The 55,067-nt window shown below is 61.4% G+C and carries 57 protein-coding genes (2 of these 57 cut by a window edge); 22 read left to right on the plus strand and 35 right to left on the minus strand.

Going from position 1 to position 55,067, the window contains the following annotated elements:
• The 7 genes from K3819_RS00270 to K3819_RS00300 all read right to left on the minus strand — a co-directional run.
• On the minus strand, positions 1 to 1,038 hold the 5' portion of the coding sequence (locus K3819_RS00270) for an EAL domain-containing protein (RefSeq protein WP_170928281.1). It extends 576 nt beyond the left edge of the window; only the first 1,038 of its 1,614 coding nucleotides appear in the window; it begins with the start codon at positions 1,036 to 1,038; its stop codon lies beyond the left edge, outside the window.
• Between the two features lie 75 nt (positions 1,039 to 1,113).
• Complete coding sequence (locus K3819_RS00275; protein WP_039764871.1) at positions 1,114 to 1,893, minus strand: N-acetylmuramoyl-L-alanine amidase; 780 nt, start codon at positions 1,891 to 1,893, stop codon at positions 1,114 to 1,116.
• A gap of 101 nt (positions 1,894 to 1,994) precedes the next feature.
• Positions 1,995 to 4,085, minus strand: coding sequence for a GGDEF domain-containing protein (locus K3819_RS00280; protein WP_221398412.1), 2,091 nt, complete (start codon positions 4,083 to 4,085; stop codon positions 1,995 to 1,997).
• Positions 4,082 to 4,960, minus strand: coding sequence for an endonuclease/exonuclease/phosphatase family protein (locus tag K3819_RS00285; RefSeq protein ID WP_221398413.1), 879 nt, complete (start codon positions 4,958 to 4,960; stop codon positions 4,082 to 4,084). Before K3819_RS00285 ends, K3819_RS00280 begins: the two co-directional genes overlap by 4 nt.
• 14 nt (positions 4,961 to 4,974) lie before the next feature.
• On the minus strand, positions 4,975 to 5,616 hold the full coding sequence (locus K3819_RS00290) for a thiol:disulfide interchange protein DsbA/DsbL (RefSeq protein ID WP_007954043.1): 642 nt from the start codon (positions 5,614 to 5,616) through the stop codon (positions 4,975 to 4,977).
• A gap of 200 nt (positions 5,617 to 5,816) precedes the next feature.
• Positions 5,817 to 6,428, minus strand: coding sequence for a cytochrome c (locus K3819_RS00295; protein ID WP_064592479.1), 612 nt, complete (start codon positions 6,426 to 6,428; stop codon positions 5,817 to 5,819).
• Between the two features lie 32 nt (positions 6,429 to 6,460).
• On the minus strand, positions 6,461 to 6,766 hold the full coding sequence (locus K3819_RS00300) for a cytochrome c5 family protein (RefSeq protein ID WP_221398414.1): 306 nt from the start codon (positions 6,764 to 6,766) through the stop codon (positions 6,461 to 6,463).
• A gap of 191 nt (positions 6,767 to 6,957) precedes the next feature.
• Here K3819_RS00300 and yihA point away from each other — a divergent pair, with 191 nt between their 5' ends.
• Entirely contained in the window at positions 6,958 to 7,602 is a 645-nt protein-coding gene (yihA, locus tag K3819_RS00305) for a ribosome biogenesis GTP-binding protein YihA/YsxC (RefSeq protein ID WP_039764859.1), read from the plus strand.
• A gap of 414 nt (positions 7,603 to 8,016) precedes the next feature.
• Here the strand turns inward: yihA and polA are convergent, their stop codons facing one another.
• Positions 8,017 to 10,821, minus strand: coding sequence for a DNA polymerase I (polA, locus tag K3819_RS00310; RefSeq protein ID WP_221398415.1), 2,805 nt, complete (start codon positions 10,819 to 10,821; stop codon positions 8,017 to 8,019).
• 74 nt (positions 10,822 to 10,895) lie between these two features.
• Between polA and K3819_RS00315 the strand changes: the two genes are divergently transcribed.
• Positions 10,896 to 11,192 (plus strand): DUF2782 domain-containing protein, encoded by a 297-nt coding sequence (locus K3819_RS00315; protein ID WP_221398416.1) that lies wholly within the window; start codon positions 10,896 to 10,898, stop codon positions 11,190 to 11,192.
• Positions 11,193 to 11,253: 61 nt separating this feature from the next.
• Positions 11,254 to 12,207, plus strand: coding sequence for a homoserine kinase (locus K3819_RS00320; RefSeq protein WP_085612516.1), 954 nt, complete (start codon positions 11,254 to 11,256; stop codon positions 12,205 to 12,207).
• A 37-nt stretch (positions 12,208 to 12,244) separates the two neighbouring features.
• Here K3819_RS00320 and K3819_RS00325 read toward each other — a convergent pair whose 3' ends face one another.
• A complete protein-coding gene (locus K3819_RS00325; RefSeq protein ID WP_064592485.1) occupies positions 12,245 to 13,174 on the minus strand; it encodes a zinc ABC transporter substrate-binding protein ZnuA in 930 nt (309 codons plus the stop codon).
• A gap of 57 nt (positions 13,175 to 13,231) precedes the next feature.
• Between K3819_RS00325 and zur the strand changes: the two genes are divergently transcribed.
• The 4 genes from zur to K3819_RS00345 are packed head-to-tail and all read left to right on the plus strand — an operon-like array spanning position 13,232 to position 16,031.
• Positions 13,232 to 13,714, plus strand: coding sequence for a zinc uptake transcriptional repressor Zur (gene zur / locus K3819_RS00330; RefSeq protein WP_011331783.1), 483 nt, complete (start codon positions 13,232 to 13,234; stop codon positions 13,712 to 13,714).
• Positions 13,714 to 14,499 carry a zinc ABC transporter ATP-binding protein ZnuC gene (znuC, locus tag K3819_RS00335; RefSeq protein ID WP_085612517.1) on the plus strand — a complete coding sequence of 262 codons (786 nt, stop codon included), beginning with the start codon at positions 13,714 to 13,716 and terminating at the stop codon, positions 14,497 to 14,499. Before zur ends, znuC begins: the two co-directional genes overlap by 1 nt.
• Positions 14,492 to 15,280: a zinc ABC transporter permease subunit ZnuB gene (gene znuB / locus K3819_RS00340; RefSeq protein WP_221398417.1), complete on the plus strand. Its 789-nt coding sequence runs from the start codon at positions 14,492 to 14,494 to the stop codon at positions 15,278 to 15,280. The genes znuC and znuB overlap by 8 nt, the downstream gene beginning before the upstream one ends.
• A gap of 37 nt (positions 15,281 to 15,317) precedes the next feature.
• Positions 15,318 to 16,031 carry a PA5502 family lipoprotein gene (locus tag K3819_RS00345; RefSeq protein ID WP_064592487.1) on the plus strand — a complete coding sequence of 238 codons (714 nt, stop codon included), beginning with the start codon at positions 15,318 to 15,320 and terminating at the stop codon, positions 16,029 to 16,031.
• Positions 16,032 to 16,124: 93 nt separating this feature from the next.
• Here K3819_RS00345 and katE read toward each other — a convergent pair whose 3' ends face one another.
• The gene (gene katE, locus K3819_RS00350) at positions 16,125 to 18,266 is read right to left on the minus strand and encodes a catalase HPII (RefSeq protein WP_221398418.1); all 2,142 of its coding nucleotides are present in this window, start codon (positions 18,264 to 18,266) and stop codon (positions 16,125 to 16,127) included.
• 260 nt (positions 18,267 to 18,526) lie between these two features.
• Between katE and K3819_RS00355 the strand changes: the two genes are divergently transcribed.
• From K3819_RS00355 to K3819_RS00365, 3 genes are all read left to right on the plus strand, one after another.
• A complete protein-coding gene (locus tag K3819_RS00355) occupies positions 18,527 to 19,534 on the plus strand; it encodes a methionine ABC transporter ATP-binding protein (protein ID WP_007953999.1) in 1,008 nt (335 codons plus the stop codon).
• Positions 19,534 to 20,208, plus strand: a complete 675-nt coding sequence (locus tag K3819_RS00360) for a methionine ABC transporter permease (protein WP_007953997.1) — start codon at positions 19,534 to 19,536, stop codon at positions 20,206 to 20,208. The genes K3819_RS00355 and K3819_RS00360 overlap by 1 nt, the downstream gene beginning before the upstream one ends.
• 74 nt (positions 20,209 to 20,282) lie before the next feature.
• A complete protein-coding gene (locus K3819_RS00365; protein WP_064592492.1) occupies positions 20,283 to 21,056 on the plus strand; it encodes a MetQ/NlpA family ABC transporter substrate-binding protein in 774 nt (257 codons plus the stop codon).
• Positions 21,057 to 21,230: 174 nt separating this feature from the next.
• Here K3819_RS00365 and K3819_RS00370 read toward each other — a convergent pair whose 3' ends face one another.
• From K3819_RS00370 to K3819_RS00390, 5 genes are read right to left on the minus strand one after another with little or no spacing between them, the layout of a single operon-like run.
• Entirely contained in the window at positions 21,231 to 21,866 is a 636-nt protein-coding gene (locus K3819_RS00370; protein WP_221398419.1) for an SCO family protein, read from the minus strand.
• On the minus strand, positions 21,863 to 22,762 hold the full coding sequence (gene cyoE / locus K3819_RS00375; RefSeq protein ID WP_085606403.1) for a heme o synthase: 900 nt from the start codon (positions 22,760 to 22,762) through the stop codon (positions 21,863 to 21,865). Before cyoE ends, K3819_RS00370 begins: the two co-directional genes overlap by 4 nt.
• Complete coding sequence (locus K3819_RS00380; RefSeq protein ID WP_221398420.1) at positions 22,750 to 23,829, minus strand: heme A synthase; 1,080 nt, start codon at positions 23,827 to 23,829, stop codon at positions 22,750 to 22,752. The genes cyoE and K3819_RS00380 overlap by 13 nt, the downstream gene beginning before the upstream one ends.
• Before the next feature lie 10 nt (positions 23,830 to 23,839).
• On the minus strand, positions 23,840 to 24,433 hold the full coding sequence (locus K3819_RS00385) for a hypothetical protein (protein ID WP_039764840.1): 594 nt from the start codon (positions 24,431 to 24,433) through the stop codon (positions 23,840 to 23,842).
• Entirely contained in the window at positions 24,399 to 25,139 is a 741-nt protein-coding gene (locus tag K3819_RS00390) for an SURF1 family protein (protein ID WP_221398421.1), read from the minus strand. Before K3819_RS00390 ends, K3819_RS00385 begins: the two co-directional genes overlap by 35 nt.
• 72 nt (positions 25,140 to 25,211) lie before the next feature.
• On the opposite strand from K3819_RS00390, the gene K3819_RS00395 reads away from it, so the two are divergent.
• Positions 25,212 to 25,415: a twin transmembrane helix small protein gene (locus K3819_RS00395; RefSeq protein ID WP_064592503.1), complete on the plus strand. Its 204-nt coding sequence runs from the start codon at positions 25,212 to 25,214 to the stop codon at positions 25,413 to 25,415.
• A 9-nt stretch (positions 25,416 to 25,424) separates the two neighbouring features.
• On the opposite strand, the gene K3819_RS00400 is transcribed toward K3819_RS00395, so the two are convergent.
• The 4 genes from K3819_RS00400 to coxB all read right to left on the minus strand — a co-directional run bounded on the left by K3819_RS00400 (position 25,425) and on the right by coxB (position 29,725).
• The gene (locus K3819_RS00400) at positions 25,425 to 26,312 is read right to left on the minus strand and encodes a cytochrome c oxidase subunit 3 (RefSeq protein WP_011331798.1); all 888 of its coding nucleotides are present in this window, start codon (positions 26,310 to 26,312) and stop codon (positions 25,425 to 25,427) included.
• Positions 26,313 to 26,337: 25 nt separating this feature from the next.
• Entirely contained in the window at positions 26,338 to 26,889 is a 552-nt protein-coding gene (locus K3819_RS00405) for a cytochrome c oxidase assembly protein (RefSeq protein ID WP_011331799.1), read from the minus strand.
• Between the two features lie 27 nt (positions 26,890 to 26,916).
• Complete coding sequence (gene ctaD / locus K3819_RS00410) at positions 26,917 to 28,515, minus strand: cytochrome c oxidase subunit I (protein WP_221398422.1); 1,599 nt, start codon at positions 28,513 to 28,515, stop codon at positions 26,917 to 26,919.
• Positions 28,516 to 28,597: 82 nt separating this feature from the next.
• Positions 28,598 to 29,725: a cytochrome c oxidase subunit II gene (gene coxB, locus K3819_RS00415; protein ID WP_064592505.1), complete on the minus strand. Its 1,128-nt coding sequence runs from the start codon at positions 29,723 to 29,725 to the stop codon at positions 28,598 to 28,600.
• A 369-nt stretch (positions 29,726 to 30,094) separates the two neighbouring features.
• On the opposite strand from coxB, the gene K3819_RS00420 reads away from it, so the two are divergent.
• Positions 30,095 to 30,727, plus strand: a complete 633-nt coding sequence (locus tag K3819_RS00420) for a hypothetical protein (RefSeq protein ID WP_039764833.1) — start codon at positions 30,095 to 30,097, stop codon at positions 30,725 to 30,727.
• A 51-nt stretch (positions 30,728 to 30,778) separates the two neighbouring features.
• On the opposite strand, the gene K3819_RS00425 is transcribed toward K3819_RS00420, so the two are convergent.
• From K3819_RS00425 to K3819_RS00450, 6 genes are all read right to left on the minus strand, one after another.
• Positions 30,779 to 32,305: a SulP family inorganic anion transporter gene (locus tag K3819_RS00425; protein WP_221398423.1), complete on the minus strand. Its 1,527-nt coding sequence runs from the start codon at positions 32,303 to 32,305 to the stop codon at positions 30,779 to 30,781.
• A gap of 90 nt (positions 32,306 to 32,395) precedes the next feature.
• A complete protein-coding gene (locus tag K3819_RS00430; RefSeq protein ID WP_064592510.1) occupies positions 32,396 to 33,127 on the minus strand; it encodes a carbonic anhydrase in 732 nt (243 codons plus the stop codon).
• A gap of 238 nt (positions 33,128 to 33,365) precedes the next feature.
• Positions 33,366 to 34,424 (minus strand): PA0069 family radical SAM protein, encoded by a 1,059-nt coding sequence (locus K3819_RS00435; protein ID WP_221398424.1) that lies wholly within the window; start codon positions 34,422 to 34,424, stop codon positions 33,366 to 33,368.
• A gap of 74 nt (positions 34,425 to 34,498) precedes the next feature.
• Positions 34,499 to 35,800: a cytochrome c gene (locus tag K3819_RS00440; RefSeq protein ID WP_221398425.1), complete on the minus strand. Its 1,302-nt coding sequence runs from the start codon at positions 35,798 to 35,800 to the stop codon at positions 34,499 to 34,501.
• Between the two features lie 12 nt (positions 35,801 to 35,812).
• On the minus strand, positions 35,813 to 37,597 hold the full coding sequence (locus K3819_RS00445; protein ID WP_103385835.1) for a GMC family oxidoreductase: 1,785 nt from the start codon (positions 37,595 to 37,597) through the stop codon (positions 35,813 to 35,815).
• Between the two features lie 2 nt (positions 37,598 to 37,599).
• The gene (locus tag K3819_RS00450) at positions 37,600 to 38,346 is read right to left on the minus strand and encodes a gluconate 2-dehydrogenase subunit 3 family protein (protein WP_221398426.1); all 747 of its coding nucleotides are present in this window, start codon (positions 38,344 to 38,346) and stop codon (positions 37,600 to 37,602) included.
• Between the two features lie 296 nt (positions 38,347 to 38,642).
• On the opposite strand from K3819_RS00450, the gene K3819_RS00455 reads away from it, so the two are divergent.
• A complete protein-coding gene (locus K3819_RS00455; RefSeq protein ID WP_221398427.1) occupies positions 38,643 to 39,287 on the plus strand; it encodes a dual specificity protein phosphatase family protein in 645 nt (214 codons plus the stop codon).
• Here K3819_RS00455 and K3819_RS00460 read toward each other — a convergent pair.
• The 3 genes from K3819_RS00460 to prlC form a co-directional block, all read right to left on the minus strand.
• Positions 39,274 to 41,316 (minus strand): M3 family metallopeptidase, encoded by a 2,043-nt coding sequence (locus K3819_RS00460; protein ID WP_221398428.1) that lies wholly within the window; start codon positions 41,314 to 41,316, stop codon positions 39,274 to 39,276. The two genes, K3819_RS00455 and K3819_RS00460, sit on opposite strands and share 14 nt — an antisense overlap.
• 113 nt (positions 41,317 to 41,429) lie before the next feature.
• Complete coding sequence (locus tag K3819_RS00465) at positions 41,430 to 41,720, minus strand: YheV family putative zinc ribbon protein (protein ID WP_221398429.1); 291 nt, start codon at positions 41,718 to 41,720, stop codon at positions 41,430 to 41,432.
• Positions 41,717 to 43,768, minus strand: coding sequence for an oligopeptidase A (gene prlC, locus K3819_RS00470; protein WP_260329024.1), 2,052 nt, complete (start codon positions 43,766 to 43,768; stop codon positions 41,717 to 41,719). The genes K3819_RS00465 and prlC overlap by 4 nt, the downstream gene beginning before the upstream one ends.
• 89 nt (positions 43,769 to 43,857) lie before the next feature.
• Here prlC and K3819_RS00475 point away from each other — a divergent pair, with 89 nt between their 5' ends.
• Together K3819_RS00475 and K3819_RS00480 are read left to right on the plus strand one after the other, a co-directional pair.
• Positions 43,858 to 44,403, plus strand: a complete 546-nt coding sequence (locus K3819_RS00475) for a gamma carbonic anhydrase family protein (RefSeq protein WP_064592524.1) — start codon at positions 43,858 to 43,860, stop codon at positions 44,401 to 44,403.
• A 28-nt stretch (positions 44,404 to 44,431) separates the two neighbouring features.
• Positions 44,432 to 45,082 carry an HAD family hydrolase gene (locus tag K3819_RS00480; protein ID WP_085613561.1) on the plus strand — a complete coding sequence of 217 codons (651 nt, stop codon included), beginning with the start codon at positions 44,432 to 44,434 and terminating at the stop codon, positions 45,080 to 45,082.
• A 102-nt stretch (positions 45,083 to 45,184) separates the two neighbouring features.
• Here the strand turns inward: K3819_RS00480 and K3819_RS00485 are convergent, their stop codons facing one another.
• Positions 45,185 to 46,267 (minus strand): aminopeptidase, encoded by a 1,083-nt coding sequence (locus tag K3819_RS00485; RefSeq protein ID WP_221398431.1) that lies wholly within the window; start codon positions 46,265 to 46,267, stop codon positions 45,185 to 45,187.
• Between the two features lie 58 nt (positions 46,268 to 46,325).
• Between K3819_RS00485 and K3819_RS00490 the strand changes: the two genes are divergently transcribed.
• Complete coding sequence (locus K3819_RS00490; RefSeq protein ID WP_221398432.1) at positions 46,326 to 46,748, plus strand: hypothetical protein; 423 nt, start codon at positions 46,326 to 46,328, stop codon at positions 46,746 to 46,748.
• Between the two features lie 40 nt (positions 46,749 to 46,788).
• The gene (locus K3819_RS00495; protein WP_221398433.1) at positions 46,789 to 47,208 is read left to right on the plus strand and encodes a hypothetical protein; all 420 of its coding nucleotides are present in this window, start codon (positions 46,789 to 46,791) and stop codon (positions 47,206 to 47,208) included.
• Positions 47,209 to 47,214: 6 nt separating this feature from the next.
• Here the strand turns inward: K3819_RS00495 and K3819_RS00500 are convergent, their stop codons facing one another.
• Both K3819_RS00500 and K3819_RS00505 read right to left on the minus strand, forming a co-directional pair.
• Positions 47,215 to 47,454, minus strand: a complete 240-nt coding sequence (locus K3819_RS00500) for a DUF1161 domain-containing protein (protein ID WP_221398434.1) — start codon at positions 47,452 to 47,454, stop codon at positions 47,215 to 47,217.
• Between the two features lie 103 nt (positions 47,455 to 47,557).
• Positions 47,558 to 47,989, minus strand: coding sequence for an OsmC family protein (locus K3819_RS00505; protein WP_221398435.1), 432 nt, complete (start codon positions 47,987 to 47,989; stop codon positions 47,558 to 47,560).
• A gap of 243 nt (positions 47,990 to 48,232) precedes the next feature.
• On the opposite strand from K3819_RS00505, the gene K3819_RS00510 reads away from it, so the two are divergent.
• Positions 48,233 to 49,234: an LLM class flavin-dependent oxidoreductase gene (locus K3819_RS00510; protein WP_064592540.1), complete on the plus strand. Its 1,002-nt coding sequence runs from the start codon at positions 48,233 to 48,235 to the stop codon at positions 49,232 to 49,234.
• A 61-nt stretch (positions 49,235 to 49,295) separates the two neighbouring features.
• Here K3819_RS00510 and K3819_RS00515 read toward each other — a convergent pair whose 3' ends face one another.
• On the minus strand, positions 49,296 to 49,520 hold the full coding sequence (locus K3819_RS00515; protein ID WP_085613556.1) for a DUF1161 domain-containing protein: 225 nt from the start codon (positions 49,518 to 49,520) through the stop codon (positions 49,296 to 49,298).
• A gap of 128 nt (positions 49,521 to 49,648) precedes the next feature.
• The gene (locus K3819_RS00520; protein WP_007953919.1) at positions 49,649 to 49,864 is read right to left on the minus strand and encodes a dodecin; all 216 of its coding nucleotides are present in this window, start codon (positions 49,862 to 49,864) and stop codon (positions 49,649 to 49,651) included.
• 156 nt (positions 49,865 to 50,020) lie between these two features.
• On the opposite strand from K3819_RS00520, the gene K3819_RS00525 reads away from it, so the two are divergent.
• Positions 50,021 to 50,347, plus strand: a complete 327-nt coding sequence (locus K3819_RS00525; RefSeq protein ID WP_011331820.1) for a YqjD family protein — start codon at positions 50,021 to 50,023, stop codon at positions 50,345 to 50,347.
• On the opposite strand, the gene K3819_RS00530 is transcribed toward K3819_RS00525, so the two are convergent.
• Positions 50,320 to 51,237 (minus strand): LysR family transcriptional regulator, encoded by a 918-nt coding sequence (locus K3819_RS00530; protein ID WP_085613555.1) that lies wholly within the window; start codon positions 51,235 to 51,237, stop codon positions 50,320 to 50,322. The genes K3819_RS00525 and K3819_RS00530 overlap by 28 nt on opposite strands.
• Positions 51,238 to 51,349: 112 nt before the next feature.
• Between K3819_RS00530 and trpB the strand changes: the two genes are divergently transcribed.
• The 3 genes from trpB to K3819_RS00545 all read left to right on the plus strand — a co-directional run bounded on the left by trpB (position 51,350) and on the right by K3819_RS00545 (position 53,975).
• On the plus strand, positions 51,350 to 52,597 hold the full coding sequence (trpB, locus tag K3819_RS00535; RefSeq protein WP_064379337.1) for a tryptophan synthase subunit beta: 1,248 nt from the start codon (positions 51,350 to 51,352) through the stop codon (positions 52,595 to 52,597).
• On the plus strand, positions 52,597 to 53,409 hold the full coding sequence (gene trpA, locus K3819_RS00540; RefSeq protein WP_201819613.1) for a tryptophan synthase subunit alpha: 813 nt from the start codon (positions 52,597 to 52,599) through the stop codon (positions 53,407 to 53,409). Before trpB ends, trpA begins: the two co-directional genes overlap by 1 nt.
• A gap of 122 nt (positions 53,410 to 53,531) precedes the next feature.
• Positions 53,532 to 53,975, plus strand: a complete 444-nt coding sequence (locus tag K3819_RS00545) for an anti-virulence regulator CigR family protein (RefSeq protein ID WP_221398436.1) — start codon at positions 53,532 to 53,534, stop codon at positions 53,973 to 53,975.
• A 65-nt stretch (positions 53,976 to 54,040) separates the two neighbouring features.
• Here the strand turns inward: K3819_RS00545 and K3819_RS00550 are convergent, their stop codons facing one another.
• Positions 54,041 to 55,067: the 3' portion of a DUF4105 domain-containing protein gene (locus K3819_RS00550; protein ID WP_221398437.1), read on the minus strand. It continues 935 nt past the right edge of the window; only the last 1,027 of its 1,962 coding nucleotides appear in the window; its start codon lies beyond the right edge, outside the window; it ends in the stop codon at positions 54,041 to 54,043.

The following is a 55,067-nucleotide window of genomic DNA, read 5'->3' on the forward strand; positions in this document are numbered from 1 at the left end:
TTGCAGGACGAAGTCGGTCATCTGGCGAATCTGTCCGGTGTTCTCGGCCATCGGGATGAACAGGTCGGGGCTGGTCAGCGTGCCGTCCGGCCGGCGCCAGCGCAGCAGGGCTTCGGCACCGACGCAGTTGCGGCTGTCGAGATCGAAGATCGGCTGATAAAGCACCTGCAACTCGCCACGGCGGATGGCGCCGTGCAGCTCGGCGTCGAGCGACTGGCGCTGGCGCACGACCCAGAACACCAGAACGCCCACCAGCGCACCGAGCACCAGACAGAAAGGCACCATCCACCACCAGAGCTCCGGAATGTGCATGCCCGTGCGCGGGCTGATCAGCACCAGTTGGTATTCCGGGTTGTCAGTGGGCATGCGGTAGATCAGGTGTGACTGGGTGACTTGCAGTGCGTTCGGGGTTTTCGGCGGCCAGGGCTCGGTGGGCGGCCAGACCTGTGGAACGCCGAGCACCGGAATCGCCCGGGTCCCGTGATCCAGCACTACCAACAGGCTGCTGCCGGGCAACAGGTCGACCATGTCGGTGAGATGTCCGCGCGAGGTGGCTACGCGAAAGTTGCCGCGCCCGAGCATCAGCGCTGCGCGGTTTTCATCGGGTTCGGTGGTGGTGTTCAGCCAGTAGCTGTAGGTCGGGCCCTTGATGTCCGGAGGACGGATCACCGACAGGCCTTCCTGGCGCGGACGGTTGGAGCAAATCCGCGTGGCGTCCATGTAGGCGGCTTCATAGACGAAGCGGTAGTTGAACGTCACTTGCTGCAACGTGGCGATCATTTCGTCGTCGCAGCTGCGCAAGGGCTGGGCTTCGAGGTCGTCGAGGCTTTCGCGCAACTGGCCGAAGAGTTGCTCCAGACGTGCCAGGAACCGCTCCCCCTGGGCGTTCATTTCCTGGCTTTCGCTTTGCTCGACCTGGCGCACGGCCACGAACAGCCCGCCGGTGATCAGCAGGCTCGCACTGAGGACAGCAGCGATCATCGCCAGAAACCAGGGGCGATAAAACCAGCTACGCAGCGTCTCTCGGGTAGCAACCATCATGGATATCCGAAGAATTACCAATGAGTTATAGCTGCTGATTGCGATTTCGCCCTGACCGTCGGGCGGGCGTCATTATTTTGTCTGATTCAGCACCAGCAGCAACGCTGCCGTTTGCGCATCCGGCGTGCCGTCAAAGCGCGCAGGGCGGTAGTGCATCTGGAAGGCCGCGAGCACATGGCGGGTCGCTACATCCAGCTCACCGGTTTGCGGCGTCGAGTAGCCCAGGCGTGCCAGTTGGCTCTGGAACCAGGTGATGCTCGGCAGCTCGGCGTCGAACTGCGCTTGCTGGCGTGCCACGGCTTGCTCGTCGGGCCAGAGCCCCAGCCCCTCGGCCGCCAGGCGCTTCCAGGGGAACAGCGGCCCCGGGTCGAGCTTGCGCAACGGGGCGATGTCACTGTGGCCGATGATGTGGCGCGGGCTGATGCCCTGGCGTTTACTGATGTCCTTGAGCAGGACGATCAACGATTGCACCTGTGCTTCGCTGTAGGGATACCAGAGGCGACCGGTCGGTGTGTCCTTGAAACCCGGATTGACGATTTCAATGCCGATCGAACTGGAGTTGAGCCAGGTACGGCCTTGCCATTCGCTTTCACCGGCATGCCAGGCACGCAGGTTCTCGTCCATCAACTTGTAGATGGTGGCGTTCTTGTCGTCGCCGATCAGGTAATGACTGCTGACTTCGCCGTGAGTCAGCAACTGCAATGAGCGTTCGAGCGAAGCGGAGGTGTAGTGCACGATCACGAACTGCACACGGCTGTCGTGATTGACCGAAGGATGGCTGGTGTCGAAACGCGGGCCGCTGGCACAACCGGCCAGTAAGAGGAGCGACGCGAGGAGGGTAAAAAATTTCATGGCAGAGGGCAGTACACGCAAGACGATAATGCAACAGTGTAACGTATCGCCTTGCGCTTCGACGCTTAAAGGGCTGATTTAAACAATATGGAACAATTGCCTCAGCCCAGCTCTACCCGGTTACGCCCTGCGTTTTTCGCCCGGTAAAGCGCCTGATCGGCTCTTTTGAGCACCAGATCGCTGTGTTCTCCCGGCCGGAAAGCCGCCAGCCCCATGGAAACGGTAATCGTGACGCGCTCGCCCTTGAAGTGAAACGGGCAGGCTTCGATGGCGGCGCGCAGGGTTTCCAGGAGTTTGGCCCCGACCGCCGGTGGGGTGGCCGGGAGCAGAAGGACAAACTCTTCCCCGCCGAAACGGGCGATGAAATCACTGCCCCGCAGACGCTTGCGCAGCACCGTGGCGATGATTTTCAAGACCTTGTCGCCGGCCAGATGCCCGTAGTTGTCGTTGATTCGTTTGAAGTGATCGAGGTCGAGCATGGCCAGGCTCAAGGTATTGCCGTGCTGCTGCCATTGGGCGATTTCATATTCGAGCCGTTCGGTCCAGGCGGCGCGGTTGGGCAGGCCGGTGAGCGGATCGATCAGGGCTTTCTGGCGTTGCTCTTCGAGGTGTTCGCGATATCCCTGCGCTTCCTGCTCCATGTGTGCGACGCGTTCAGCGAGGCTTTTCAGGCGTCCAGCCACTTCCTGTTCCCGGGCGTCACGTTGCTTCTGGTGCTGATCCATGGTGCCGAGCAGGCCTTCGAGGTGGTTTTCCAGCACTTGCTTCAGATCATCCAGATCGGCCGCTTCCTGCACGCTGTTCTGCAGGCCGTCGACCTGTTCGCGGATCTGCGTGTCCATCGCTCGCGCCGCAGAGCTGTTGTCGGCGTGGCCTTCGCTGGCGGCCTGCAAGTTGCTCTGGAACGCTTCGAGGCGCTCGTTGAGTTGCTGCAGGTAGGCTTCGAATTCGTGTTGGCCGCTGTCGTTAATGGCCAGCATCAAGGTCGCGAGATCGTCGAGGATCGGCAGCAATTCGTACCAGTTCAGGCCGTTTTTCAATCGATCGCGCATGGCCTCGGCTTGCGGGCGATGGCGCTCCGGCAAGGTCAGGTCATCCAGCAGCCCGATCAGCGTGTCTTCGATGTGTTTGGCGACCGAACTGTACGACGGCTCCGGCGAGTCCGGCAGGGCGTAGAGGATGTCGTGCTCGGATTGTTCCGGATCGATGGCGGCCAATGCCTGGGCGATGGGCTCGGGCAGGGGCAGGCTGTCGAGGATCACGGGCGGCGGCGTATCGCCGGGGTGGATCAGTTCGTCGGGGTTGATGGCCGTGGGCACTGCCGGCGCGAAAACCGGAGGAGGCGTGAAGGTCTGCGGCTCCGGTTCTGGCTCGGCGGTTTCTGGTTCGCTGGGGGCGGAGGGGGATTCGGTGAGGATTCTGGCAGGCTCAAAGGCCGCCACCTCCGGTTCCGCAAGATATTCGGGGATTGGTTCTGGCGCTTTGAAGGGCTCGGCCACGGGGGCGGCGATCGGCGCTTGGCTGACGCTCGCAGTGGCGACCGGTTCGGCGCTTGTAACAGGCGCTTCCGGCGCTGGCGCAGCTTCATGTGTGACGGGCGCTTGCTGTGGCTGCACTGGTGGTGCGACCGCAGCGGCTTGAGCCACTGGAGCAGGCGTTTCCTCGCTGTCGCGACTGCCGAACAGGCGCTGCAACAAGCCCGGGCGTCCCGGTTCCGCCGGCGTTGCCAGCTGGCTCAAGGCCTTGCCCTGCAGGCCGCTGAGTTCGCTGAGCAGCAGCGGCATCTCTCTGGCCTGACTCACCCGGCCATCCAGCTGCTTGGCGAATTTCTTCAGCGGCTGGGCCACATCGCGAGGCAGCGGGAGAGATTGCAACTGAGTGACCAGCGCAGTCAGTGCGGTGCTGACCTGTTCGATCCGGGTTTCCCGGCGCTGCTCGGAATCGAGCACGGCTTTTTCCAGTCGCGGCAGCAGGGCGGCGAGGCCGGCGTCCATGTCGTCGGTGCGCACTACGTCGCGCATCTCTTTCATGCACTGATCGACCACGCGGTCGGTGCCTTCCGCCGCCAGGGTGCTGCGCACCAGGCCGCGGCGCAGCAGGTCGAGCCGGGCGTCCCACCGACGTTCGAGCTTTTCCTGTTGTTCGATGCTTTTGAGGTATTTCTCTTTCCAGCGCTGGGCTTCGTCGCTCATTCAGGGGTTCCGCGAAGGGCAGTGCTCAACGCGGGCAATGCATCGGCCGTGAGCGAACCCGGCAGACGAATCTCTACCGCGACCGGCAGGTGATCGGAAATCGGTTGTGCCAGCACTTCGACTTTTTCCAGGGTCAGGGTCGGGCTGAGCAGAATATGATCCAGGCAGCGCTGCGGGCGCCAGCTGGGGAATGTCGCTTCGAGTTGCGGGGCCAGCAGGCCGAGGTCGCGCAACGGCGAATGTTGCAGCAGATCGCTGGCGTGGGTGTTCATGTCACCCATCAGCACCTGATGCTTGTAGCCGCCGATCAGCTCGCGGATGTAGGCCAGTTGCATGCTGCGGACCCGAGCGCCGAGGGCCAGGTGCATCATCACCACCACCAGTGCCTCCGGGCCCTCGCCGAAGCGCACGAGAATCGCCCCGCGTCCCTTTGGACCCGGTAACGGGTGGTCTTCAATCGCCCACGGCCGCAGACGACTGAGCACGCCATTGCTGTGCTGGGCCAGTCGGCCAAGGTTGCGATTGAGTTGTTGATACCAGTAGGGGAAGGCGCCGAGCTGGGCCAGGTGTTCGACCTGATTGACGTAGCCTGAACGCAGGCTGCCGCCATCGGCTTCCTGCAGGGCGACCAGATCGAAGTCGCCGAGCAGATTGCCGATCTTTTGCAGATTGCTGGAGCGCCCGGGGTGCGGCAGCAGATGCTGCCAGCTGCGGGTCAGGTAGTGCCGATAGCGCTCGGTGCTGATACCGACCTGAATATTGAAACTGAGCAGGCGCAGACGGCTGTCTACGGGCAGGCCCGTCGATTCCAGGTGATGCTCGTTGACCTGCGGATCATGCAGGCCAACGACGCGTTCGGTTCCCCAGCGGCGCATGGCGATTGCCGCGCTTAGTTGGCAGCTGCCTTATTGGTCGCTCGCTCTTTGGCCACCAGTTGGTCAGCCAGTTTCAACGCCTGTTCGGCCCCGCCGGCAGAGCCGATGTCAAAACGATACTTGCCGTTGACGATCATGGTTGGAACACCGGAGATTTCATACTTCTTGGCCAGTTCGCGGGCTTTCACGATTTGCCCTTTGATGGCGAACGAATCGAAGGTCGCCAGGAACTTGTCCTTGTCCACGCCTTGAGTGGCGAGGAAGTCGGCCATGTCGTTCTTGTCGGTCAGTTTCTTGTGTTCTTTCTGGATCGCGTTGAATACGGCAGCGTGCACGTTGTGCTCGACGCCCATGGCTTCCAGGGTCAGGAACATCTGGCCGTGAGCGTCCCACGGGCCACCGAACATCGCAGGAATGCGTACGAAGTTGACGTCGGACGGCAGTTTTTCAACCCACGGATTGATCACCGGCTCGAACGCGTAGCAGTGCGGGCAGCCATACCAGAACAGCTCGACCACTTCGATCTTGCCAGGCACGGCGACCGGCACCGGGTTGCTCAGTTCGACGTAAGGGGCAGCAGGGGCTTCGGCGGCCTGGGCGGTCACGCCGAACAGGCTGGCAGCGACGAGGGCGGCGCTGATGATCAGATTACGCATGCTTTACTCCTGGACAATTTTGGTCGCCTCGCGCGACCTGTTTTCAGACAGATCCTGGCGGGCATGAGTTCTGTAGTGTAACGGCAGCGGCCACAAAAAAGGGCGGCCAAAGCCACCCTTTTTATACTTGCTGCGACGGATTAATCGAGCGTTAACGTGGCAGGCGTTGGCCATCGCACGTAACGCTCGAATCGCGCGTCTTAGTGCAGGCCCTGAATGTAGCTGGAGACTGCCGCGATGTCTTCGTCGCTCAGCTTGCGGGCGATGGTGCGCATGGTCATCGCGTCGCCGTCGTTGCTGCGGCCGGCTTCTTCCTTGCGGAAATCGGTCAGCTGCTTGGCGATGTACTGAGCGTGTTGGCCACCCAGGTGCGGGAAGCCGGCGGCTGCGTTGCCGGCGCCGTTCGGCGAGTGGCAACCGGTGCAGGCTGGCAGGCCTTTCTCGATATTGCCGCCACGGAACAGGGCTTCACCGCGAGCGACGATCTTCGGATCGGCGGCGCCGACGCTGCCTTTCTGGCTGGCGAAGTAGGCGGCGATATCGGCCAGGTCCTGATCGCTCAGGTTGGTCAGCAGGCCGGTCATTTCCAGAACGGTGCGCTTGCCCGACTTGATGTCGTGGAGCTGCTTGGTCAGGTAGCGTTCACCCTGTCCGGCCAGCTTTGGAAAGTTTGGCGCCATGCTGTTGCCATCCGGGCCATGGCAGGCGCCGCATACGGCGGCTTTTGCCTGGCCTGCGGCTGCATCACCGGCAGCATGGGCGAAGCCTGAGATTCCCACGGTCAACAGCAGACTCACGATCAGTTTGTTCATCAGCTAATCCAACTACGGCTAAGGGTTAAGAGTTATGGACCGGGCTTACTCTCGCTCATCCAGAGGATGAGGGCCTGGTAATCCTCGGCACTGCAGTCCATGCACAAACCACGCGGCGGCATCGCCTTGAAACCCTGGGTCACGTGTTGCACCAGCGTCTCCATACCTTTCGCCAACCTCGGCGTCCAAGCTGCCTGATCGCCTCTTTTGGGCGCCATGGGTAGTTGGCCGGAATGACAGGCTCCACAAACACGGTTGTACACGGCTTCCGGATCCTGTGTAGCCTGTGCGCCGTAAAGCGGCATCAAGACTCCGGCAGCCAGCAGCCATTTCGTCATAAAACGACCTTTTCAGGGTTGAGAGCGTTCTGCGTTCTAATGCGCAATCAAGGTCTGTCGCTCTCGTGAACTTCATCCTTCGCTGGGACAAAGCACACACAAAATCTGCGGCATTATATACTGGCGTCACTGAAACGGAAGCGACACCGCGTTCCGCGCCTAATCCCGGCGCCGCCCACATCGGAAATCCCATGCAACTCAAGAATCCCATCCTCGGCCTGTGCCAACAGTCCACGTTCATGCTCAGTGCCGCCAAAGTCGATCAGTGCCCCGACGACGAAGGCTTCGAAGTGGCGTTTGCCGGTCGTTCCAACGCCGGTAAGTCCAGCGCGCTGAACACTCTGACTCACGCCAGCCTGGCGCGCACCTCGAAAACCCCGGGTCGCACACAGCTGTTGAACTTCTTCAAGCTAGACGATGAACGGCGTCTGGTCGACCTCCCGGGCTACGGTTATGCAAAAGTACCGATCCCGCTCAAGCAGCACTGGCAGCGTCACCTCGAGGCTTACCTCGGTGGCCGCGAGAGTTTGAAGGGTTTGATTCTGATGATGGACATCCGTCATCCAATGACCGACTTCGACCTGCTGATGCTCGACTGGGCCGTTGCGGCCGGCATGCCGATGCACATCCTGCTGACCAAGGCCGACAAACTGACCTACGGCGCAGCGAAGAACACGCTGCTCAAGGTGCAGTCGGAAATCCGTAAGGGTTGGGGCGATCAAGTGACGATCCAGCTGTTCTCCGCCCCAAAACGCATGGGTCTGGAAGAGGCCTACACTGTGTTGGCAGGCTGGATGGAACTGGCCGATAAAGGCGCGGAAGCAGCGGCTGAATAATAAGGATATGGAAAATTGGCTGTAGTGCGGTCAGGCAAGGCAAAAGTGTTAGTAAAAAGCGGAGTTTAGGGGACCTAAATGAGCATTTTTACTAACGCTTTTAACGCAGCATGACCGCGCTACAGCCAATTTTGAGGCAAAAAAAAGCCCCGGACTTCGTATGGGGAGGGAGAAGTTCCGGGGTTTAAGTTCCGAACCGCTAGGGCGGGGTTCAGATATCTGCCAACACTTAACACAACATAGGAGCATCGAAGGGCTTCACCAGCCATTCAGTATCTCTGAGTGCCCTGGCGCAAGATTAGTTCAGAATCTTTTCAAAAAACTTTGGAATAAGCTCAAGAACGATCAGACCTAAGCGTTTTTTCGATGCCTTGCCGCGACGCTCTGTCGCGGCAAAACCCCGCCCCAGAGGCCTCAGTGCGCCTCGTCCCAGTTGTTGCCAACCCCCACTTCCACCAGCAACGGCACGTCCAGTTTCGCCGCTTCGCTCATGTGCACGCGAATTTCTTCGCGAACCTGATCGACCAGATCCTCGCGAACCTCCAGCACCAGTTCGTCGTGCACCTGCAGGATGACTCTGGCGTCCAGCCCCGAAGCGCTCAGCCAGCTGTCCACCGCCACCATGGCTTTCTTGATGATGTCTGCTGCGGTGCCTTGCATCGGCGCGTTGATCGCCGTGCGTTCGGCGGCCGCGCGATCCTGCGGCTTGTTCGAGTTGATTTCCGGCAGATACAGACGACGACCGAAGATCGTTTCCACGAAGCCTTGGTCTGCTGCCTGGGCGCGGGTGCGATCCATGTACTCGCGAACGCCCGGGTAACGCGCGAAGTAGGTGTCGATGTAGGCCTTGGCGGTCTTGGTGTCGACGCCGATGTCCTTGCCCAGCTTCTGCGCGCCCATGCCGTAGATCAGGCCGAAGTTGATCGCCTTGGCGCTGCGGCGCTGGTCGGACGTCACTTCGTTGAGCTCGACCTTGAATACTTCGGCCGCGGTGGCGGTGTGCACGTCCAGATTGTTGCGGAAGGCGTTCATCAGCCCTTCGTCGCGGGACAGGTGGGCCATGATCCGCAATTCGATCTGCGAGTAGTCCGCCGCCAGCAGTTTGTAGCCTTTCGGCGCGACGAACGCCTGACGGATGCGTCGGCCTTCGGCGGTGCGCACCGGGATGTTCTGCAGGTTCGGATCGCTTGACGACAGGCGACCGGTCGATGCCACAGCCTGATGGTACGAAGTGTGGATACGCCCGGTGCGTGGGTTGATCTGCTCCGGCAGGCGATCAGTGTAGGTGCTTTTCAGCTTGCTCATGGAACGGTGTTCCATGAGCACTTTCGGCAAGCGGTGATCGTCTTCGGCCAGTTTCGCCAACACTTCTTCGGCGGTGGACGGCTGGCCCTTGGCGGTCTTCTTCAGCACCGGCAGGCCGAGCTTTTCGTAGAGGATTACGCCCAGTTGCTTCGGCGAGCCGAGGTTGAACTCTTCACCGGCAATCTCGAAGGCTTCACGCTCCAGCGCGACCATCTTGTTGCCCAGCTCAATGCTCTGGATGCCGAGCAGGTCAGCGTCGACGAACGCGCCCTGGCGCTCGATGCGAGCGAGCACCGGCACCAGCGGGATCTCGATGTCGGTCAGCACGCTGGCCAGGCTCGGGATGGCGCTGAGTTTTTCGAACAGGGTCTGGTGCAGGCGCAGGGTCACGTCGGCATCTTCGGCGGCATACGGCCCGGCCTGTTCCAGAGCGATCTGGTCGAAGGTCAACTGCTTGGCGCCTTTGCCGGCGATGTCCTGGAAGCTCACGGTGGTGTGGTCCAGGTATTTCTGCGCCAGGCTGTCCATGTCGTGACGGGTGGCGGTGGAGTTGAGCACGTAGGACTCAAGCATCGTGTCGAAGGCAATCCCGCGCACGGTGATGCCTTCGTTCTGGTCGCCACCGATGGCGCAGTTGGCCAGGATGTTCATGTCGAACTTGGCGTGCTGGCCGACCTTGAGTTTGTTCGGATCTTCAAGGATCGGCTTGAGTGCGCGCAGCACGGTGTCGCGATCCAGCTGCTCCGGCACGCCGATGTAGGAATGGGTCAGCGGGATGTACGCCGCTTCGTTGGCCTGTACCGCGAAGGAAAGCCCGACCAGTTGCGCCTGCTGCGCGTCGATGCCGGTGGTTTCGGTGTCGAAGGCGAACAGCTTGGCGTTCTTCAGCTTTTCCAGCCAGACGTCGAATCGCGCCTGGTCGAGGATGGTTTCGTAAGCGGCTTCAGCGGATGTTGCAGGCGCTTCGGCTTCTGGCGCGCTGAACAGATCGCCGGCCGGCGCAGGCTCGGCGGCAGCGCTCAGTTCCTGGCGCTTGGCATCGCGATCCAGGTCATTCAGCCAGCTCTTGAACTCCAGCAGGGTGTACAGCTCGTAAAGTTTGGCCGGGTCTTCCGGACCCATTTGCAGGTCGTCGAGACCGATGTCCAGCGGCACATCGACCTTGATGGTCGCCAGTTGATAGGAGAGGAAGGCCATCTCCTTGTGCTCTTCGAGCTTGGCCGGCAGGGTCTTGGCGCCACGGATCGGCAGGGTCGGCACGATGTCGAGTTGCGCGTACAGCTCGGTCAGACCGCCGTTGACGCCCACCAGCAGGCCGGAAGCGGTCTTCGGACCGATGCCGGGAACGCCGGGGATGTTGTCGGAAGAATCGCCCATCAGGGCCAGATAATCGATGATCTGCTCCGGAGCGACGCCGAATTTCTCCTTCACGCCCTCCACGTCCATCGAACTACCGGACATGGTATTGACCAAGGTAATGTGGCCGTCGACCAGTTGCGCCATGTCCTTGTCGCCGGTGGAGATGATCACCGGACGGTCGGCGGCTGCGCTGCTGCGGGCCAGGGTGCCGATCACGTCATCGGCCTCGACGCCTTCGACGCACAGCAGCGGGAATCCGAGGGCGATCACGCTCTGGTGCAGCGGCTCGATCTGCACGCGCATGTCGTCAGGCATGCTTGGACGGTTGGCCTTGTATTCGGCGTACATTTCATCTCGAAATGTCCCACCCTTGGCGTCGAACACCACGGCGAACGGGCTGTCCGGATACTGCTTGCGCAGGCTCTTGAGCATGTTCAGCACGCCTTTGACCGCACCGGTCGGCAGGCCTTTGGAGGTGGTCAGCGGTGGCAGCGCGTGAAAGGCGCGGTACAGGTAAGACGAACCGTCCACCAGGACGAGGGGGGCTTGGCTCATGAGCAGAATCAACCTTTTCGGCGGGCCCGGCGCTAGAATAGCGGGACCGTTGACGACAAAGGGACAAGGTTATCATGCGTACGTTAAATCGCTTGCTGCTGGTCAGTCTGATTGCTGTCTCACCGCTGGCCGCGATCGCGGCGGATGATGCGCCATCATCGGAGCCGGAAGTTACCATCAGCACGCATACGGAAGGCGACAAGATCATTCAGGAATACAGCCGGAGTGGATTCGTGTACGCGATCAAGGTCACACCGAAGGGCGGCAAACCCTATTTCCTGGTGCGCGCCGATGGTACGGACGCGAACTACATCCGGTCCGACCAGCCGGATATGCTGATTCCGTCGTGGGAAATCTTTACCTGGAAGTAAGTTTCCTGACTTTTAATCGGTGCCGTTTGATGGCGGCGCCAGAACTGAGCAGTTTTTAACCATGTCTGTGTTCACCCCCCTGGCTCGGCCCGAGCTGGAAACCTTTCTCGCCCCTTACGGGCTCGGCCGTCTGCTCGATTTCCAGGGGATCGCCGCCGGCAGCGAAAACACCAACTTCTTCATCAGCATGGAACAGGGCGAGTTCGTCCTGACCCTGGTCGAACGTGGCCCGGTGCAGGAAATGCCGTTCTTCATCGATCTGCTCGACGTGCTGCACGAAGCCGATCTGCCGGTGCCTTACGCGCTGCGCACCACCGACGGCGTGGCCCTGCGCGAGCTGAAAGGCAAACCGGCGCTGCTGCAACCGCGCCTGGCCGGCAAGCACATCAAGCAGGCCAATGCCCAGCATTGCGCGCAGGTCGGTGACTTGCAGGCGCATCTGCACCTGGCGACCCAGGGCGACAACATGATCAAGCGCAAGACCGATCGTGGCCTGGACTGGATGCTGGAAGAGGGCACGCAGTTCCTTTCGCACCTGAGCGAGCAGCCGCGCGCGTTGCTGCAAAAGTCTCTGGATGAAATCACCCAACAGAAAGAGAAAATTCTCGCGCTGCCTCGGGCAAACATTCACGCCGACCTGTTTCGCGACAACGCGATGTTCGAAGGCACGCACCTGACCGGGCTGATCGACTTCTACAACGCCTGCTCCGGGCCGATGCTCTATGACGTGGCGATTGCCCTGAACGACTGGTGTTCCGATGACGAAGGCCTGATCGACGGCCCGCGTGCGCGGGCGTTCCTTGGTGCCTATGCGGCACTGCGTCCGTTCACGGCGGCCGAGGCAGAACTGTGGCCGACCATGCTGCGAGTGGCGTGTGTGCGGTTCTGGCTGTCGCGGTTGATCGCGGCGGAATCGTTCGCCGGGCAGGACGTGCTGATTCACGATCCGAAAGAGTTCGAGCAGCGGCTGGCGCAGCGTCAGCAGGTCAGTACACCGCTACCTTTCGCCCTGTAAAAAAACCGCAGCCTGTACAGGCTGCGGTTTTTTTGTATCAGAGCGATTCCAGGCAACCCGCCAGATCATTCCCCAGCTTCTCCAGCACTTGCTCATAACCCTGAGCCGTCGCTGGCGTGTATCCGCCCAGCGCATCCAACTCCGCCAGCTTCACCGGCAGGCCCGCCACCAAGGTCTCGGCCAGACGTGGGCGCAGCGGCGGCTCACTGAACACGCACGTCTTGCCGACTTCCTGCAAACGCGTACGCATCGCCGCCACATGCTGGGCCCCCGGCTGCACTTCCGCCGCAACGCTGAACACGCCGGCGTGTTTCAAACCGTAGGCCTCTTCGAAGTAGTCGAAGGCTTCGTGGAAGACGAAGTAGGGTTTGCCTTCAACACTGGCCAGGCGTTTCTTCAAACGCTGATCCAGTGCATCCAGACGCTCATCGAACGCTTTGGCGTTGCTCTGATAGCGCTCGGCATTGGCCGGGTCGGCGGCACTCAGGTCAGCGGCCATTTTGTCGGCAATAACCCGCGCGTTCACCGGCGATAGCCACAAATGCGCATCGAGGCTGCCCGGGCGATGGTCGTGGTCATGTTCGTCGGCTTCTTCAGCGTGGGAATGGTTGTCCGCAGCGAAGCGGCGCAGCTTCATGCCCGGCAAGTCCTGCACGGCGACGCTCGGCAGCGTACGACCATTCAGCACGCGTGGCAGGAAACCTTCCATGTCCGGGCCGATCCAGTACAGCAGGTCCACCGATTGCACCTTGCGCACGTCGGACGGTCGCAATGCGTAGTTATGCGGCGAAGCGCCCGGTGGCAGCAGCACTTCCGGAATCGCCACGCCGTCCTGCACTGCAGCGGCAATCAGTTGCAGGGGCTTGATGCTGGTGAGAACTCTGACCTCGGCCTGAGCCGGACCGATCAGCAGAAAACCGGTGATGAATACGACAAAAACAGAAAAAAGTCGGGACACGATGACCACTCAATGAGGCGAGAACGGGTAACATAATAACGTCTCTAACCAAACTCGTCGCCGCTCATGCCTATTACACCGATTGCCAGCCGTCCCCACGACCACTCGCACTGCGTTCACAGCGCGCTGTCCGAGGCCGATGCCCTGTGTGCACAGAAAGGCCTGCGCCTGACCGCGTTGCGCCGGCGGGTACTGGAACTGGTCTGGCAGAGCCACAAGCCGCTGGGCGCCTACGACATTCTGGCCGTGCTCAGCGAGCAGGACGGCCGCCGCGCCGCGCCGCCGACCGTATACCGGGCGCTGGACTTCCTGCTGGAAAACGGCCTGGTGCACCGCATCTCCTCGCTCAACGCCTTCGTCGGCTGCGTTCACCCGAAACATTCGCACCAGGGCCAGTTCCTGATCTGCCGCGAATGCCATGCCGCCATCGAACTTGAGCAAAAAACCATCAGCGACGCTATCGTTCACAGCGCCAAGGACGTCGGCTTCATCGTCGAGGCCCAGACCGTCGAAGTGGTCGGCCTCTGCTCCGGCTGCCGGGGGGCTTGATGAGCGATCCGCTGATCCGTCTGGAGCAGGTGGCGGTCCGGTTTGCCGGGCAGAACGTGCTGGACAACATTCACCTGAGCGTCGAGCCGGGGCAGATCGTCACCCTGATCGGCCCCAACGGCGCCGGCAAGACCACGTTGGTCCGCGCCGTGCTCGGGCTGCTGAAACCGGACAGCGGCAGCGTCTGGCGCAAGCCGAAACTGCGCGTCGGCTACATGCCGCAAAAACTTCACGTCGATCCGACCTTGCCGCTCTCGGTGCTGCGCTTCCTGCGGCTGGTGCCGGGCGTCGATCGTCCGCGTGCGCTGGCGGCACTCAAGGAAGTCGGCGCCGAGCACGTCATCGACAGCCCGGTGCAAAGCGTTTCCGGCGGTGAAATGCAGCGCGTGCTGCTGGCCCGTGCCTTGTTGCGCGAGCCGGAGCTGCTGGTGCTCGACGAGCCGGTGCAGGGCGTCGATGTCGCCGGACAAGCGGAGCTGTACAGCCTGATCACCCGCCTGCGCGACCGTCACGGTTGCGGCGTGTTGATGGTGTCCCACGATCTGCATCTGGTGATGAGCACGACGGATCAGGTGGTATGCCTCAACCGTCACGTCTGCTGCTCCGGGCATCCCGAGCAGGTCAGTGGCGATCCGGCCTTCGTCGAGCTGTTCGGCAACAACGCGCCGAGCCTGGCGATTTATCACCACCATCATGACCACGCCCACGACCTGCACGGTTCGGTGGTCAAAGGGCCTTTGACAGGCCAACCTCACGTTCACGGAGATAGCTGCAAGCATGGCTGATTTTCTGTTCTACGCCCTGCTTGCAGGTCTGGCGCTGGCGGTGGTCGCGGGGCCGCTGGGCTCGTTCGTGGTCTGGCGGCGCATGGCCTATTTTGGCGACACGCTGTCCCACGCCGCACTGCTCGGCGTGGCGCTGGGCTTTCTGCTGGATGTCAGCCCGACCGTCGCGGTGACTGTGGGCTGCCTGCTGCTGGCGGTGCTGCTGGTGACCTTGCAACAGCGCCAGCCACTGGCGTCCGACACGCTGTTGGGCATTCTTGCGCCGAGCACGCTCTCTCTCGGGCTGGTGGTACTAAGCTTCATGCATGAAGTGCGGATCGACCTGATGGCCTACCTGTTCGGCGACCTGCTGGCGATCAGCCCGACCGATCTGGCGTGGATCCTCGGCGGCAGCGCAGCCGTGCTGGTGCTGCTGGTGACACTGTGGCGCCCGCTGCTGGCGATCACCGTGCACGAAGAGCTGGCCAGAGTCGAAGGTCTGCCGGTGGCCGGTTTGCGCATGGCGCTGATGCTGTTGATCGCAGTCGTGATCGCAGTGGCGATGAAAATCGTCGGTGTGTTGCTGATCACGTCGCTGTTGATCATCCCGGCGGCTGCGGCACAACGTCACGCCCGTTCGCCGGAGCAGATGGCACTGGGCGCGAGTGTGCTGGGCACGCTCGCCGTGTGTGGCGGGCTGGCGTTGTCGTGGTTCAAGGACACCCCGGCCGGCCCGTCAATCGTTGTGACGGCGGCCGCACTGTTTCTGCTGAGTTTTGTTCTGCCCCGTCGAGGGGTGTAGACTTGCTCGTTTTTTGCGCAAATAGAGAGTCGCAGGAATGAAGCCGTTCGCCTCCCGTTATCTGCTCCTTGTGGCCTTTTCAGTGCTGCTGGGCGCCTGCCAAAGCACGCCACCGGTGGCCGAAGTCCCCGATGCGCGGGCCACGGCCATCGCACAGCTGGAGCAAAGCCTGGCCAGCAGCGAACTGGCCACTGCCGAAGACCAATTGGCAGCCTTGCAGGCCGAAACCCCCAACGATCAATCCCTTGAGCAATACCAGCGCCAGTTGGCCGAGGCCTATCTGCGCCGCAGCCAGATCGTCCTGCAAAAGGGCGATGTGAATGCGGCCGCGACCGCGTTGGCCCGTGCCCGCGTGCTGATGCCCAAGGCCCCGGCACTGACCGGTGGCGTCAATGGCGCGATCACCGAAGCGCGCAAGGCCGAGCTGGAGAAAGCCGAAGCAGCGCTGCAGGCCGCTGAAGCCAAGCCGAAAGCCAAGGTGATCGATCCGACTGCCGAAAGCACCACGGTTGCGCTGAATATCACTGATAGCCGCAAACTTCGCCGCCAACTGGATGCGATCGCCGCCGATGTGGTGAATTATGACTGTGCGGTGAGCATTCAGGCTCCGCGCACCAATGATTACCCGTGGCTGGCGACGTTGATCACCAAGCGCGTTAAGAAGCTCGATCCGGATTTCGATCTGCAAATCAAGAAGCAGATCCTACGCAGCGTTCCCGCTCAAGTGGTTTTGAGTCCTCGTAAACCATAAAAAATCGCGAGCAGGCTCGCTCCCACAGGTACAACATGATTCCTGTGGGAGCGGGCTTGCTCGCGAAGGCGTCCTTTCAGTCAACCAGCAACCTTAAGCGGGAATGGCCTTGGCCTTAGGCTCCCGATCCCAGACCCGATGCTGCCCGATCGCCGCAAAGAACGGCTGGGTCAACGCCTTCACATCCTTGCCTTCGATCAACCCCGCATCCGCCTCCAGTTTCAGCACATCCAGCAACTGTTTGGCCTCGCCATGCAGCGCAATCGCCTTCAGGTGCTTGTACGCCTCCAGCAGGTAATGCAACGCCACGCCGTCACCGCTCAACGTTTTGACCGACGCCGCGCCACCCGGCACGAACACCGCATCGAACGCCACAGAAGGCAAACCTTCCATCGACGCATCCACCGCCAGGCTTTTGCCATCGGCGGTTTTCACCGGCGCCGAGGTCGGGCCGAGCAGTTTGGCGTGCGCACCTTCTGCCGCCAGCGCCTGCTTCATCGCATCAATCGCCGCACCATCGACGCCGTTGGCCGCCAGGATCGCGACTTTTCGGGTCTTGATGTTCTCCGGCAGCAGGTTGGCCTGACTCAGCGCCGGCGAGCGATCCAGTGATGTTTTCGGCACGTCCACGGTGCCTTTGCCTGGCGCTGGCAGACCCAGGTTGGCCGCCACGCGTTTGGCCAGGTCCAGATCGATGTTGGCGAGAATCTCGTTCACTTCCCGCGCCCGGATGAACTCACGCTCGACCTTGCCCAGTTCGAAACTGTAGGCGGCGATGATGTGCTCTTTCTCGTGGGGGCTCATGCTGTTGAAGAACAGCCGCGCCTGGGAAAAGTGGTCACTGAACGACTCGCTGCGCTGGCGGATCTTGTTGGCGTCGATACGCTCCGGATAGCTCTCGAACCCACCGTCCTGCGCAGCCGGCGGGGTTTCTTTCGGCCAGCCGCCATCAATGGAATTGGGTTCATACGAGGCACGGCCCTTGTCGATCACCGTACGGTGCTGGGCATCGCGCTGGCCGTTGTGGAACGGTGCGACCGGGCGATTGATCGGCAGCTCATGAAAGTTCGGCCCGCCGAGTCGGCTGATCTGCGTGTCGGTGTAGGAAAACAGCCGACCTTGCAGCAGCGGGTCATTCGAAAAGTCGATCCCCGGCACGATATGGCCGGGGCAGAACGCGACCTGCTCGGTTTCGGCGAAGAAGTTGTCCGGGTTGCGGTTGAGGGTCATCTTGCCCAGCGGCGTGATCGGAACGATTTCTTCGGGAATCAGTTTGGTCGGGTCGAGGATGTCGAAATCGAAGTCGTGCTCGTTTTCCTCTTCGATGACCTGAACGCCGAGTTCCCATTCCGGGTAGTCACCCATTTCGATGGCTTCCCAGAGATCGCGCCGATGGTAGTCGGTGTCTTTACCCGCGAGTTTTTGCGCCTCGTCCCATACCAGCGAACAAGTGCCGGCAGTAGGGCGCCAGTGGAATTTGACGAAGCGCGATTTGCCCTCGGCATTGATCAGCCGGAAGGTGTGCACGCCGAAGCCCTGCATGCTGCGCAGGCTTTTCGGGATGGCCCGGTCGGACATGGCCCAGATCACCATGTGTGCCGATTCCGGCACCAAGGACACGAAGTCCCAGAAGGTGTCGTGGGCCGAGCCACCGGTGGGTATTTCGTTGTGCGGCTCGGGTTTTACCGCGTGGACGAAGTCGGGAAACTTGATCGCGTCCTGTATGAAAAATACCGGCATGTTGTTGCCGACCAGATCGAAGTTGCCTTCGTCGGTGAAGAACTTCACAGCAAAACCGCGCACGTCACGGACGGTGTCGCCGGAGCCGCGCGGCCCCTGGACCGTGGAAAAGCGCACGAACACCGGAGTTTTCTTCCCCGGATCCTGCAGGAAACCGGCCTTGGTCAGCGCCGCATGGTTCTCGTAGCTTTGAAAGAATCCATGGGCGCCGGTGCCGCGGGCGTGAACGATGCGCTCGGGAATCCGTTCATGGTCAAAGTGCGTGATCTTCTCACGCATGATGAAGTCTTCCAGCAGCGACGGCCCGCGAGCCCCGGCCTTGAGGGTGTTCTGGTTATCAGCAATTTTCACGCCCTGGTTGGTGCGCAGGGCCTGACCGGTAGCGTCGGAGCGAAACTTTTCCAGGCTGTCGAGTTTGGCGTTGGTATTGGCGCGATCCGGGGTATCGGTGCCGGCCAGTTGGCTTTTGTCATCGGCAGGTTTCTTGGTACTCATCAGTCATGAACTCCTGTTTGTCCCGGGATTGCTCCGGGACGCTTGAGTGTTTCCCAGGCACGGCACCCAGGGTTTTCAAGTCGCTTAAGTAGTGACTAACGAGGGTTTCGGGCGTTCCTTTTTTATGACCTTTGATCCTGTTATTGCCAAATCGAAGGTTATTTGCGAAATAAATGCTAAGAACCTCTATACGGACAGGCTAAAATGCGCGCCCGGCTAACCGCTGATCCTTTTCCAACGCGCCCCACAAGGTTCGCTACGTGATCGAGTTTCAAAACGTCCATAAGACTTACCGCGTCGCCGGTAAGGACATCACCGCGCTGCACCCGACCAGCTTCTCCATCGAGAACGGTCAGGTGTTCGGCCTGATTGGCCATTCCGGCGCGGGAAAAAGTACCCTGCTGCGTCTGATCAATCGCCTGGAGCAATCCAGTGGCGGCAAGATCATCGTCGACGGCGAAGAAGTCACCGCGCTGGACGCCAACGGCCTGCGCCGTTTCCGTCAGCAGGTCGGGATGATCTTCCAGCACTTCAACCTGTTGGCGTCCAAGACCGTGGCCGACAACGTCGCGCTGCCGCTGACCCTGGCCGGTGAACTGTCCCGCGCCGAGATCGACCAGCGTGTGGCCGAGTTGCTGGCGCGGGTCGGTCTGTCCGATCACGCCAAAAAGTACCCGGCGCAGCTGTCCGGCGGTCAGAAGCAGCGTGTCGGCATCGCCCGCGCCCTGGCGACCAAACCGAAGATCCTGCTGTGCGACGAAGCCACCAGCGCCCTCGACCCGCAGACCACGGCGTCGGTCCTGCAACTGCTGGCCGAGATCAACCGCGAGCTGAAGCTGACCATCGTCCTGATCACCCACGAGATGGATGTGATCCGCCGCGTGTGCGATCAGGTCGGCGTGATGGATGCCGGTGTGATTGTCGAGCAAGGTTCGGTAGCCGATGTGTTCCTGCATCCGAAACACCCGACCACCAAGCGCTTTGTTCAGGAAAGCGAGCAGATCGACGAAAGCGAGCAGCGCGATGACTTCGCTCACGTGCCGGGCCGCATCGTGCGTCTGACCTTCCAGGGCGAAGCGACCTACGCGCCGTTGCTCGGTACCGTCGCCCGGGAAACCGGTGTGGACTACAGCATCCTGGCCGGTCGTATCGACCGCATCAAAGACATTCCTTACGGGCAATTGACCCTCGCCGTCACCGGTGGCGACATGGAAGCGGCGTTCGCCCGCTTCACCGCCGCTGACGTTCATATGGAGGTGTTGCGCTAATGGAAGACCTGATGAGTTTCTTCACCAATATCGACTGGTACGAAATCTGGCTCGCAACCGGCGACACCATGATGATGCTCGGCGGTTCGCTGCTGTTCACCGTGCTGCTCGGCCTGCCGCTGGGCGTGCTGTTGTTCCTGTGCAGCCCACGCCAGTTGCTCGAAGCCAAAGGCGTGTACGCCTTGCTGTCGCTGGTGGTGAACATCCTGCGTTCGCTGCCGTTCATCATTCTGTTGATCGTGATGATCCCGTTCACCGTGCTGATCACCGGCACCTCGCTGGGCGTGGCCGGTGCGATTCCACCGCTGGTGGTGGGTGCGACGCCGTTCTTCGCGCGGCTGGTGGAAACCGCCCTGCGTGAAGTCGATCGCGGCATCATCGAAGCGACCCAGTCGATGGGTGCGACCACTCGCCAGATCATCATGAACGCCTTGCTGCCGGAGGCCCGTCCGGGCATCTTCGCAGCAATTACGGTGACGGCGATTACACTGGTTTCCTACACGGCGATGGCCGGTGTGGTCGGTGCCGGTGGTCTGGGTGACCTGGCGATCCGTTTCGGTTACCAGCGGTTCCAGACCGACGTGATGATCGTTACCGTGGTGTTGCTGCTGATTCTGGTGCAAGTGCTGCAAATGGTCGGCGACCGACTGGTCGTGCACTTCTCGCGCAAATAACCGGTTTTGTAATGACATGAGCCGGCCATTCGCTGGCAGGCGCCAGACGGGCGCCGTAAAAAGGAGTTAGCTGAATGAAAAAACTGATCGTTGCCCTGGCTGCCGTTGCAGCGTTCTCGGCCCACGCCGACGAAACCCTGACCGTTGCCGCCACTCCGGTACCGCACGCGGAAATCCTCGAATTCGTGAAGCCGGCTCTGGCCAAAGAAGGCGTGGATCTGAAGGTCAAGGTCTTCACCGACTACGTTCAGCCGAACGTCCAGGTGGCCGAGAAGCGTCTGGACGCCAACTTCTTCCAGCACCAGCCGTACCTCGATGAGTTCAACAAGGCCAAGGGCACCAGCCTGGTTTCCGTGACCGGCGTGCACCTGGAACCGCTGGGCGCCTACTCCAGCAAGTTCAAGAAAATCGAAGAGCTGCCAAGCGGCGCCAACGTGGTGATCCCGAACGACGCCACCAACGGCGGCCGTGCGCTGTTGCTGCTGGCCAAGGCCGGCGTGATCACCCTGAAGGATCCGAGCAACATCCTGTCGACCGTCAAGGACATCGCCCAGAACCCGAAAGACCTGAAGATCCGTGAACTGGAAGCCGCGACCATCCCGCGCGTGCTGACCCAGGTCGACCTGGCGCTGATCAACACCAACTACGCGCTGGAAGCCAAGCTCGATCCATCCAAGGACGCGCTGGTCATCGAAGGCAGCGACTCGCCTTACGTGAACATCCTGGTGTCCCGCGCGGACAACAAGGACAGCGATGCCATGAAGAAACTGGCCGCTGCGCTGCACAGCCCGGAAGTGAAGAAATTCATCACCGAGAAGTACAAAGGCGCGGTGCTGCCGGCGTTCTGATTCGGACGCCGCAACGAAAAAGGGGACGCCATTGGCGTCCCCTTTTTTTGTGCCCAAAACACAGCCCCTGTGGGTGCGGGCTTGCCCGCGAAAGCGGCGGGTCAGATAAACATAGGTCGACTGACACACCGCATTCGCGAGCAAGCCCGCTTCCATATTGGAACAGTGCTGTTCTTACTTGCGGTTGAGCATAATCGGGAGTTGCGCCACCAGCTTGGCATTATTCAACGGCGCCCGAATAAACCCGCGCTGTGTCCCGTCCGGCCCGATCACCGCCAGGTTGCCGCTGTGATCCACCGTGTAATTCGGCTTGCTGGTGTCCGCCGGAATGAACGGAATGCTCACCGCGTTCGCCACCTTCTGCAACTCGTCGATGGACTTTGGTGTCAGGCCGATGAACTGTGGATCGAAATAACCCAGGTACTGCTTCAACTGCGCAGGGTTGTCGCGGTTCGGGTCGACGCTGACCAGCACGATCTGCAACTTGTCCACGGCATCCTTCGGCAATTCGCTCTTGATCTGGCGCAGCTGGGCGAGGGTGGTCGGGCAGATGTCCGGGCAGAAGGTGTAGCCGAAGAACAGCAGGCTCCACTTGCCCTTGAGCTCGTTGACCGTGACCGGTTGACCGTCCTGATTGGTCATCGTCACGTCCGGCAGGTTGCGGCTCTGCGGCAGCAGGATGATGCCGGCGTCGATCAGTGCGGTCGGGTCGCCCTGGCCCTTGCCGCTCAGCACTTTGTTGACGGTCAGGCCGAGGATCAGCGCGATCACGGCGACGAGGATGAAGACGGTTTTCTGGGTTCGAGTCATAGGTTCAACAGTAAGTAGTGGTCTACGAGCAGGGCGATGAACAGCAGAAACAGGTACCAGATAGAGTACTTGAAGGTGTTGATCGCCGCGTGCGGCCGGGTGCCACGGTACAGCACCACGGCCCATTGCAGAAACCTGGCGCCCAGACCGAGCGCGCAGATCAGGTACAGCAGGCCGCTCATGTGGATCACGTACGGCAACAGGCTGACCGCCAGCAGGGCGAAGGTGTACAGCAGAATGTGCACCTTGGTGTAGTGCTCGCCATGGGTGACCGGCAGCATCGGAATGTCGGCCTTGGCGTATTCCTCTTTGCGATGGATGGCCAGCGCCCAGAAGTGCGGCGGGGTCCAGGCGAAGATGATCAGCACCAGCAGCAGCGGTTCGGCGCTGACGTGGCCGGTGGCGGCGGTCCAGCCGAGCAGCGGCGGGGCGGCGCCGGCGAGGCCACCGATGACGATGTTCTGCGGCGTCGCGCGTTTGAGAAAACCGGTGTAGATCACCGCGTAGCCAAGCAGCGAGGCCAGGGTCAGCCACGCGGTCAGCGGATTGGTGAAGGTCAGCAGCAGGGCCTGGCCGAGCAGTGCCAGCACCAGCGCAAAGGTCAGTGCCGCCGTGGGCGAAACCCGACCCTCGGCCAGCGGCCTTTTATGGGTGCGGGCCATGACCGCATCGATGCGCCGGTCCACCACGTGATTGACCGCCGCCGCGCCACCGGCACACAACGCGATCCCCAGGTTGCCGAACACCAGCACCGTCCACGGCACCCCGGCGCGGGTCGCGAGGAACATGCCCACCAGCGAGGTGATCAGCATCAGCACCACGACTTTCGGTTTGGTCAGCTCCAGATAATCACGCCACAGCGCCTGCGCCGGACGTTCGCCGATCAGAATCGCCATGGCGTCTCTCCTTTAATCGTGATGGGCGCCGCCGAGTGTTTGCGCGGGCTCAGGCGCCAGCGTGCGATCATCGGTTGCTTGACCCGAACCAGGCTGGTCCGCGCGTGGTAGTTGACCAGCACCATCGTCAGCAGCAGCGCTGCACCGCCGGCGTTATGCGCCACGGCCACCGGCAGCGGCAGATGAAAAAGCACGTTGCTGATGCCGAGGGTGATCTGCGCGGCGAGGGCGATCAGCACCAGCCCGGCCAGTCGCGTCATGCCGACCACTTTCAGTTGCCAGGCCAGACCGAGCAGGACGACCGTCACCAGTAACGCACCGATGCGGTGGGTCAGGTGAATCGCCGTGCGTGCATCGCTGTCGAGTTGCCCGCCGAGGTAATTGGGGCCGATGTGTTGGGTCAGGTGAAAGCCGTTGGCGAAATCCGCCGGCGGCAGCCACTGGCCGTGGCAGGTCGGGAAGTCGATGCAGGCCACCGCCGCGTAGTTGGAACTGACCCAGCCGCCGAGGGCGATCTGGCCGATCACCAACAGCAATCCGGCAGTCGCCCAATATTGCAGACGCTTGGGCACGGTCAGCGCCGGCAGCACGCCGGACAGTCGCAAGGTCAGCAGAAACAGCAGGCTCAGGGTCGCGAAGCCACCGAGCAAATGCCCGGTCACCACTTGCGGCCAGAGCTTGAGCGTCACCGTCCACATACCGAAAGCCGCCTGGGCAAACACCACCGCCAGCAGAAACAGCGGCAGTTTCAGCGGTTGCCCGGGATGACGACGATTGACCCACGCCCGTCCTGCCAATACCGAAATCAGCATGCCGAGGGTGCCAGCGAAGTAACGGTGGATCATCTCGTTCCAGCCTTTGTGCGCCTCCACTGGCGAGTCGGGGTAATGCAGTTCGGCATGGGCCAGTTGGGCTTCGCTTTTCGGCACGCTGATGAACCCGTAGCAGCCCGGCCAGTCCGGACAGCCGAGGCCGGCGTGGGTCAGGCGGGTGTAGGCGCCGAGCAGCACCACGATCAGTGCCAGCAGGGTGGCAAACAGCGCGAGGCGAAATCCAGGTTTGGCCATGACGATGCCCTTATCCGATGTTCGACAGTTTCAGCAGGTGGCGCAGGTCGTTGAGCAGGTCCTTGCCCTTGACGCTCGGGTCGTAGCGCAGCACGAGGTTGCCGTGGGGATCGATAATCCACAGTTGCGGCGTGGCCTTGTCGCCCGTGGCCTTGCTGAAGGTCGCCGGGTCCAGCGGGTAGCGTTGCAGCTGCGGATATTCGCGGGTCAGCTTGGCTTCGTAGTCGGCAGCCAACGGTTGTGCAGCGGCCAGGGCGTGGCTGGCGCGCCCGGCTTCGCGGCCCAGGCCAATCTGGATCTGCCGCGCCAGGTACACCAGTTGCTGGCAGTCCACCGCGCAATCCTTCGGTGCGGTCACCAGCATCTGCCAGCGCGTTTCGTCAGCCTGGATGCCGAGGTCGGCGCGGGTCTGACCGTTGCCGATCAATTCGCCGTGATAGCTGCGACCTTCCGGCACCCAGAACTGCAACTTGTACATGCCGGTGGCGAGGATCATCGGACCGACCACGCCGAGCACGATCAGCAGCAGCTGGATGCGTCCGCGACGGCGACTGGCCGGGACTTTCGTTTCAGACATGCTGGGTGGATTCATGGCCGCTCCCATGGTGTTTCTCCTTTGCGTTGTGCCAGCCGAGATAGAGGTAGAGCCCGAGCAGGGCGGTGGCCATGGCGAACCACTGCACGGCGTAACCGAGGTGTTTTTCCGGGCCCATCGCAACTACCGGCCAGTCGGCCTGATAGCTGGCGGGGCCGGGTTCGGCGCGTAATTCGTAGGCGAAACCATCGCGTTCGAGGGTTTTCCACAGCTTCGCGGGTTCGACGGCGGTGACGGTTTGCGGCCAGGTGCTGCTGACCGGATCGGCATGCAGCTGGAAGGTGGCACCGGGGGCGACATACACCCAGGCATCGACATCCACGGCGTCGACCGGTGTGTTGAATTGCGGGGCCGTGCGCCGGTCCGGCCACGGCAGCCAACCGCGATTGACCAGCAGCCACTGGCCGCTGCGTTGATCCTGAAACGGTTGCAGCAATTCGACGCCGACCTTGCCGTTGCGCTGACGGTTGTCCAGCAACAGGCTACGGGCGGCATCGAACTGGCCGTGCAGATGCACCCGGCGGAAGGCCGGATCGGCGCTGTGCGGCAACTCGGTGCTGGCCATCGGTTCGGCGGCGCGGCGTTCGGCGTAACTGGCGAGCAGCGCGGTTTTCTCCGCGCCCCGGCCCAGTTGCCAGAAGCCCAGCGAAATCAGCAACGGCAGCAGCAGGCCGACGACCAGTGTCGGCACCACACCCGGCCGGAAGCGCTTCATGGTCGCGCCAGAAAATCAGTCAGTGCGATCGCTATACTCAAGTGCATCGCTTGTTCCCCCGGAGTTCTTCCCATGCTCAAAGCAGCCATCGTCCTGATGCTGATTGCCACGGTGGTCAGCCTGTTCAGCGGCCTGTTTTTCCTGGTCAAGGACGACAGCAGCTCGAATCGGCTGGTGATCGCCTTGAGTGTTCGGGTGACGTTGGCCGCTGTCACCGTCGGCCTGATCGCCTGGGGTTTCTACAGCGGCCAATTGGTGTCGCACGCGCCTTGGTAGCTCTGTTCCTCAGAGCACGTAAACGAAGATGAACAAGCCGATCCACACCACATCGACGAAGTGCCAATACCAGCTCGCCGCTTCAAAACCGAACTGATGTTCGTTGTCGAAGTGGCCCTTCATGATGCGCATCAGCATCACGAACAGAATGATCGTGCCGATGGTCACGTGGGCGCCGTGGAAACCGGTGAGCATGAAGAACGTCGCGCCGTAGATGCCCGAGCCGAGGGTCAGCCCCAGTTCGTGGTAGGCGTGGATATATTCTTCGGCCTGGAAACCGAGGAACGCGCAGCCCAGCAGCACGGTGATCGCCAGCCACAGTTTCAGCGCGCCGCGATGACCTTTCTTCAGCGCATGGTGGGCGATGGTGATGGTTACGCTGGAGCTCACCAGCAGGATGGTGTTGATCAGCGGCAGGCCCCAGGGGCTGATGACTTCCTTGGGCGGCGGGAACAGTTTCGGATCCGGCGTGTGCAGCAGCGGCCAGGTGAACTGGAAGTTCGGCCAGAGCATGTGGGCGATGCCTTTGGTGCCTTCGCCGCCCAGTGCCGGGCCGGAAATGTGCCGCACGTAGAACAGCGCGCCGAAGAAGGCGATGAAGAACATCACCTCGGAGAAGATGAACCAGCTCATGCCCCAGCGGAACGAGCGGTCCAGCTGCGGGCTGTACAACCCCGCGCGGCTCTCCTTGATCACCGTACCGAACCAGCCGAACAGCATGTACGCCAGCAACAGGCCGCCGACGAAAAAGATCAGCGGGCCGTGGGATTCCGGACGCGCTGCCTTCAGATCGTTGAACCAGGTCGCCAGGCCGTACACGGTGACGAACATCCCCACCGTGGCGACGATCGGCCACTTGCTCTGGGCCGGGACGTAATAGTGCTCATGAGTTGCCATTTATTGTTCTCCTTATCGGGCACGCTTAACCGCCAGTGTTTGCAGCCACCGGAGGATGTCGGGCGGTGATATCGAACAGCGTGTAGGACAGCGTCAGGTGCTTCACGTCCTTGGGCATGTCGCGGTCAACGATGAAACGCACCGGCATCTCGATCTGCTGACCGGGCTGCAGCACCTGCTGGGTAAAGCAAAAGCATTCGGTCTTGTGGAAATACGCCGCCGCATTGCTCGGCGCGATGCTCGGTACGGCTTGCGCGCTCATCGGTTTGTCGGTGGGGTTGCGCGCGATGAAGATCATCTCGTTCACCGCGCCGGGGTTGGCCGTCAGTTCGTCATGCTTGGGGTAGAAATCCCACGGCATGTCGGCGGTGTTGGTCGACAGGAATTGCACCCGCACCTGCCGCGAGGCATCGACGGTCTGCTCGCCCTCGTACTGCCCGGCGGTCTTGCCGTTGATGCCGAACGCCTTGCACATCACGTCGTAGATCGGCACCAGGGCAAAACCGAAGACGAACATCGCCACCACCACGCCGAGCAGTCGGGTGACCAGCTTCTTCATCGAAATCGAGTCAGCCATGGTGGCGGCCCTCAACGGCTACAGGGTTCATTTCACTTCCGGCGGCGTGGTGAAGGTGTGATACGGCGCCGGAGACGGCACGCTCCATTCCAGACCTTCGGCGCCATCCCACGGTTTGGCCGGAGCCGGTTCGCCGCCACGGATGGTCTTGATCACGATGAACAGGAAGAAGATCTGCGTGGCGCCGAACATGAACGCGCCGATCGACGAGACCATGTTGAAGTCGGCGAACTGCAGGTTGTAGTCCGGAATCCGCCGGGGCATGCCCGCCAGACCCACGAAGTGCATCGGGAAGAACGTCAGGTTCATGCCGACGAAGGACAGCCAGAAGTGCAGCTTGCCCAGGGTTTCGTCGTACATGTGGCCGGTCCATTTCGGCAGCCAGTAATAGGCAGACGCGAAGATCCCGAAGATCGCCCCCGGCACCAGTACGTAGTGGAAATGCGCGACCACGAAGTAGGTGTCCTGGTACTGGAAGTCGGCCGGGGCGATGGCCAGCATCAGCCCGGAGAAACCGCCGATCGAGAACAGAATCACGAACGCCACGGCAAACAGCATCGGCGTCTCGAAGGTCATCGAGCCTTGCCACATGGTGCTGGCCCAGTTGAACACCTTCACCCCGGTCGGCACCGCGATCAGCATCGTCGCGTACATGAAGAACAACTCGCCCACCAGCGGGATGCCCACCACGAACATGTGGTGCGCCCAGACGATGAACGACAGGAACGCGATGCTCGCCGTGGCGTAGACCATCGAGGTGTAGCCGAACAGCGGCTTACGCGAGAAGGTCGGGATGATCTGGCTGACGGCACCGAAGGCCGGCAGGATCATGATGTACACCTCGGGGTGGCCGAAGAACCAGAACACATGCTGGAACAGCACCGGGTCACCGCCACCGGCAGCACTGAAGAAGCTGGTGCCGAAGTGGATGTCCATCAGCATCATCGTCACGCACCCGGCCAGCACCGGCATCACCGCGATCAGCAGGAACGCGGTGATCAGCCAGGTCCAGACGAACAGCGGCATTTTCATCAGGGTCATGCCGGGGGCGCGCAGGTTGAGGATGGTGGCGATCACGTTGATCGCGCCCATGATCGAGCTGATCCCCATCAAGTGAATGGCGAAGATGAAGAACGTCACGCTTTCCGGTGCATAGGTGGTGGACAGCGGCGCGTAGAACGTCCAGCCGAAGTTCGGCCCGCCACCGGCGGTGAACAGGGTCGAGACCAGCAGCAGGAACGCCGCCGGCAGCAGCCAGAAGCTGAAGTTGTTCATCCGCGGCAGGGCCATGTCCGGCGCACCGACCATCAACGGGATCATCCAGTTGGCGAGGCCGACGAACGCCGGCATCACCGCCCCGAATACCATCACCAGACCATGCATGGTGGTCATCTGGTTGAAGAATTCCGGCTGCACGATCTGCAGGCCGGGCTGGAACAGCTCGGCGCGGATCACCATGGCGAACGAGCCGCCGAGCAGGAACATGCAGAACGCAAACCACAGGTACAGCGTGCCGATGTCCTTGTGGTTGGTGGTCAGCACCCAGCGCATCAGGCCTTTGGCGGGGCCGTGGGCGTGGGCGTGGTCGTGGTCGGCATGACCGTGGTCATCGATGACAGCGCTCATGGCCGGTCTCCTTCAAGTGAGTGGACTGGGCAGGCCGGGACGCAGGGCCCCGACCGGTTCACGAAGTACGCAATAGACCGGCTCATTTGCTTTCCGCCTGTTTCAGCTCCAGCACTTCTTTTGGCGTGACCATGTCGCCCTTGTTGTTGCCCCAGGCGTTACGTTCGTAGGTCACGACCGCTGCGATATCGACTTCCGACAGCTGCTTGCCGAACGCCGCCATGGCGGTGCCGGGCTTGCCGTGGAAGACAATGCTCAAGTGGCCTTCTTTCGGGCCGGTGGCGATTTTCGAGCCCTTGAGGGCCGGGAACATTGGTGGCAGGCCCTGGCCTTCAGCCTGGTGACAGGCGACGCAGGTGGTGTGGTAGATCTTGTCGCCACGTTCCTTGAGTTCGTCGAGGGTCCATTCCTTGCTGGTCAGCTCCTTGAGCTGCAACGCTTCGGCCTTGCGCTCGGCAAGCCATTTTTCGTAGTCGGCCTTCTCTTTGACGTCGACCACGATCGGCATGAAGCCGTGGTCCTTGCCGCACAGTTCGGCGCACTGGCCACGGTAGAGGCCGGGCTTGTCGATGCGGGTCCAGGCTTCGTTGACGAACCCGGGGATCGCATCGCGCTTGACCGCGAAGGCCGGCACCCACCAGGAGTGGATCACGTCGGCGGAGGTCACGAGGAAGCGCACCTTGGCCCCGGTCGGCAGTACCAGCGGCTTGTCGACCTCGAGCAGGTAGTGTTCGCCCTTGGCTTCCTTGTTGTGGATCTGCTCGGCGGGCGTGGCCAGGTTGCTGAAGAACTCGACGTCCTGGCCCAGGTATTTGTAGTGCCACTTCCACTGATAACCGGTGATCTGGATATCGATATCCGGCTCACTGGTGTCGTACATCTTGATCAGGGTCGCGGTCGCCGGAACGGCCATCGCCACCAGAATCAGCAGCGGGACGACGGTCCAGAGAATTTCGACGGTGGTGCTTTCGTGGAATTTTGCGGCGACCTGCCCGGTAGAACGGCGGTGCACCATCATCGACCAGAACATGGCGCCGAAGACGATGATCCCGATCACCACACAGATCCAGAAAATGGTCATGTGCAGGTCGAATACTGCGTGACTGATTTCAGTCGCTCCAGGCGCCATATTCACAGTCCAGGCAGCTTGCACCGGGCTGAAAATCGACCACAACAGGAGGCCCATCCAGACGTGTGGATGTCGCATCATTGCGGGTTCCCCTTATCGTTCTTGTTATCCCGCCGGCTTTCACCAGAGGCAAGGGAGCGGCTGCATCAGACTACGAACTTGAATCGCCGGGCCTTGCTGCGTGGGCAGTCGGGCGTCATCAGCTAACTCCATTCAATGGCGAGTATAGACAGCCACCGAGAAATGCAATGTGAGGACGTAAATCGAATGAAACAGCTGACACTTGCGTTCCAGGGCACGAATGGAGAAGGATGCAGACGAGTGGTGGCAAACCGATATAACGCCGGTGCATCAAGGATGAAATAATTATGACAAATGCGTCTTAGCATTTTTCGTAAGCCAGCTAAGTTATGTCTTCCCTATTTCATTGCCTTGTTTCCTGGAGTTTTCATGAACACCGCCGCATTGCGCGAGCAAATACACATAGCCCGACAACACGAGATTGAAACCGGAAAGCTGACCCGTCAGCTCGAAGCTCAAATGCAACACCTGCACCCGGCGATCCAGTTGCCGGAAACCGACGCCAACGGCGTGCTGACGCGTTTTGTCGCCGCCTACATCGACGAAGTGCCAGACCTGCTGGATGCAGCCAATGAAGTCGCCAGGGAAGCGGGAATCGAATCGCAGATCAAACCGGTGCTGAAAATCGCCGAGCAGTACTTCCTCCAGCCGCCCGTGGGCCTGGACAGTCTGCTGGACGAAGCCTATCTGGCGCACCGTTTTGTCGAAGAGGTCAACGACCTGTACATCAAGCATTTCGGCCAGCCACTGATCCCCTTGGACATGACGGTCGCCAATCTGATTGCTCACCAGTTGATCGGTGAGGAATTTGCCAACCAACTCGACGAAGTGGTGCATCACGCGGTGGACAGCATGCTCGACGACGACAGCTTTGCGCTGGAGTCGGTGGAAGCCTACCGCGAGAAACTCAGTAGCCCGGACACCGGTGCGGCGTGGAAACGCTGGCCGTGCATGAGTCGCCGTCTGGGCGTGGGCCTGGAGCTGGATCAGCCTGCGGCTTGATCTCGGCGCAAACGATTGGGGGAACAGATTGCTCTGTTCCCCCAAGTGTTTTCAGCCCGCCGCACCGATCCCGGTGGTGGTGCGGATCCGTCCCTCGAGCCGTCGCTTCAATCCACGCGACTCGATCAACAGTTTCGCCCCCTTGGCCGCATTCGCCCGGCCCCACTCTTCAAGCAGTTCCAGACACGAATGGTCGATGTAGCTCAGGTTGTTGAGTGGCACATGCACCGTCGTGCCCGGCGGAATGCTGCCCAGCACCTGAGTCAGTGCCGGCACCTTGAGGAACGTCGCGGCGCCCACCAGACGCAACTCCATTTCCCCTTCCTGCGGCAGATCGATCAGGCTGATTTTCAGGCGCGAGGCCTTGAACGCCAGTTTCAACAAAGTCAGGCCGAAACCGATCAATACGCCCGTCAACAGGTCGGTGAAGATGATCGCCAGCGCCGTGGCGGCGTAGGTGAACATCGGCATCCGGCCATAACGCCCCAGACCACGGAACGCCTTGAGATCCACCAGTTTGAAACCGGTGTAGACCAGAACGCCGGCCAGACTCGCCACCGGAATGCTCTGCAGTACACTCGACAGCAACAGCACGAACGCCAGCAGCCACAGGCCATGGAAAATCGTCGAGTAACGTGTGGTGGCACCAGCCTGGACGTTTGCTGAACTGCGCACGATCACCCCGGTCATCGGCAGCGCGCCGACCAGACCACAGAGCATGTTGCCGACGCCTTGCGCCGACAGCTCACGGTCGAAGTCCGAACGCGCGCCACTGTGCATGCGATCCACCGCGGCGGCGGACAGCAGGGTTTCGGCGCTGGCGATGAAGGCGACAGCGAACGCGGCGATCAGCAGCGTCGGGTCGGCCAGGCTGAGCAGGTCCGCCGGTTTCAGCCAGTCGATGGCTTCGGCCAGATTCGCCGGCACTTCAACCCGCTTCACTTGCAGCGCCAGCAAAAGGCTGGCACCTGTCGCCTGCCCGACCCCGAGCAGCGCGCCGGGAATGAAACGCAGCGAATGCGGGCGGAATTTTTCCCACAGCCACATCACCGCGATGGTCGACAGCCCGAGCAGCCCGGCCTGCCAGCCAAAGGACGGCAAGGCCTGCGCCACCGCGCCGGGGAATGCCGTCAGGTTGTCCAGTCCAGAGGGTTTCGGTGACGCGTCAAGCATCACATGCACCTGTGACAGCACGATCAGCACACCGATACCGGCAAGCATGCCGTACACCACCGCTGGCGCCGTGACCCGGAACCAGCATCCGAGCTTCAGGCGTCCCGCTACCAGTTGCAGGAAACCGGCGAGCAGCAGTATCGGCCCGAGCATCTCGATGCCGTGCTGGCGCACCAGCTCGAACACCAGCACCGCCAGACCCGCCGCCGGACCGCTGACCTGCAACGGCGACCCCGCCAGCCAGCCCACCACCAGCCCTCCGATGATCCCGGTGATCAGGCCTTTGGCCGGTGGCAGCCCTGAAGCAATGGCAATGCCCATGCACAGCGGCAACGCGACCAGAAACACAACCACTGAAGCGAGCAGCTCCCGTGGCAACACAGCTTTCAATTGAGCCGCACGCATGGCGATACTCCCGAAGTTTTCTTCAGGCGTGGCAAGGCCTGGCCGCTGAAACAGCGGCCGGCGTCAAACCACACGGATTTTTAGGAGGATTTAGAAGCGCGCTTTGGGCGTCGCCACCGGAATCGGATGGCTGCCGTCGAGCGGCAGGAAGCATCCCTGATCCGCGTCGTAAGCTTTGATTTCGCTGGTTTCGATGTTGTAGACCCAGCCATGGATGAACAGATGACCGTTCGCCATGCGCGAGGCTACCGAAGGATGGGTACGCAAGTGCTGCAGTTGGGCGATGACGTTTTCCTCGGTGAGGATCGGCATGCTTTCTTTTTCGTCGGCGCAGTTGCAGTTGTCATGCACCATGGTTTTCGCGACTTCGGCGTGGCGCAGCCAGGCTTTGACCGTCGGCATCTTTTCCAGGCTGTCCGGATTGAGTACCGCGCGCATGGCGCCGCAGTCGGAGTGGCCGCAAATGATGATGTGCTGCACGCCGAGGGCCAGTACCGCGTATTCGATGGCGGTGGAAACGCCGCCGTTCATCTGGCCGTAGGGTGGCACGACGTTGCCGACGTTACGGGTCACGAACAGATCGCCGGGCGAACTCTGGGTGATCAGTTCAGGAACGATGCGCGAGTCGGCGCAGGTGATGAACATGGCCCGTGGCGATTGGGCCGTGGCGAGTTTCTTGAAGAGTTCTTCCTGCTGCGGAAAGACCTCATGATGAAAATGCAAAAAGCCGTCAACGATACGCTTCAACGCTGCATCGGCGGATTCCGCCACAGGGGCGGCTTGCGCCGACGCAGCCAACGGCTGTTTATCCTTGTCACTCATGATTCATCCTCATTGGCGGATTCGGGGAGTCGTTCCCGTGTATTCCGGTGTGAAGCCAGTGGCTGTTTAGAACATCCGGGTCATCCCGACCCGTCAGTCACTCGATGAGCAAGGTAACTGCCGAAACTTAACTCAAACTGAATCAAGCGCTCTAGAACGTGTGTTCCAGGTCACAAAATGTGTGACCGGCGTAAACCGGGTCAAGCATTCCTTCCTCTCAACCATGAGCCAATTGTCGCTAAATCAGCGACATCTGACGACCCGGCGGACAGAAGGCCGTGCAGTCGAGGTTGTAGCCTTCGCGGTGATTGAGTCCCAAGCGCTTGATCGCTTTGGCGAAGCGCTGGGCGAGCAGGTCGGCAAACGGCCCCTCGCCGCGCATCCGGGCACCGAAACGGCTGTCGTACAGCTCGCCGCCACGGCTCTGGCGGATCAGGCTCAGCACATGCGCCGCACGCTGCGGGTAGTGCGCCTCAAGCCATTCCTCGAACAGCGGCGCCACCTCCAGCGGCAGGCGCAGCATCATGTAGGCCGCGCTCTGGGCGCCGGCCGCGTGGGCCTCGGTCAGCAGGCTTTCGATTTCGCTGTCGTTGATCATCGGAATCATCGGCGAACACAACACGCCCACCGGAATCCCCGCCTCGCGCATCACCCGGATCGCCCGCAAACGCGCCTTGGGCGCAGCGGCGCGGGGTTCGAGGATGCGTTTGAGTTCGTCGTCCAGGGTGGTGAGGCTGATCATCACCGCCACCAGCCGCTGTTGTGCCAGTTCGGTGAGCAGGTCGAGGTCGCGCAGGATCAGCGAGCCCTTGGTGACGATCGTCACCGGATGCCGGTAGCGCAGCAGTACTTCGAGGGTCTGGCGGGTGATCCGGTGTTCGCGTTCGATCGGCTGATAGGGATCGGTGTTGGATCCGAGGTTGATCGGCGCACATTGATAGCCTTTTTTCCCCAGCTGTTCTTCCAGTAGCTGTGCCGCGTTGGTTTTGGCGATCAGTTTGGTTTCGAAATCCAGCCCCGGCGACATGTCCCAATAAGCGTGGCTGGGCCGTGCATAGCAATAAATGCAGCCATGCTCGCAGCCGCGATAGGGGTTGATCGAACGGTCGAAGGGCAGGTCCGGCGAGGTGTTGCGGGTGATGATGGTCTTCGCGGTTTCGAAGCTGACTTCGGTGCCCTGAGTCAGTGGCACTTCCTGATACCAGCCGTCATCCTCGGCCACCGAACGACTCGGCGCGAAGCGGTTGTGCGGGTTGGTGGCGGTGCCGCGACCGCGCGGAGGAAGAGGGGTGGACATGGCAATGCCTCGATACTGTGTGCATATACAGTATCGAGGCGCTGTCGGTCTGACTAGTGCCGTTTGGCGAACAGTCAGTTGTGCTGTGTCACCTGGCCGAGGTCATCGTTCGAGGTTTGCTTCATATCGTCCTTGCGCAACTGGGTCACGTCAGCGGCCTTGACCGGCGCGCCCTTGTTGCCCCAACTGCCACGGATGAAGCTCACCACATCGGCCACTTCCTGATCCGACAGACGCCAGGCGAAGCCAGGCATGGTGAAGGTCGATGGCGCGGCGTGCGTCGCAGGTAGAGTGCCGCCCTTGAGCACGATGTGAATCAGCGAGGTCGGGTCGTCCGATTGCAACACCGGATTACCTGCCAACGCCGGGAACACCCGGGTGTAGCCATGGCCGTCGGTGCGGTGGCAGGCGGCGCAGTTGTCGATGTACACCGACGCGCCACGCTGACTGTCATCACCGTTCCACAAGGCCTTGGCGGCTTTCTCGTCGTACTGGTGCGGCTGGTCGGCAGGATCATTGGCCGGCAGCGATTTCAGGTAACGGGCAATCGCGGTCAGGTCGGCGTCGGTCATGTACTGCATGCTGTGGGTGACCACGTCGCTCATGCCGCCGAACACTGCGCTGCGGTCGCTGCGACCGGTCTTGAGGAACTGCACCAGTTGCTCTTCGCTCCAACTGCCGAGACCGTCCTTGTGGTCACCGCGCAAACTTTTGGCGATCCAGCCCTCCAGCGGCGCGCTGCCTGACAGAAAACTGCTGCCTTCGGCCGCGCTCAGGGATTTTTCCTGCATGGTCAGGGCCCGTGGCGTATGGCAGGCGCCGCAATGTCCGAGGCCTTCCACCAGATACGCCCCACGGCTGACGACGGCGTCGTCCGACGCGGGTTTGTAGTCCTCGACCTTTGGCGCGAACAGCCAGCGCCAGCCCATCAGCGGCCAGCGCATGCTCAAGGGCCAAGGGATGTCGCTGGCCTTGTTCTCTTGCGCCACCGGTGCAACGCCATGCATGAAGTAGGCGTAGAGCGCCCGCATGTCGGTTTCGCTGACACGGGCGTAGGACGGGTACGGCATCGCCGGGTACAGGGTCGTGCCGTTTTTGGCCACGCCATGGCGCACGGCCTGGTCGAAGTCCTCGAAACTGTAGTCACCGACACCGGTTTTATCCGGGGTGATGTTGGTTGAGTAAATTGTGCCGATCGGGGTTTCCATCGGCAGGCCACCGGCGAACGGCTTGCCATCCTTGGCCGTGTGGCAGGCCACGCAGTCGCCGGCACGGGCGAGGTATTCGCCTTGTTTGATCAGGGATTGATCAATTTCGGCGCCGTGAGCGGCCGTGCTGCCGAGCAGCGCGAGGGTCGCGATAACGAGAGTCTTCATGGTCATCGCTCCTTAAGCCTGAACCAGCGGGCCGGGGTTTTTCAGGTACTGCTCGCGAATCGCTTTCGCCGACCAGTAGGTCAACGCGGCGACCAGCCCGGTCGGGTTGTAACCCAGCCCTTGCGGGAACGCCGAGGCACCCGGAACGAACACGTTGTGCACGTCCCAGCTCTGCAGGTAGCGGTTCAGCGCGCTGGTTTTCGGATCGGTGCCCATGATCGCGCCGCCGTTGAGGTGGGTGGTCTGGTACGACGCGGTGTTGAAGTGGTCGCCGACTTTCTTGCCGATCACGGCAATGGCTTTCGGGCCCATGGCCTCGGCGATCTTGCCCATTTTCTCGACCATGAAGCGGTTCATCTTGATGTCGTTTTCCTGCCAGTCGAACGTCATCCGCAGCAGCGGCATGCCGTAGGCATCGCGGTACACCGGGTCCAGATCGAGGTAGTTGCCTCGGTAGGACTGATGCGCGCCGTGGGCGTCCATCGACACCTGGTGGGTGTAGTAATCGGCGGTCGCGCGTTTCCACGCACTGCCCCAGGCCGGAGTACCGGGCGGGTTGGAGGTGCCGGCGATCGGTCGGCTGCCGGCTTGGTTGACCCACATCGGCGAGCCACCGACGAAACCGTGAGGCCCGTGGTCGAAGTTGTCGGCGTTGAAGTCATCCACCGCCACACCGTTGCCGCCGGCGCCGATGAAGTTGTTGGTGTGGGTGTCCTTGTCGAAGAACGCCTTGATCGTGGCCATGTTCTGGTAGGCGAAGTTGCGCCCGACCACGCCTTCACCGCTGACCGGGTCGTAGGGTTTGCCGATGCCGGAGAGCAGCATCAGACGCACGTTGTGCAACTGGAATGCGCCGAGGATCACCAGGTCCGCCGGTTGTTCGATCTCGCGGCCCTGGCCGTCGACGTAGGTGACGCCGGTGGCTTTGGTTTTCGTACTGTCGAGGTTGACCCGCAGCACGTGGGCGTTGGGCCGCAGTTCGAAATTCGGCAGCGGCTTCAGGGCCGGCAGAATGTTCACGTTCGGCGACGCCTTGGAATACATGTAGCAGACGTAACCGCTGCAGAAACCGCAGAAGTTGCACGGGCCCATCTGTGCGCCGTAAGGGTTGGTGTACGGCCCCGACGTATTTGCCGAAGGCAGGTTGTAGGGTTTGTAACCCACCTCCGTAGCCGCTTTACCGAACAGCTGTGCGGAAACCGTGTTCTTCTGCGCTTCCAGCGGGAACGGGTTCGAGCGATCCGGTGCGTACGGGTTGCCGCCCTTGCCCTGGCCGACCAGTTGTCCTTTCACGGTCCAGGCCTGGCCGGAGGTGCCGAAGACTTTTTCGGCGAAGTCGAAGAACGGTTCCAGCTCTTCATAGCTGACGCCGAAGTCCTGGATGGTCATGTCCTTGGGGATGAAGCTTTTGCCGTAGCGCTCTTCGTAGTGGCTGCGCATGCGCAACTCGATCGGGTCGACCCGAAAGTGCACGCCCGACCAGTGCAGCCCGGCGCCGCCCACGCCATTGCCGGGCAGGAACGCGCCCAACTGGCGATTCGGCAGGGCGATGTCGTTGATGCTGTGGCGGATGGTGACGGTTTCCTTGGAAACGTCCTGGAAGAGTTTTTTCCGCACGCTGTAGGTGAGTTCGTCGATCACCTGTGGATAGTTGCCGTCCGGGTAGGTGTCCTGCATCGGCCCGCGTTCCAGTGCCAGCACGTTCAGCCCCGCTTCGGTGAGCTCCTTGGCCATGATCGCGCCCGTCCAGCCGAAACCGACGATCACTGCGTCGACCTTTTTCATTACCGTTGCCATGCTCACGCCCTCTCGCCGCGAATCGAAACTGCCGGGAAGGGGTACTGCTCGTTGCGTTCCACCCAATCCATGAAATCGGCGCGGGCGCCGGGGAAGCCGATCATGGTCCAGCCGACCATGTCTTTATTGCCGCCATGGATCGGGTCGCAGAAGAACCCTTCCTTGGTGTTTTGCAGCAGCAGGCTGAAGAAAATCTTCGCCGGAACGCTGTCGAATTGCGGTTTCCCGGCTTCGAGCTGCTTGAGCAGATCGTCTCGGGTAGCGCTGTCTTGCTCGGCAAATGTTTTACCGTGGAGGGATTTTGCCCACTGATCCGTGGCGGCGATGCCGAGACGATAGATTTCTTTCGGGACCAGTTTGCTCTGCCAGCCCATCTCCGGCGCGGCGTCGGCATTGAACGGGCCCTGCATGTACCAAAGGGCACCGGCGGCATACGGCGTGTTCATCTGACGGTCGATGTATTCCGGCACGCCAGCTTCGAGTGCACCTGGGCCCTGCGCGTCGTTGGGGATCAATTGCGCGACAGCGGCATTGATGAACGCCCACTCTTCGGCAGTGAAATAGCTTGGCTGATAGGTACTGGCTTCAACGGCGGCTGGTTTCGCCGGGGGCGTGGCAGGCGCACTTTCCGGCGCGGCTTGCAGCACGGTGCTGCCGAGTCCGCTGCCGGCGAGGGTAACCACTGGAATCAGGGTCAGGGATTTGCGCAAAAACTCACGCCGCGGGTTGTCTCGATCTTCATCAGACATGGGGATGCACCTCATCAGGCATTGATGGTTGTCAGCCGTTTCTGCGAACGGCTCAAGAATTTTCTGGCTGCGACGTGGCCGGAATGACCGGGAGAAAGGGGACGCGTCTGCAACATGATGTGACAAATGGTAGCAGGCTAAGCAACGGGATGAACCGATTCAGCCAAAAAAACAGCGCTTTCGATCAAGGGAACCGCGGTATTCACGATTCTTTTACAAGCGCCTCACGCGGATTTGACCGCGAAGCTCGCAAGCTGCGGCCTTCACTGACGAAACCCACACGGTCGCCGTAAAGCATGTTCCTGACGCGTTTTTCCTCCGCTTTCTGTTTATCGCTGCTGGCCCTGTTCAGCTGGAGTCCAGCTCAGGCTGCGCAAACCCCGGCTTCCCGTCCCGTCGAGTGGGCGCAACCGGTAGAGGTGCAATACAACCTGTTCCAGATGTCGCCCACGCTGTATCGCAGCGCGCTCCCTGATGACGGCGCGGTGCCGTTGCTGAACAACCTGAAGGTGGCCACCGTCATCAATTTTCTGCCGGAAGCGGATTCCAGCTGGCTGAAGGCCCCCGGTATCCATCAGGTGCAATTGCCCTATCGCACCAATCACGTGGACGACAGTGATGTGCTCAAGACCCTGCGTGCGATTCAAGCCGCCGAAGCCGACGGCCCGGTGTTGATGCACTGCAAGCACGGCTCCGATCGCACCGGCTTGATGGCGGCGATGTACCGAATCGTTGTGCAGGGCTGGAGCAAGGAGGATGCCCTGAACGAAATGACCCAGGGCGGCTTTGGTGAAAGTGGTCACTTCCGCGACAGCGTGCGTTACGTGATGCAGGTCGATGTCGACAAGTTGCGCACCGCGCTGGCCAATGGCGATTGCAGTACCAGCGCGTTTGCTACGTGCTCGATGAAGAGCTGGTTTCAGACGGTCAATCTGAAGTAACCCTTCCGGCCTCCTCATTAACGAGGCCGGCGACTGGCCGGCCGATGAACGCTTCAACCGCATCCAGGAGCGGACGCCCCGCACCCGGTGTAAAGAACGTTGCGCGAAACTCACGACCGGTCTGCGCGTTGAACACCCAGTCGCGGCTGAAGCGCTTGAATGCTTCCTGGGCCAGCATGTTCGACCAGACATAGGCGTAAACCGAAGCGTCGTACTGGGTCACCATGTAATCGAAACCATTGGCGAACCGGTGATCGTCCGGTAATTGCAGATGAGTCAGAGTGCGCTGCACATCGTTGCAAACCTCTTCGACCGAGCGTCCATCGCCGTGGGTCAAGTGCAGTTCGAAGTCAATCATCGCCCCCATCAGCAACAAGGCCTGTTGCCGGCTGGAATGGGCCTGACTGGCTGACAGAGCCGCGTCGACCCGTGCGGCGCTCAAGCGCTCGCCGGTCTGAAAATGGGCACCGAGCCACAGCACAAACTCGCGCGACTGACACCATTGCTCAAACAATTGCCCGGAAAACTCTGCCGCTTCATGCCCCAATTGCAGGATGCCGGACAGCGTGTAATGGGGCGAACGCGTCAACACGTGCTGGAGGCAGTGGCCAAACTCATGGAAAAGCACCCGAAGATCGTCGATTTCGAGGCGGCACGGATGGGTATCGGTGGGCAGTGTGAAATTGCTGTGGAGCAGGGCAATCGGCAACGCCGGGCGACCTTCGGCGTTGATCCGGCGATTGCGCAGTGTGGTGGTGCCGGGGAAGTCCACCGCCTTGTCGCGGTGAAACGGGTCAAGGTAGATGTAGCCGATGACCTGTTCATGCTCGCTGATTTCCAGCAGGCGCACATCGTCATGCCAATGCCCGCCGCCGGACTGCTCGACGATGCGGATCCCGAACATCCGTTCACAGAACAGAAAGAGCCTGCGCAGGGTGCCCTCGAGCGGGAAGTAATCACGCAGGTTTTCCAGTGCGCCGGGAAACTGCTGCTGGCGCCATTGTTCGGCGAGGAAGTCTTCATCCCACGGCTGGACCCGGTCGATCCCGCGTTGCCGTGCGAAGGCCGCCAGTTGTTTCGCATCCTGCGCGAGGGCAGGTGCCAGCTGCGCCGCCTGACGCTGGAGAAAGCCACTGACCCATGCGGTCGTCCCGGCGCTGTTTTTGGCCAGACTCAGTTGCGCGGCGTTTTCATGACCGAGCAAACGGGCTTTCTGCTGGCGCAAGGCGAGCAGCTTGGCCAGCACCGGGCCGTTATCGAAGCGGCCGGCCAGTGGGCCCCGATCAGAGGCACGGGTCAGGTAGGCCACATAGCATTCCTCCCGCAAGGCGCGGTTTTCGGCGTACTTGAGGATGTGCTGGCAGGTGTTCTGGTCCAGGCGGATCAGCCAGCCGTCATGCCCGGCCTGGCGTGCGGCGCGCGCCAGGCGATCCTTCATCGCCTGTGACAAGCCTGAGAGCAGTGCAATATCGTCAACACGTTTGCTCCACGCCTCGGCCCAGCGCTCGAGGTTGTCCAGAAATACGAATTCCAACCCACCGATCTCGCGGTTCAACCGCGCCAGCTCCTGCTGCTGTTCAGTGGGAAGCTCAATGCCCGACTGCTTGAATCGGCGCAGAATCCGCGCCAGTGCGATGTTGCGCGACTCATCGAAACTGCCGGCGATCGAGCTCTGCGCCAGACGCTGATAGGTCTCGTACAACCGGCGATTGCGGGCTTTTTCAGAGCGATACTGATTGATCGCCAGATGCGCCTTGGCGCTTTCCACGAGCCAGGTGGGATCGTCGGACCTGACCATCGACAACGTTTCGAGAATCGAGCGGACTTCACCGAGGCGGGCATCGGCTTCGTCGATGCTCAGCACCAGATCGTCCCAGCCGGGATGTTCGGACTGACTGGCGATCACTTGGGCGATGATGTGTCGATTGTCGGCAATGATGCGGTTGACTGCCGGCACGAGATGCTCGGCGCGAATCGCTGGCCAGGGTGGCAGCGTCCAATGTTGCAGGAGGGGATTGGTGTCGGGCATGGCAGCTTCCTTCGAGGCGTGGCGCAAAGGGGCCAGCCTACGAAGCAAGTGCGGGGGACAGGTGTTAAGCCAATACCACCTTCCACCGACGAATCGGGGAAGGTGGTCGAGGATCAGTGCTGCTCGTCAGGCTTTTTCTTCAGCTTCGGATTCGGGAAGAACTGCACCGCCTGAATTGTTTTGTCCGGGGCAGGCTTGAGCGCGCTGGTGTTGACCCGCGTGCCCAGCTCTTTCGGCACCGACAGCCCCTGGGCATTGAGCGTGTCGCTGTAACCGCACGCCACGCATTCACGGTGCGGGACATCGTCCTCGCTCCACATCATCAATTTGTCCGGCTCGCTGCACGCCGGGCAGACCGCCCCGGCGATAAAGCGTTTTTTGGTCTTCACGGGTGCCTCACTCATGCTGCCGCGTCCTCACTCAGGCCGCTGTGGCGCAAGAGTGCGTCAATCGACGGCTCACGGCCACGGAAGTCGACGAACAGCACCATCGGCGCCTGCGAACCACCGCGGGCGAGGATCGCTTCGCGGAAGGCGCGACCGGTGTCGGCATTCAGCACGCCGTCTTCTTCGAATTTGGAGAAGGCATCCGCCGACAGCACTTCCGCCCACTTGTAGCTGTAGTAACCCGCCGCGTAACCGCCGGCGAAGATGTGCGCAAAGCTGTTCGGGAAGCGGTTGTAGGCCGGAGGACGCATCACCGAGACTTCGTTGCGCACGCCTTCGAGCACCTGCGCGACGCTGCGGCCGTCACCGTGGGTGGCGTGCAGTTCGAAGTCGAACAGCGAGAACTCCAGCTGACGCACCATCATCAGGCCGGACTGGAAGTTCTTTGCCGCGAGCATTTTTTCCAGCAGATCCTGCGGCAGCGGCTCGCCGGTTTCGTAGTGGCCGGAGATCAGTGCGAGGCCTTCCGGCTCCCAGCACCAGTTCTCCATGAACTGGCTTGGCAGCTCGACGGCGTCCCACGCCACGCCGTTGATGCCGGACACGCCGGCATGCTCGACGCGGGTCAGCAGGTGATGCAGGCCGTGGCCGAATTCGTGGAACAGGGTAGTCACTTCATCGTGGGTCAGCAGCGCAGGTTTGCCGCTGTCGGCCGGGGTGAAGTTGCACACCAGGTTGGCTACCGGGCTTTGCAGCACCCCGCCGACGGTGCGGCGACGGTCGCGGGCGCCGTCCATCCACGCGCCGCCACGCTTGTTCGCGCGGGCATAGAGGTCGAAGAAGAAGCGGCCGACGTGCTGGCCGTTTTCCTTGATTTCGAACAGGCGTACATCCGGGTGCCAGGTGTCGAAGCTTTTCAGTTCGGCGATCTCGATGCCATACAGACGCTGAACAATAGCGAACAGGCCGCCCAGCACTTTGTCGATCGGGAAGTAGGCGCGCAGGGTTTCCTGAGCCACGCTGTAACGTTGTTCACGGAGTTTTTCACCGTAGAAACCGCTGTCCCAGCTTTGCAGATCGGCGCAGCCCTGCTCGGCGGCGTAAGCCTTGAGCTGTTGCAGATCCTGGGCGGCAAACGGTTTGCTGCGCTTGGCCAGATCGCGCAGGAAGCTCAGCACCTGATCGCTGGACTCGGCCATTTTGGTGGCCAGGCTCAGCTCGGAGAAGCTGGAAAAGCCGAGCAGTTTTGCCAGCTCCTGACGCAGGTCGAGGATTTCGCACATCACCGGGCCGTTGTCGTTCTGGCCGGCATTCGGGCCTTGATCCGACGCACGGGTGCAGTAGGCGGCGTAGACTTCTTCACGCAGCGCACGGTCCTGGGCGTAGGTCATCACCGCGTAGTAACTCGGGAATTCCAGGGTGATCAGCCAGCCGTCGAGGCCTTTGGCCTGGGCGGCAGCAGCCATTTGCGCCTTGGCCGAATCGGTCAGGCCGGCGAGGGCGGCTTCGTCGGTCAGGTGCTTGGTCCAGGCCTGGGTGGCGTCGAGCAACTGGTTGGAGAAGCGGCTGCCCAGCTCGGACAGCTTGCTCTGCACTTCGGCGTAGCGTTTCTGTTCGGCTTCCGGCAGGTCGATACCCGACAGGCGGAAATCGCGCAGGGCATGTTCCAGAATGGTTTTCTGCGCCACGTCGAAACCGGCGGCTTCCGGGCTGTTGGCCAGGGCTTCATAAGCCTGGAACAGCTCGCGGTTCTGACCCATCTCGGTGGAATAGGCGCTCAATGCCGGCAGGCACGACTCGTAGGCTTCACGCAGGTCGGCGCTGTTGCACACGGCATTGAGGTGGCTGACCGGGCTCCACGCGGCGCCCAGGCGATCATTGAGTTCGTCCATCGCCAGCACCAGCCCGGCCCAGGTCGGGTTCTGGCCCTGGGTCTTGAGGATTTCGGCGATGGCGGCGCGGTTGTCGGCCAGGATGGTTTCGATGGCCGGCTGCACGTGTTCGGCACGGATCGCGGAGAACGGCGGCAGGTCGTAGGACTGCAGAAGAGGGTTGTTCACGCTCACGGTTGGCACCTTGGCTGGAAGAAACATGCGCCCATCTTAATTACAATCGACACCCACCGCAGCTATCGGCGACAGAGAGAGAACTAATCGTGTCCCTTCGCAAGTACCAGAATCAAACCCCACGCTTGAGCAAAGGCGCTTTTGTCGACGGCTCGGCGGTGGTGATCGGCGACGTCGAAATCGGCGAAGACAGCTCCGTGTGGCCGCTGACCGTGATCCGCGGCGACATGCACCGCATCCGCATCGGTGCGCGCACCAGCGTGCAGGACGGCTGCGTGTTGCACATCACCCACGCCGGCCCGTTCAACCCGGACGGCTTCCCGCTGCTGATCGGCGATGACGTGACCATCGCCCACAAGGTCATGTTGCACGGCTGCACCGTTGGCAGCCGCGTGCTGATCGGCATGGGCAGCATCGTGATGGACGGCGCGGTGGTCGAGGACGACGTGATCATCGGCGCCGGCAGCCTGGTGCCGCCGGGCAAGCGCCTGGAAAGCGGATTTCTGTACGTGGGCAGTCCGGTGAAACAGGTTCGTCCGCTGACCGACAAGGAAAACGCCTTTTTCACCTACAGCGCGGCGAACTACGTGAAGCTCAAGGACCTGCATCTGGCTGAAGGCTACGACCAGCTCTGACTTTTCTCTCTACCGCCCGGGATTTTTCATGCATTACCAGACCGTACTGTTCGACCTCGATGGCACCCTCACCGATCCGCGTGAGGGCATCACCCGTTCCATCCAGTTCGCCTTGAGCAAACTCGGCATCGATGAGCCGGACCTGACCAAGCTGGAACACTTCATCGGCCCGCCGCTGTTGCAGGCATTCATGCAGTTTTATGGTTTTGATGAAGCCAAGGCGTGGGAGGCGGTGAATTTCTACCGCGAGCGCTTCAAGGTCACCGGCCTCTACGAGAATCGGGTGTTCGAAGGCGTCTCGCCGTTGCTGGAAACCCTGAACGGCCAAGGCCGGCAGCTGTATATCGCGACGTCGAAGCCATGGGTGTTCGCCCGGGAAATCGCCCGGCACTTTGATTTCGCCAGACACTTCAAGGTGATTTACGGCAGCGAACTGGATGGCACTCGCACCAACAAGGTCGAGCTGATTGCACACCTGATCGCCGAGGAAGGGCTGGACCCGGCCAGCACGCTGATGATCGGTGACCGCAAGCACGACCTGATCGGTGCTCGCAGCAACGGTCTGGATGCGGCGGCTGTTGGTTATGGGTTTGGCAGCCATGAAGAGCTGAGTGCCGAAGCGCCGGCGTATCACTTCGAGACTTTGGATCAGTTGCATCAGGCATTTTTGCAGCGCTGATCAGATAGCCTTCGCGAGCAAGCCCGCTCTCACATTGGTTTTGTGTTGAGCACAGACTTAATGTGGGAGCGGGCTTGCTCGCGAACAGGACCTTTCAGCCACTCAGACTTTCGAATCTACCAACGCTTTCAGCGCCGCTTTGCGCTCAGTCGCCGGCAACTCACCCAACCTCTCCACCTGCGCATAAAACCTAAGCCAATCTCCATCGACCTGCCTGAACAACGCCGCAAACGCCGGCACCCACTGGTCATAAAGCCCGAACGGCAGCAGCCGCGCGTTGTTCAACGGCGCATTGACCCAGGCGTCATAGCGTTTGTCGCCGGCCCACTGGCTATCGCGCATTGTTCGGTAGTCGTGTCGAAACCGTTCGAATTCCGCGGCCTTGCGCTCGCGCATCTGCGCTGTCGCCAATGGTTGTGCATAGAGTTTTTCGAGGCGTGAACGGGTGTCGAGGATCAGCTGAATGAACTGATCCCGCTGCTTGAGCTTCGAGTCGTTTTCCGGGGGTAAGCCCCGAAACGCTCGCCACTGCCGCGTACCTTCCTGCTCGACGAAGGTCGCGAAGGACTCGTTGAACTCGGTGTCGTCCTTCACATAGAAACGCTGGTGAGCCAGTTCATGGAAGATCAGCGTTGCCAGACGCTCGTCGCCCCAGCCCATCATCGAATTGAGGATCGGGTCATTGAACCAGCCCAGGGTCGAATAGGCCTCGACGCCGCCGATCGACACGTCCATGCCTTGCAGGCGCTGAATCGCGGCTTCGCCCCGCGCCGCACTCTGGCTGTAAAAGCCGCGATAGGCCACACAACCGGCAATCGGGAAGCAATGGTTCTGCGGGCTCAGGGAAAACTCCGGGGTGGCGAACACATTCCACACGACAAACGGCCGACCGATGTCGGCGTAGAGGCGATAGCTTTGGTTGTCCGGCAGGTGCAGATGTTTGCTGGCGAAGGCCCGGGCTTTCTGGGACTGGGCCAGGTGCGTGCGCAGTTTGGCATCGCGAGCCGGGTCGGCGATCACCTTGGCCACCGGCTCCCGCGCCCGCAAAAGCTGCAGCTGACCGCTGGCCAGCTGGCCGTAATAGCTCAGGCTTGAGCAACCGTTGAGCAACAAAATCATCACACCCGGAAACAAAATCCGCAAAACGCGATCAAGTAACCCATGGCTTGGAAGCGGCCTGATCAAAATAAGAAATCCCCCCGGAAAGTCTGCCCAAGACTATCCCGCCCATTGGAGCTCCGCTATGCGCATGTTGATACTGACAGGAAGCTTGCTGACGCTGGCCGGTTGTGCCGGATTCGGAATGCCGACCCCTGACCCCTCGCAAGCCTGGATCGATCTGGATGCCCGGCAACAGGACACGGCGCTGCAGGCGCTGGAAGTCGACGACAAGGCTGCCGTCGATCATCGTTACTTCGAAGTGCAGCCCGGCAGCCATGAGCTGAGGGTGCGTTATCAATTTCCGGTCGAGGCGACCAACATCGGCCCGGATGCCGAGCCGCTGTGGCGCGATTGTCAGTTGAACGTGAAATTCAAGGATTTCAACGCTGGCCAGCGTTATCAGTTGCAGGCGGGAAGCATCGGTTTCCGCCCGTGGGCCAAACTCTACGATCAACAACGCAACGTGGTGGGCCAGGGCACGCCGGCGGGCTGCCAGCGAACCTGATCGGCGTTATGCTGGATGTCCGAACTCACGGACATCCATCATGCGCACGTTGATGCTGTTGCTCGCCGCCAGCCTGCTCGCCGGTTGCCAGACACCGTTGCCCCCTGTCGATCCGAACATGGCCTGGGTCGAGTTCTCGACGCCGTCCCCGGGCGGTAAGTTGCTGATGGCCGAGCGTCTCGACAACCAGCGACTGACTGATGGGCGTTTCTTTCAGGTTACGCCCGGCAGCCATGAGTTGCGGGTGCGTTTCGACTTTGAAGTGTTCGGCGGAGGCGGCAGCCTGATGACCGGCCCCGTGGAGCGCCTGTGCTACCTGACCATCCGCTACGATCATTTCGAAGCAGGGCAGCGTTACAGGCTGGAAGGCCGCTCTCTGGCCTTCACCCCGAGTGCCCGCCTGTACAACGACAGGCGGGAAATCGTCGCCGAGGATCGCGAAGTCAACTGCATCATCTGAGGCGTATCAGCGGTCGTTCTTCTGATAGATGATCTTTTTTGTGCCGTTGTCGCAGGTGCCGACGATCATGGCGATGTCGTGTTTTTCCGCCTCCTCTTTGGACACTATCTCCAGAGTGTAGGAGGGCACGGCGTTCGCCTGAATCTTGATTTCGATCTCTTGCTTGAGTTCTTCGCAGTCTTTGGGCGCTGCGAAGGCTGACGTTGCCAGCACGCCACAGATAACCGCCAAGGCAAAACGTTTCATGGTTGAAGCTCCATCGAAGCAGCGCGCACGAAGATGCGCGAAAGCTGCTGTCATTTATTCGACCACACTTTTGCCTGGCGGGTTCTGATCCGGCTCAAGGCAGTCAGTTGACCAGCGATGCGTCGAGACTGATCTTCGCATTCAGCACCTTCGACACCGGGCAACCTTCCTTGGCCTTGTTGCTCAGCTCTTCGAACTGCGCCTGGGTCGCTCCCGGAATTTTTGCCTTGAGGACCAGTTTCACTGCGGTGATCGCAAAGCCGCCGTCGACCTGATCCAGCGTGACCTCAGCCTGGGTGTCGATGCTGTCGGCCTTGAGCCCGGCGTCGCCGAGAATCATCGAGAACGCCATGGAGAAACAGCCCGCATGGGCGGCGCCGATCAGTTCTTCCGGATTGGTGCCCTTGCCGCCTTCGAAGCGGGCCTTGAAGCCGTAGGGCGCTTCACGCAGGACGCCGGTTTCGGTGGAAATCGAGCCGATGCCGGTTTTCAGGTCACCTTCCCAATGCGCGGATGCCTTCTTCACGATAGCCATGTGTGCCTCCTTCAATTCGGGCGCGAAACGCCGCGCCGTCGTGGTTTTTGCCTGCAAGGCTTCTGAGGATAGACGCCGGAACAAAGTTCAGCCCAAGTGAATCGTTGACTTTTTTAGTAGGAAATTTCGGATCAGCTATTGAAACTCGGGTATATGCCCTCATTGCACAGAACACGCTTATGAATTGGGCAGGTTTGCGTTCGCCAAGAACACACCTGCGCCCTCAATCGGAGATGCAGGTTTATGAAGCAACTGTCCGACGTAAAATTTTCCACCCTCGATCTGGTGCCGGTGCGCGAGAACGGCAGCCCGGCCCAGTCGCTGCGCAACTCGCTGGACCTGGCTCAGCATGTCGAGAAATTCGGCTACACGCGGTTCTGGGTCGCCGAGCACCACAACATGGATGGCATCGCCAGTTCCGCCACCTCGGTGTTGCTGGGTTATCTGGCCGGCGGCACGTCGACCATCCGCGTCGGCTCTGGCGGCGTGATGCTGCCCAACCACGCACCACTGGTGATCGCCGAGCAGTTCGGCACCCTCGAAAGCCTGTATCCGGGACGTATCGACCTCGGCCTGGGCCGTGCGCCGGGTTCCGATCAGATGACCGCCCGGGCCTTGCGTCGTGAGCGTTCCGGCAGTGCTGATGATTTCCCCGAAGACGTGGCTGAGCTAGCGCGCTTTCTAGGTCCGCGCACGCCGGATCAGCGGGTGATCGCGATGCCGGGAACCGGCACCAACGTGCCGATCTGGCTGCTCGGCTCGAGTCTGTTCAGTGCGCAACTGGCCGGTGAGCGCGGTTTGCCCTACGCTTTCGCCTCGCATTTCGCACCGCGTTTCATGCACGAGGCGATTCGCGTCTACCGCAATCACTTCAAGCCATCGGCGGTGCTCGACAAGCCGTACGTAATGCTCGGTGTGCCGTTGGTGGCAGCCGACACCGATGAACAGGCCGACTACCTGGCGACCTCGGTGTACCAACGAATCCTCGCGCTGATGCGTGGGCAAAGTCTGGTGCAGCGCCCACCGGTGAAAACCATGGACGGCCTGTGGCTGCCCCACGAGCGTGAGGCCGTGGGTGATTTCCTTGGTCTGGCGATGGTCGGCAGTCCGCAGAAAATCCGCGCGAAACTCGAAGTGCTGATCGAACAGACCCAGGCTGATGAGCTGATCTTCACCTGCGACCTTTACGAACATGCCGATCGCCTGCATTCCTACGAGTTGCTGGCGCAGGTCATGAGGGGCTGAGCCCGATAGCCGCGCACAAAAAAGCCGACGCATAGCGTCGGCTTTTGTTTCTCCGGCGTGATCAGCCGCGGGTGTAGACGATCTCTTTGTCGCCGCCTTCACAGGTGCCGACGACTTTGCCGCCACTGGCCGCACCCTTGTCGACAATCTCCAGCGAATACCCGGAAACGCCCTTGGCATCCAGCTTGGCCGCGATTTCGGCCTTCAGTTCTTCACAGGGCTTGCCGGCAGCAAACGCACCACCCGCAAGGCTCAACAAACCTACTGCCAATATCAACTTCTTCATCGGTCGCACTCCCTGGTCGGATTAATTAAGGCGGGCATCGAGCCGTTCGCTCGATGCACTCACCTCGTAGCGCATTGCCATTCCTATGGCACTCGGCCAGCGCGCAAGTTCAGAAGCGTAGACCAAACTCAGCTGCTGGCTATCCGGAACCCGACTTTCAGGGTCACTTGAAAGTGGGCAGCCTTGCCGTCCTTGATGTGGCCGCGGGTTTCGGTCACTTCAAACCATTCCAGATGCTTGATGCTCTTGTTGGCCTCGGCCAACGCATTGTTGATGGCGTCTTCGATGCTGCTGGTGGACGAACCGACCAGCTCGACTTTCTTGTAGGTGTGATGGTCACTCATGGTGTTCTCCTTGAAGTGTGCAATTGAGCCTAGCAGCGATTTGCCGTGTTGATTTCGGCGACTTGGGGGAATGGAAGTTCAGATTTTCTGCACTTTCCAGAAACGCTGAAGTCCCAACCAACACACGCCACTCATCAACAATGCAGGAGAGCCACCATGGCCAACACCTCGTTACGCAAAGCCTCGTTGCAAAGCATGGAAGCGGAGATCGAGAGTCTGCTCAAGTCGTTGGAAAGCCTGAAGGACGACGCTTCTGACGAGTCGCGCAAGACCCTCAAGGCGCTCAAGAGCAACGCTGAAAGCGCGCTGAAACACTCGCGCAGCCTGCTCAGCGATGCCTACGAAGAAGTCAAAGTCAAAACCCGCGAGACCGGGATTGCCACCCGCGATTACGCGCAGGAACACCCGTGGACGACTGCCGGTGTGGCGGTCGGTGCGCTGGGTCTGCTGGCCGCTTACTTGCTGTTCAAGCGCGGCGAGTGATCCGCCTGGCGCAGTTCGTTCCTGAGCCACTGCGCCAATTGCCGGGCGCGCCCGTCCGCGGCGCGCTTGGGTAGCCACAACGCCAGTTGCGCCGGGGTTTCGCTGAAACCCCACGGCGCGACCAGGCGCCCGGCCTTTAAATCTTCGGTCACCAGCGGTTCCGGCGCGATCGCCACGCCCAGCCCGGCGACGGCCGCTTCCAGCAAGTAATACAAATGCTCGAAACCTTGCCCCATCTTCAACGCCTTGGCGTTGAGGCCGCTTTGCTGCGCCCAGCTCGGCCAGGCTTGCGGGCGTGAAGTCGTGTGCAGCAAGGGTTCATCGAGCAGGGCAATGGGCGGTGCCGATTGCAGGCGCTGGTAGCCGCTGAACAGCGGGCTCATGACCGGGCCGATGCGCTCGCTGGCCAGCTCATAGACTTGCATGTCTGCCGGCCATGGCGGTTCGGCGAACAGCAGCAATGCATCCAGCCCCGGGCGACGCGGGTCGAGATCGCCTTCACCGGCGGACAGGTGCAGGCGCAAATCCGGCAGATCGGCATTCAGCCTTCCCAGTCGCGGAATGAACCAGCGCGCCAGCAAGCTACCGGAGCAACCGAGCACGAACGGCGCATCGGCGGTGCTTTGGGTCAGTTCGGCGCAGACGCTGCGCAAGCGGTCGAACGCCTCGCCGCTGGCATCGCGCAGGCGGATGCCGGCATCTGTGAGTTTCAGGCCACGACCGTCCTTGACGAAAAGACTGATACCGAGATGCTCTTCCAGCACCTTGAGCTGGCGGCTGACCGCACCGTGAGTCACGTGCAGTTGCTCCGCAGCCTGGCTGACGCTGTTCAGGCGGGCGGTGGCTTCGAAGGCGCGCAGGGCGTTCAGCGGGGGAAGGTCATGGCTCATGATATCTGTGAGTTTTCCTGACAGGTTGTGGCGATCTTATCGGTTTTCAGTCTGGAAGGTCAGGGGTAGAGTGAACGCCAGTGTCTTCTCGTGAAATCCGCTGGAGCGAACCATGACCCAGACTTCGAACACCTCCGATCTGCGTAACGGCCCTGACGCCAACGGCCTGTTTGGCTCGTTCGGCGGCCGTTATGTCGCGGAAACCCTGATGCCGTTGATCCTCGATCTGGCCCGCGAATACGAGGCGGCCAAGGAAGATCCGGCGTTCAAAGAGGAATTGGCCTACTTCCAGCGTGACTACGTCGGACGTCCGAGCCCGCTGTATTTCGCCGAGCGCCTGACCGAGTTCTGCGGTGGCGCCAAGATCTACCTCAAGCGCGAAGAGCTGAACCACACCGGCGCGCACAAGATCAACAACTGTATCGGCCAGATCCTGCTGGCGCGGCGCATGGGCAAGAAACGCATCATCGCCGAGACCGGAGCCGGCATGCACGGCGTAGCCACCGCCACCGTGGCTGCGCGTTTCGGTCTGGATTGCGTGATCTACATGGGCACCACCGACATCGAGCGCCAGCAGGCCAACGTGTTCCGCATGAAGCTGCTGGGCGCCGAGGTGATCCCGGTGGTCGCCGGCACCGGCACCCTGAAAGACGCAATGAACGAAGCGCTGCGTGACTGGGTGACCAACGTCGACAGCACCTTCTACCTGATCGGCACCGTGGCCGGTCCGCACCCTTATCCAGCCATGGTTCGCGACTTCCAGGCCGTAATCGGCAAGGAAACCCGCGATCAGCTGCAAGCCCAGGAAGGCCGCCTGCCGGACAGCCTGGTGGCGTGCATCGGTGGCGGTTCCAACGCCATGGGCCTGTTCCACCCGTTCCTCGACGACAAGAGCGTCGAGATCATCGGCGTCGAAGCCGCCGGTTACGGCATCGAGACCGGCAAACACGCGGCCAGCCTCAACGGCGGTGTACCGGGTGTGCTGCACGGCAACCGCACCTTCCTGCTGCAGGACGACGATGGCCAGATCATCGACGCCCACTCGATTTCCGCCGGCCTCGACTATCCGGGCATCGGCCCTGAGCACGCGTGGTTGCATGACATCGGCCGCGTCCAGTACACCTCGGTGACCGACGACGAAGCCCTCGCTGCGTTCCACCAATGCTGCCGTCTGGAAGGGATCATCCCGGCACTGGAAAGCGCCCACGCCCTGGCCGAAGTCTTCAAACGCGCACCGAAACTGCCGAAGGATCACCTGATGGTGGTCAACCTGTCCGGCCGCGGCGACAAAGACATGCAGACCGTCATGCACCACATGGAACACTCTCAACAAGAGCAATCGAAGCAGGAGAAACACTGATGAGCCGCCTGCAAACCCGCTTTGCCGAACTCAAGGAACAGAACCGCGCTGCCCTCGTGACCTTCGTCACCGCTGGCGACCCGGACTACGACACCTCGCTGGCGATCCTCAAAGGCCTGCCGAAAGCCGGTGCCGATGTGATCGAACTGGGCATGCCGTTCACCGACCCGATGGCCGACGGCCCGGCGATTCAGCTGGCGAACATCCGCGCCTTGGGCGCCAAGCAGAACCTGACGAAAACCCTGCAAATGGTTCGCGAGTTCCGCCAGGACAACAGCGACACCCCGCTGGTGCTGATGGGTTACTTCAACCCGATCCACAAGTTCGGCGTCGAGCGTTTCATCGCCGAAGCCAAAGAGGCCGGCGTTGATGGCCTGATCGTGGTCGACATGCCGCCGGAGCATAACTCGGAGCTGTGCGACCCGGCCCAGGCGGCGGGCATCGACTTCATTCGTCTGACCACCCCGACCACCGATGACGCGCGTCTGCCGAAAGTGTTGAATGGCAGCTCAGGCTTCGTTTACTACGTGTCGGTCGCCGGTGTGACCGGTGCCGGTGCGGCGACTCTGGAACACGTCGAGGAAGCGGTGGCGCGTCTGCGTCGTCATACCGATCTGCCGATCAGCATCGGTTTCGGTATCCGCACGCCGGAGCAGGCCGCGTCCATTGCGCGTCTGGCCGATGGTGTGGTGGTGGGTTCGGCGCTGATCGATCACATTGCCAACGCGACCACGCCGGACCAGGCCATCGACGGCGTGCTGAGCCTGTGCTCGGCGCTGTCCGAAGGCGTGCGTAAGGCTCGCGTCAGCTGAAGGTAAAGTTCCTGATACAGAGGAATTAGGGCCTCGCGGCACAGACTAATTGAGCAAGACCGAGGGGTTCAGAGCCACGTTCTGAACCCCTTTTTGCTGTCAGTGCAGTGAGGAAAGACCCGATGAAAATGCCGAAACGTCTGATTGCCAGTCTGGGCGTGCTGATGATCAGCGCGACGCCGCTGCTGGCCAGCGCCGATCCGCGCGACGATCACGACCACGGCGGCCCGCAGCAGGGCCACTACGACAATCGCGGTGGTGATCACCATGATTGGCAAAACAACCATCGCGGCGGCCCGCCGCCTCGGGATTTCGGCCCGGTGCGTCAGGTGATCCGTGACAATCATGGCTATTTCGTGCGCGGTGCGCCGCCCCCTCCAGGCATCCATCTGGTCCGTGGCCGCCCGCTGCCCCATGGCTATTACGGCGAGCGCCTGGATAACCGGGCCTTGAGTCGTTTGCCGTATTACCCGGGTTATGAATGGCGTCGTGCCGGCGGTGACATCGTGCTGATCGCGGTGGGCACTGGGATCGTTTACGAAGTGTTGGATGGCGTTCTGTACTGATCGTCAGGCAATAAAAAAGACCGCAGCCTTTACGGGCTGGGGTCTTTTGTTTTCAGGGCTGTTGTTCAGGGCAACTCCAATCCGCCCGAGGCTTTGTGCAGTTTGCGCAGATGTTCGCCGATCTGCTTTACGTTGGCCTCGCTGGCCGCAATCTCGGCTGCTCGTTTGGGCTCCAGCAGCGCGCGCACTTCCTTATCCAGATCGCCGGTCAGTGCCAGCAACTGTTTCTGGCGCTGGCTGCTTTCGGCTTCCAGGCGGCTGAACTCGCTCGGTTGCGGCAGGCCATAACCCCGGGAATCGAGCAGTTCCGCCGGTCGGCTGAGGAAGCCGCTGTTGGCGAGAATTTGCTGCAACGTCGCGTTGGCCTTGTCCATGCCACCGTTCTCCAGCTCCCGGGCGCCGAGGTAGCGTTGCTTGACCTCATCCTGAGCCAGCAGCAGTTGGCGGCGGAAACTGGCCTGTTCCAGCAATAGCAGCGCGGCACTGGTGCGCAGGTCGGCCCGTTCGAACCAGGGGCGACGCTCTTCGGCGGACAGCGAAAGCCATTCTTCAACGGTTGTCTGCTTGATCGGCAATTGCTTCTTCAAAACGTCGAACATCGCCTGATAACGATCACGGAACGAGTCGAAGCGATAACCCAGGCGCAACGCCTCTTTCGGATCATCGAGCACGCTGGTGTCGGCCAGGCCGCGCCCCTTCAGCACTTCCAGCAAGCCGTTGGGCATGATGCTGTCGAGGCCGGTGAGCCGGGCATTGTTGCTGCCGCTGCGCAGCAGCTTCAGGCCTTCGACCGCACAGTTGTTGGAGAGGAAGAAGTAATTGCCGTCGTAGCTCCAGTGCATTTCGGCGGCGTGTTCGACAACGCCCTCGATTTCGCTGCGCGAGAGATTCAGCGGCACCGAAGCGAGGCTGCGCAGTTCGGTCTTGGTGTATTCGTCGATCACCTGCGCCAGCGGCAGCACGAACAGGCGCGAAGGGTACTTGCCGACCAGCCCGTCCCAGCTCGACAGCTGCACGTCGCCGACGAAAGCGCGGTACGACAACACCAGATGCTGATCCAGATCCAGTCGGCAGTCCGGCCCGCGTGGCCGG

Origin of the sequence: Pseudomonas sp. 3-2 (assembly GCF_019710535.1) — a bacterium.
Taxonomy (GTDB): domain Bacteria; phylum Pseudomonadota; class Gammaproteobacteria; order Pseudomonadales; family Pseudomonadaceae; genus Aquipseudomonas; species Aquipseudomonas pharyngis.

Bases quoted from the DNA above. Each gene is read 5' to 3' on its own strand.
- K3819_RS00290 (WP_007954043.1), bottom strand. From the start codon at position 5,616: ATGCGTAATCTGATCATCAGCGCCGCCCTCGTCGCTGCCAGCCTGTTC.
- K3819_RS00525 (WP_011331820.1), top strand. From the start codon at position 50,021: ATGGCCAACACCTCGTTACGCAAAGCCTCGTTGCAAAGCATGGAAGCG.
- coxB (WP_064592505.1), bottom strand. From the start codon at position 29,725: ATGATGCGACATCCACACGTCTGGATGGGCCTCCTGTTGTGGTCGATT.
- K3819_RS00420 (WP_039764833.1), top strand. From the start codon at position 30,095: ATGAACACCGCCGCATTGCGCGAGCAAATACACATAGCCCGACAACAC.
- ctaD (WP_221398422.1), bottom strand. From the start codon at position 28,515: ATGAGCGCTGTCATCGATGACCACGGTCATGCCGACCACGACCACGCC.
- K3819_RS00390 (WP_221398421.1), bottom strand. From the start codon at position 25,139: ATGAAGCGCTTCCGGCCGGGTGTGGTGCCGACACTGGTCGTCGGCCTG.
- K3819_RS00450 (WP_221398426.1), bottom strand. From the start codon at position 38,346: ATGTCTGATGAAGATCGAGACAACCCGCGGCGTGAGTTTTTGCGCAAA.
- K3819_RS00480 (WP_085613561.1), top strand. From the start codon at position 44,432: ATGCATTACCAGACCGTACTGTTCGACCTCGATGGCACCCTCACCGAT.
- K3819_RS00455 (WP_221398427.1), top strand. From the start codon at position 38,643: ATGTTCCTGACGCGTTTTTCCTCCGCTTTCTGTTTATCGCTGCTGGCC.
- K3819_RS00295 (WP_064592479.1), bottom strand. From the start codon at position 6,428: ATGAACAAACTGATCGTGAGTCTGCTGTTGACCGTGGGAATCTCAGGC.
- K3819_RS00500 (WP_221398434.1), bottom strand. From the start codon at position 47,454: ATGAAACGTTTTGCCTTGGCGGTTATCTGTGGCGTGCTGGCAACGTCA.
- yihA (WP_039764859.1), top strand. From the start codon at position 6,958: ATGCAACTCAAGAATCCCATCCTCGGCCTGTGCCAACAGTCCACGTTC.
- K3819_RS00445 (WP_103385835.1), bottom strand. From the start codon at position 37,597: ATGGCAACGGTAATGAAAAAGGTCGACGCAGTGATCGTCGGTTTCGGC.
- K3819_RS00385 (WP_039764840.1), bottom strand. From the start codon at position 24,433: ATGGGAGCGGCCATGAATCCACCCAGCATGTCTGAAACGAAAGTCCCG.
- zur (WP_011331783.1), top strand. From the start codon at position 13,232: ATGCCTATTACACCGATTGCCAGCCGTCCCCACGACCACTCGCACTGC.
- K3819_RS00405 (WP_011331799.1), bottom strand. From the start codon at position 26,889: ATGGCTGACTCGATTTCGATGAAGAAGCTGGTCACCCGACTGCTCGGC.
- K3819_RS00300 (WP_221398414.1), bottom strand. From the start codon at position 6,766: ATGACGAAATGGCTGCTGGCTGCCGGAGTCTTGATGCCGCTTTACGGC.
- K3819_RS00505 (WP_221398435.1), bottom strand. From the start codon at position 47,989: ATGGCTATCGTGAAGAAGGCATCCGCGCATTGGGAAGGTGACCTGAAA.
- K3819_RS00490 (WP_221398432.1), top strand. From the start codon at position 46,326: ATGCGCATGTTGATACTGACAGGAAGCTTGCTGACGCTGGCCGGTTGT.
- K3819_RS00320 (WP_085612516.1), top strand. From the start codon at position 11,254: ATGTCTGTGTTCACCCCCCTGGCTCGGCCCGAGCTGGAAACCTTTCTC.
- K3819_RS00435 (WP_221398424.1), bottom strand. From the start codon at position 34,424: ATGTCCACCCCTCTTCCTCCGCGCGGTCGCGGCACCGCCACCAACCCG.
- K3819_RS00360 (WP_007953997.1), top strand. From the start codon at position 19,534: ATGGAAGACCTGATGAGTTTCTTCACCAATATCGACTGGTACGAAATC.
- K3819_RS00380 (WP_221398420.1), bottom strand. From the start codon at position 23,829: ATGGCCAAACCTGGATTTCGCCTCGCGCTGTTTGCCACCCTGCTGGCA.
- K3819_RS00395 (WP_064592503.1), top strand. From the start codon at position 25,212: ATGCTCAAAGCAGCCATCGTCCTGATGCTGATTGCCACGGTGGTCAGC.
- K3819_RS00425 (WP_221398423.1), bottom strand. From the start codon at position 32,305: ATGCGTGCGGCTCAATTGAAAGCTGTGTTGCCACGGGAGCTGCTCGCT.
- K3819_RS00315 (WP_221398416.1), top strand. From the start codon at position 10,896: ATGCGTACGTTAAATCGCTTGCTGCTGGTCAGTCTGATTGCTGTCTCA.
- K3819_RS00515 (WP_085613556.1), bottom strand. From the start codon at position 49,520: ATGAAGAAGTTGATATTGGCAGTAGGTTTGTTGAGCCTTGCGGGTGGT.
- K3819_RS00370 (WP_221398419.1), bottom strand. From the start codon at position 21,866: ATGACTCGAACCCAGAAAACCGTCTTCATCCTCGTCGCCGTGATCGCG.
- K3819_RS00530 (WP_085613555.1), bottom strand. From the start codon at position 51,237: ATGAGCCATGACCTTCCCCCGCTGAACGCCCTGCGCGCCTTCGAAGCC.
- K3819_RS00345 (WP_064592487.1), top strand. From the start codon at position 15,318: ATGAAGCCGTTCGCCTCCCGTTATCTGCTCCTTGTGGCCTTTTCAGTG.
- polA (WP_221398415.1), bottom strand. From the start codon at position 10,821: ATGAGCCAAGCCCCCCTCGTCCTGGTGGACGGTTCGTCTTACCTGTAC.
- K3819_RS00285 (WP_221398413.1), bottom strand. From the start codon at position 4,960: ATGCGCCGCTGGGGAACCGAACGCGTCGTTGGCCTGCATGATCCGCAG.
- K3819_RS00440 (WP_221398425.1), bottom strand. From the start codon at position 35,800: ATGAAGACTCTCGTTATCGCGACCCTCGCGCTGCTCGGCAGCACGGCC.
- K3819_RS00465 (WP_221398429.1), bottom strand. From the start codon at position 41,720: ATGAGTGAGGCACCCGTGAAGACCAAAAAACGCTTTATCGCCGGGGCG.
- znuC (WP_085612517.1), top strand. From the start codon at position 13,714: ATGAGCGATCCGCTGATCCGTCTGGAGCAGGTGGCGGTCCGGTTTGCC.
- K3819_RS00365 (WP_064592492.1), top strand. From the start codon at position 20,283: ATGAAAAAACTGATCGTTGCCCTGGCTGCCGTTGCAGCGTTCTCGGCC.
- znuB (WP_221398417.1), top strand. From the start codon at position 14,492: ATGGCTGATTTTCTGTTCTACGCCCTGCTTGCAGGTCTGGCGCTGGCG.
- katE (WP_221398418.1), bottom strand. From the start codon at position 18,266: ATGAGTACCAAGAAACCTGCCGATGACAAAAGCCAACTGGCCGGCACC.
- K3819_RS00460 (WP_221398428.1), bottom strand. From the start codon at position 41,316: ATGCCCGACACCAATCCCCTCCTGCAACATTGGACGCTGCCACCCTGG.
- K3819_RS00280 (WP_221398412.1), bottom strand. From the start codon at position 4,085: ATGAGCGACGAAGCCCAGCGCTGGAAAGAGAAATACCTCAAAAGCATC.
- K3819_RS00275 (WP_039764871.1), bottom strand. From the start codon at position 1,893: ATGAAATTTTTTACCCTCCTCGCGTCGCTCCTCTTACTGGCCGGTTGT.
- trpB (WP_064379337.1), top strand. From the start codon at position 51,350: ATGACCCAGACTTCGAACACCTCCGATCTGCGTAACGGCCCTGACGCC.
- K3819_RS00520 (WP_007953919.1), bottom strand. From the start codon at position 49,864: ATGAGTGACCATCACACCTACAAGAAAGTCGAGCTGGTCGGTTCGTCC.
- K3819_RS00510 (WP_064592540.1), top strand. From the start codon at position 48,233: ATGAAGCAACTGTCCGACGTAAAATTTTCCACCCTCGATCTGGTGCCG.
- cyoE (WP_085606403.1), bottom strand. From the start codon at position 22,762: ATGGCGATTCTGATCGGCGAACGTCCGGCGCAGGCGCTGTGGCGTGAT.
- K3819_RS00430 (WP_064592510.1), bottom strand. From the start codon at position 33,127: ATGAGTGACAAGGATAAACAGCCGTTGGCTGCGTCGGCGCAAGCCGCC.
- K3819_RS00545 (WP_221398436.1), top strand. From the start codon at position 53,532: ATGAAAATGCCGAAACGTCTGATTGCCAGTCTGGGCGTGCTGATGATC.
- K3819_RS00495 (WP_221398433.1), top strand. From the start codon at position 46,789: ATGCGCACGTTGATGCTGTTGCTCGCCGCCAGCCTGCTCGCCGGTTGC.
- trpA (WP_201819613.1), top strand. From the start codon at position 52,597: ATGAGCCGCCTGCAAACCCGCTTTGCCGAACTCAAGGAACAGAACCGC.
- K3819_RS00400 (WP_011331798.1), bottom strand. From the start codon at position 26,312: ATGGCAACTCATGAGCACTATTACGTCCCGGCCCAGAGCAAGTGGCCG.